Origin of the sequence: Myxococcus sp. XM-1-1-1, from assembly GCF_020037095.1 — a bacterium.
Lineage (GTDB): Bacteria > Myxococcota > Myxococcia > Myxococcales > Myxococcaceae > Myxococcus > Myxococcus fulvus.
On record NZ_JAIQDH010000043.1, the window covers coordinates 1 to 42,396 of the forward strand.

37 protein-coding genes and 1 tRNA gene are annotated in these 42,396 nt (G+C 67.5%); 23 read left to right on the forward strand and 15 right to left on the reverse strand.

The features are described 5' to 3' along the window. Positions 1–207 precede the first annotated feature (207 nt). Positions 208–1,335, reverse strand: coding sequence for a site-specific integrase (locus K8640_RS41540; protein WP_223752140.1), 1,128 nt, complete (start codon positions 1,333–1,335; stop codon positions 208–210). Positions 1,336–1,401: 66 nt separating this feature from the next. Between K8640_RS41540 and K8640_RS41545 the strand changes: the two genes are divergently transcribed. After that, a tRNA-OTHER gene (locus K8640_RS41545) sits at positions 1,402–1,479 on the forward strand. 51 nt (positions 1,480–1,530) lie between these two features. On the opposite strand, the gene K8640_RS41550 is transcribed toward K8640_RS41545, so the two are convergent. Next, a complete protein-coding gene (locus K8640_RS41550; protein WP_223752141.1) occupies positions 1,531–2,916 on the reverse strand; it encodes a B12-binding domain-containing radical SAM protein in 1,386 nt (461 codons plus the stop codon). Positions 2,917–4,056: 1,140 nt separating this feature from the next. Here K8640_RS41550 and K8640_RS41555 point away from each other — a divergent pair. Both K8640_RS41555 and K8640_RS41560 read left to right on the forward strand, forming a co-directional pair. Continuing rightward, positions 4,057–4,629, forward strand: a complete 573-nt coding sequence (locus K8640_RS41555) for a hypothetical protein (RefSeq protein WP_223752142.1) — start codon at positions 4,057–4,059, stop codon at positions 4,627–4,629. Positions 4,630–4,920: 291 nt separating this feature from the next. Continuing rightward, positions 4,921–5,190 carry a hypothetical protein gene (locus K8640_RS41560; RefSeq protein ID WP_223752143.1) on the forward strand — a complete coding sequence of 90 codons (270 nt, stop codon included), beginning with the start codon at positions 4,921–4,923 and terminating at the stop codon, positions 5,188–5,190. Positions 5,191–5,241: 51 nt separating this feature from the next. On the opposite strand, the gene K8640_RS41565 is transcribed toward K8640_RS41560, so the two are convergent. Both K8640_RS41565 and K8640_RS41570 read right to left on the reverse strand, forming a co-directional pair. Continuing rightward, positions 5,242–6,843, reverse strand: a complete 1,602-nt coding sequence (locus K8640_RS41565) for a DUF6119 family protein (RefSeq protein WP_223752144.1) — start codon at positions 6,841–6,843, stop codon at positions 5,242–5,244. A 94-nt stretch (positions 6,844–6,937) separates the two neighbouring features. Beyond that, positions 6,938–7,744 carry a GNAT family N-acyltransferase gene (locus tag K8640_RS41570; protein WP_223752145.1) on the reverse strand — a complete coding sequence of 269 codons (807 nt, stop codon included), beginning with the start codon at positions 7,742–7,744 and terminating at the stop codon, positions 6,938–6,940. Positions 7,745–8,006: 262 nt separating this feature from the next. On the opposite strand from K8640_RS41570, the gene K8640_RS41575 reads away from it, so the two are divergent. The 5 genes from K8640_RS41575 to K8640_RS41595 all read left to right on the forward strand — a co-directional run bounded on the left by K8640_RS41575 (position 8,007) and on the right by K8640_RS41595 (position 13,479). After that, positions 8,007–8,606: an RNA polymerase sigma factor gene (locus tag K8640_RS41575; RefSeq protein ID WP_223752146.1), complete on the forward strand. Its 600-nt coding sequence runs from the start codon at positions 8,007–8,009 to the stop codon at positions 8,604–8,606. Between the two features lie 46 nt (positions 8,607–8,652). Next, positions 8,653–8,961 carry a hypothetical protein gene (locus K8640_RS41580; protein ID WP_223752147.1) on the forward strand — a complete coding sequence of 103 codons (309 nt, stop codon included), beginning with the start codon at positions 8,653–8,655 and terminating at the stop codon, positions 8,959–8,961. Then, a complete protein-coding gene (locus tag K8640_RS41585) occupies positions 8,961–9,686 on the forward strand; it encodes an ImmA/IrrE family metallo-endopeptidase (RefSeq protein WP_223752148.1) in 726 nt (241 codons plus the stop codon). The genes K8640_RS41580 and K8640_RS41585 overlap by 1 nt, the downstream gene beginning before the upstream one ends. A gap of 3 nt (positions 9,687–9,689) precedes the next feature. Next, positions 9,690–10,883, forward strand: coding sequence for a hypothetical protein (locus tag K8640_RS41590; RefSeq protein ID WP_223752149.1), 1,194 nt, complete (start codon positions 9,690–9,692; stop codon positions 10,881–10,883). A gap of 673 nt (positions 10,884–11,556) precedes the next feature. Further along, positions 11,557–13,479, forward strand: a complete 1,923-nt coding sequence (locus tag K8640_RS41595) for an ATP-binding protein (protein WP_223752150.1) — start codon at positions 11,557–11,559, stop codon at positions 13,477–13,479. Positions 13,480–13,568: 89 nt separating this feature from the next. On the opposite strand, the gene K8640_RS41600 is transcribed toward K8640_RS41595, so the two are convergent. Further along, complete coding sequence (locus K8640_RS41600; protein WP_223752151.1) at positions 13,569–13,892, reverse strand: hypothetical protein; 324 nt, start codon at positions 13,890–13,892, stop codon at positions 13,569–13,571. 558 nt (positions 13,893–14,450) lie between these two features. Here K8640_RS41600 and K8640_RS41605 point away from each other — a divergent pair. Together K8640_RS41605 and K8640_RS41610 are read left to right on the forward strand one after the other, a co-directional pair. Beyond that, positions 14,451–15,290 carry a methyltransferase domain-containing protein gene (locus K8640_RS41605; RefSeq protein WP_223752152.1) on the forward strand — a complete coding sequence of 280 codons (840 nt, stop codon included), beginning with the start codon at positions 14,451–14,453 and terminating at the stop codon, positions 15,288–15,290. 125 nt (positions 15,291–15,415) lie between these two features. Continuing rightward, positions 15,416–16,579 carry an alkaline phosphatase PhoX gene (locus K8640_RS41610; protein ID WP_223752153.1) on the forward strand — a complete coding sequence of 388 codons (1,164 nt, stop codon included), beginning with the start codon at positions 15,416–15,418 and terminating at the stop codon, positions 16,577–16,579. Positions 16,580–16,632: 53 nt separating this feature from the next. Here K8640_RS41610 and K8640_RS41615 read toward each other — a convergent pair whose 3' ends face one another. After that, positions 16,633–17,301, reverse strand: a complete 669-nt coding sequence (locus K8640_RS41615) for a hypothetical protein (protein ID WP_223752154.1) — start codon at positions 17,299–17,301, stop codon at positions 16,633–16,635. A gap of 572 nt (positions 17,302–17,873) precedes the next feature. Here K8640_RS41615 and folD point away from each other — a divergent pair. Both folD and K8640_RS41625 read left to right on the forward strand, forming a co-directional pair. Then, positions 17,874–18,761, forward strand: coding sequence for a bifunctional methylenetetrahydrofolate dehydrogenase/methenyltetrahydrofolate cyclohydrolase FolD (gene folD, locus K8640_RS41620; RefSeq protein WP_223752155.1), 888 nt, complete (start codon positions 17,874–17,876; stop codon positions 18,759–18,761). 142 nt (positions 18,762–18,903) lie between these two features. Beyond that, complete coding sequence (locus K8640_RS41625) at positions 18,904–19,494, forward strand: hypothetical protein (RefSeq protein ID WP_223752156.1); 591 nt, start codon at positions 18,904–18,906, stop codon at positions 19,492–19,494. A 106-nt stretch (positions 19,495–19,600) separates the two neighbouring features. Here the strand turns inward: K8640_RS41625 and K8640_RS41630 are convergent, their stop codons facing one another. The 3 genes from K8640_RS41630 to K8640_RS41640 all read right to left on the reverse strand — a co-directional run bounded on the left by K8640_RS41630 (position 19,601) and on the right by K8640_RS41640 (position 21,580). Further along, complete coding sequence (locus tag K8640_RS41630) at positions 19,601–19,966, reverse strand: DUSAM domain-containing protein (RefSeq protein WP_255653895.1); 366 nt, start codon at positions 19,964–19,966, stop codon at positions 19,601–19,603. 22 nt (positions 19,967–19,988) lie between these two features. Next, positions 19,989–20,186: a hypothetical protein gene (locus tag K8640_RS41635; protein ID WP_223752158.1), complete on the reverse strand. Its 198-nt coding sequence runs from the start codon at positions 20,184–20,186 to the stop codon at positions 19,989–19,991. Positions 20,187–20,767: 581 nt separating this feature from the next. Beyond that, the gene (locus K8640_RS41640) at positions 20,768–21,580 is read right to left on the reverse strand and encodes a M57 family metalloprotease (protein ID WP_223752159.1); all 813 of its coding nucleotides are present in this window, start codon (positions 21,578–21,580) and stop codon (positions 20,768–20,770) included. A 195-nt stretch (positions 21,581–21,775) separates the two neighbouring features. On the opposite strand from K8640_RS41640, the gene K8640_RS41645 reads away from it, so the two are divergent. Continuing rightward, positions 21,776–22,180, forward strand: coding sequence for a peptidase inhibitor family I36 protein (locus K8640_RS41645; protein ID WP_223752160.1), 405 nt, complete (start codon positions 21,776–21,778; stop codon positions 22,178–22,180). 60 nt (positions 22,181–22,240) lie between these two features. Here K8640_RS41645 and K8640_RS41650 read toward each other — a convergent pair whose 3' ends face one another. After that, positions 22,241–22,546 (reverse strand): hypothetical protein, encoded by a 306-nt coding sequence (locus K8640_RS41650; protein ID WP_223752161.1) that lies wholly within the window; start codon positions 22,544–22,546, stop codon positions 22,241–22,243. Between the two features lie 61 nt (positions 22,547–22,607). Further along, positions 22,608–22,910, reverse strand: coding sequence for a hypothetical protein (locus tag K8640_RS41655; RefSeq protein WP_223752162.1), 303 nt, complete (start codon positions 22,908–22,910; stop codon positions 22,608–22,610). Positions 22,911–23,251: 341 nt separating this feature from the next. Here K8640_RS41655 and K8640_RS41660 point away from each other — a divergent pair, with 341 nt between their 5' ends. The 9 genes from K8640_RS41660 to K8640_RS41700 are packed head-to-tail and all read left to right on the forward strand — an operon-like array spanning position 23,252 to position 34,737. Then, complete coding sequence (locus K8640_RS41660; protein ID WP_223752163.1) at positions 23,252–24,094, forward strand: enoyl-CoA hydratase-related protein; 843 nt, start codon at positions 23,252–23,254, stop codon at positions 24,092–24,094. Then, positions 24,091–24,774, forward strand: a complete 684-nt coding sequence (locus K8640_RS41665; RefSeq protein ID WP_223752164.1) for a TetR/AcrR family transcriptional regulator — start codon at positions 24,091–24,093, stop codon at positions 24,772–24,774. Before K8640_RS41660 ends, K8640_RS41665 begins: the two co-directional genes overlap by 4 nt. After that, entirely contained in the window at positions 24,774–25,601 is an 828-nt protein-coding gene (locus tag K8640_RS41670; RefSeq protein WP_223752165.1) for an NAD(P)-dependent oxidoreductase, read from the forward strand. Before K8640_RS41665 ends, K8640_RS41670 begins: the two co-directional genes overlap by 1 nt. Positions 25,602–25,658: 57 nt before the next feature. Continuing rightward, positions 25,659–27,497, forward strand: coding sequence for a long-chain fatty acid--CoA ligase (locus K8640_RS41675; RefSeq protein WP_223752166.1), 1,839 nt, complete (start codon positions 25,659–25,661; stop codon positions 27,495–27,497). A gap of 11 nt (positions 27,498–27,508) precedes the next feature. Next, positions 27,509–28,654 (forward strand): acyl-CoA dehydrogenase family protein, encoded by a 1,146-nt coding sequence (locus K8640_RS41680; protein ID WP_223752167.1) that lies wholly within the window; start codon positions 27,509–27,511, stop codon positions 28,652–28,654. A gap of 30 nt (positions 28,655–28,684) precedes the next feature. Further along, positions 28,685–29,833: an acyl-CoA dehydrogenase family protein gene (locus K8640_RS41685; protein ID WP_223752168.1), complete on the forward strand. Its 1,149-nt coding sequence runs from the start codon at positions 28,685–28,687 to the stop codon at positions 29,831–29,833. A 34-nt stretch (positions 29,834–29,867) separates the two neighbouring features. Next, positions 29,868–31,079 carry an acetyl-CoA C-acetyltransferase gene (locus K8640_RS41690; RefSeq protein WP_223752169.1) on the forward strand — a complete coding sequence of 404 codons (1,212 nt, stop codon included), beginning with the start codon at positions 29,868–29,870 and terminating at the stop codon, positions 31,077–31,079. Between the two features lie 43 nt (positions 31,080–31,122). Beyond that, positions 31,123–33,300: a 3-hydroxyacyl-CoA dehydrogenase NAD-binding domain-containing protein gene (locus K8640_RS41695; protein ID WP_223752170.1), complete on the forward strand. Its 2,178-nt coding sequence runs from the start codon at positions 31,123–31,125 to the stop codon at positions 33,298–33,300. Positions 33,301–33,330: 30 nt separating this feature from the next. Further along, on the forward strand, positions 33,331–34,737 hold the full coding sequence (locus K8640_RS41700) for an aldehyde dehydrogenase family protein (RefSeq protein ID WP_223752171.1): 1,407 nt from the start codon (positions 33,331–33,333) through the stop codon (positions 34,735–34,737). Between the two features lie 102 nt (positions 34,738–34,839). Here K8640_RS41700 and K8640_RS41705 read toward each other — a convergent pair whose 3' ends face one another. Next, on the reverse strand, positions 34,840–36,861 hold the full coding sequence (locus K8640_RS41705; RefSeq protein ID WP_223752172.1) for a hypothetical protein: 2,022 nt from the start codon (positions 36,859–36,861) through the stop codon (positions 34,840–34,842). Between the two features lie 311 nt (positions 36,862–37,172). Between K8640_RS41705 and K8640_RS41710 the strand changes: the two genes are divergently transcribed. Then, on the forward strand, positions 37,173–38,141 hold the full coding sequence (locus K8640_RS41710) for a cyclopropane-fatty-acyl-phospholipid synthase family protein (protein ID WP_223752173.1): 969 nt from the start codon (positions 37,173–37,175) through the stop codon (positions 38,139–38,141). A gap of 50 nt (positions 38,142–38,191) precedes the next feature. Here K8640_RS41710 and K8640_RS41715 read toward each other — a convergent pair whose 3' ends face one another. The 3 genes from K8640_RS41715 to K8640_RS41725 form a co-directional block, all read right to left on the reverse strand. Further along, positions 38,192–39,055: a family 3 encapsulin nanocompartment shell protein gene (locus tag K8640_RS41715; RefSeq protein WP_223752174.1), complete on the reverse strand. Its 864-nt coding sequence runs from the start codon at positions 39,053–39,055 to the stop codon at positions 38,192–38,194. 13 nt (positions 39,056–39,068) lie between these two features. Next, positions 39,069–39,266: a lysine biosynthesis protein LysW gene (gene lysW / locus K8640_RS41720; RefSeq protein WP_046714639.1), complete on the reverse strand. Its 198-nt coding sequence runs from the start codon at positions 39,264–39,266 to the stop codon at positions 39,069–39,071. A gap of 133 nt (positions 39,267–39,399) precedes the next feature. After that, positions 39,400–42,396 (reverse strand): amino acid adenylation domain-containing protein (locus tag K8640_RS41725; protein ID WP_223752175.1); only part of this gene is annotated, 2,997 nt, incomplete at its 5' end.

Sequence of the window (42,396 nt, forward strand, 5' to 3'; positions counted from 1 at the left end):
ACATGACCCTGCTCAACTCAACCCCAGACACTGCCGCTGCTTGACCCCGCCAAGGAGCATTCCTCCCCCGAACCCCCCTCCGAACAACTACACACGATTCGGGACTTGACCGCCCTGGGCTCCGGCACCCGCGAACCGAGTTCGGGGCGCCCCAGACGACCGCACGGTCGCCGTAGTGCGGCGAGCCTTCGTGCCTCCATCCTTGCCCTACCCCTGAACGGCGAGGGCTGATAGCGGGTGAATCACCGCCGGGTCCTGCGGATGGTGCAGCTTGAGGGGAACGGTGATCATCGGTGGGACTTCGGTCCCATCGTAGAACTTGGAGGTGGTCCGGGTGGATTGATGGCCGAGAACCGCCGCAACGACGTCCAGCGGCACACCGCCCTGAGTCGCCTTCACGACCGTCCCCTCGTTCTTGGCCCACGTCGCGAAGCTGTGCCGCAACTCACCGGGGTTAAGAGGCTGCTGGCCGATGCGGGCCGAGGCGTATCCAATGGATTCGCGCACGGTGTTCCTGCTGGGAGCCGAGCCCCGAGCCTGAAGTCGTTGTGCCGCGGCCAGCGCCTGGGCGTCGAGGCTGATGATGTGGACGCGGCCGTTCTTGTGCAGGAAGCGTGCGGTGCCCGCGATACCGGACGGGTCGTTGATGACGCGCAGTTCCCCCTTGCCAGAGGCCAGGCGCTCGATCTCCGAGTTGTGCATCCCGGTCTTGGCGCGCAGGCACAGCACGTCGCGAACCACCTGCGAGTTGAGGGCGCCGTACAGCCTCTCGACCTGCGCCATGCTGTAGCCTTTGGCCCGCAGGCCCTTCTCCGCCACCGCCGGCGGCACTTTCATGCCCAGCGAGGGGTCCTCACCTGCCTTGATGCGGTCTTCCTCACGAAGCCACGAGAAGAAGCTCTTGAGGATGATGATCCGCATCTTCTTGGCCGTGTCCCACCGGGCGAGCGCGCGGCGCAACTCCAGCAGCGTGACGGAACCCAGGTCCTTGCCGGCCAGCACCACAGCCCATTGCGACAGGTACGTTCGCGCGTCTCGCCGGTAACCTTCGGTTCGACCCTTTGCGGCCAGGTGCGTCAAAAATCCCTGCACGGCCTCCTCGTCCAAGTAGACGGCGCCGCCGTGCATAACGGCCACCGCGTGGTTTCGCGTTCGGTACCCGTGAGGGTCTCGGTCGAAGAGGGCCAGTTCCGCGAGCGCTGCCCGCTCGTTCCCAGCATCGAGCTTGATGCTGTACCTCACGCCGGATACGGACCGCTCCAGCTGGTAGATCGTCTCTCCGGCCTTGTTCAGGTACGTCCGGCCACCGGCCCACTTTCCAGTCCACTGCGGCATCGCCTCGTCCTCGTTCTACGTACTACGTACAACCTACGTACACGAGGCATATTCCGCACGGCTTTCAGAGGGAACAGGACCAAGCTTCAAAACCGGTGAGGGGCTGCGAGAGCAGTCCTTGGTGAGTTCGATTCTCATGCTCTACCGATAGCGAACTCAGAGGTTTGTGCCCTGTGAAATGGCAGAGGCCGCGCCTCAGCAGGCGTCAGGGCAGCTGAAGCGAAGGTGACCACCCCTTCGCAAACCAGCCGTAGGCGCCATCCGCTCGTCCAGTGACTGGACACAGGATGGATGATTCCCTTCGGTCTGACGCAGGGCCTCGGCGATTGCCGCCATCCGATTCCACGCCTGCTCGTCGAACGTTCGACTGCGAATGACACTGGGGATGGGCGCGTCGTTCTCGACCAGACCCCACTTCGCGCGATCTCGCTCCAACGGGGTCCCTCGCAACAGCATCAGGGGGAACGCCTTCACCACGGGAATCCGTTGTCGAAGGCAGAAATCAACCGTGCCACGAAACGACTCCAAGGTCTGCTCGGGCAGACCAAAGATGACGGAAACCTCGAACGAAATGTCTCGTTCGTGGAGCTTGTGGATGCCCTCCACGACGCGCTTGAGTTGATTGCTCCGATCTACCGCTCGCGCCTCCTGCTCATGGATGGTCTGGAGGCCGAACTCGAGCCGCACATCAAGCCCCTCGCACGCATCGAGGAACTCATCATCCAGCGTGGAGAAATGGCACTGCAATGACAGCCGCCCCCGATACTCCAGTCGCCGGAAAGCCCCCAGAACAGCAAGGGAGTGGCTCCCGAGATTGAAGAGCGGGTCCAACACGGCGATGTCGTCCACACCCGCGCGCACAAACAAATCAATCTCCTGCTCCAGCCGGGCCAGAGGAATGTCGCGGCGACGCAGTCGACTGCCTGCCTCGCGGTGCTGACAGAACGAACATCGGAAGGGGCATCCGCGCTGGGTCTCCCAACGGATGAAGCGTTGCCGGACGGAAGGCTCGATCACTCCCTCCAGGAACGGCGATGCCAACCGGTCCAACCTTGCCTCGGCCTGCAGGCAGGAGTCAGTCTGCCCCGCCCAGTGGACACCCATGACCTGAATGCGCTCGGAGGTCGCGGCGAGAGCCACCATGGCCTCTTCACCATACCCGCGCACGAATACATCCGCCTCTGCATAGAAACGCTCAACGCCAACTCCCGCGTATGAAATCTGAGGCCCACCGAGGACGATGCGCCCCATGAATCCTCTCTGCCGGAGCATGACCAGGAGCCGCTTCACCACCTGGTCGTTCCACACGTAGACACCAAAGCCCACGTCCACCATCTCCGGTGCGAGGCTCAGGGCATTCTCGAGGATTCTCTCGAGAACGCTCGCGGCGCTGAAGCCAGGTTGATTGATGGCGAAGGAGAACTCTCGCACGTCCATCCCCGCATTCCGCAGCGCCGCGACGATGGAGGCATGCCCCAGCGGAACCCGGGGATCCTTTTCTCGGGTCCAATCGATGGAGACCAGGACGACCCGACGAGCCCGAGAAGAGGCGAAATGAGCCTCCGCGCCTTGAATGGACATGAGTCCCCCCGAACCTGGTTCGAGCGAAATGTTCAGCGATGGCGACAATGACAGTCAACCCAGACGCAGCATGACCCTTGGAATTCAATCGACTGTTGGCACCTGCCCCCAATCGAATCCCCTACATCGACTCACCACCCTGACAGGCTGGGTGGCTCGCGCCCCGGCCACCGGCGACCCCGTGTTGTGTTTTGACCCGGGCCCACTTGCCTCAGACAGAGTCCGAGCCCAGAAAGACATCGACACCACCGATTCACACCCATGCGCTCCGCTCAGTGAATCGGGTATGCTTCCGCCTCGAATTTAGTGAGGCAACGATGCTCGCAGCAGAACTTCACGGGAAGCTCGGGGATGGAACCAATGCGCGGGACCGCATGGAAGATGTCCTGACGTCGAACGTCTTTGGCCTCCTGCGCTGTGTGGAACATTCGAAACTGCTGATTCCTTGGCTTTCACGGTGCCTCCGAGCGGAGGACTCTTCGCCTGAGCTGATTGATGAAGCCTTCGACCGCGCGGACATCCGTTTTTGGCCACGCTTGAACCGGCGAGAGCTGGATGTCCTGATCTTGCTCCATGGCTCACGGGCATTCACGTCGTGGGCGTCGAGTGCAAGTATGAATCGGGTAAGAGCGGGGCACTCAGCGATGCCTCCGGAACAGCGCTGGAGGCCACCACTCCCACAGGAGACCAGCTGGCCGATTACATGAATGCACTCGCGGCCGATGCCGTGCGCCCACGCCCCTACCCTCCAGAAGCCGTGCACCGACGGAGTCTCATCTATCTGACCGCGCACGCCTCTGCGCCAAGAGACGAATTAGAAGCAAGTCTCCAGCTCCGCCATCCCACGGCATCAATTGACCTCTACTGGCTCGCGTGGCGTCAACTGACTCCCCTCCTTCCGCAGGAGGCAGTCGGCTCCGATGTGTCCGTCCTCCTCTCGGACCTTCGACGAGTGCTCGAACGGCGTGGACTCTCAACCTTCACGGGATGGCACGCACCGACCCTCGCGTGGAGCCTGTTTCAAACAGAACGACTCTTCCAATCCACCAGGGACGGGAAGTTCTTCGAGCGGATGCCCGCGCCGTCTCTTCCTGCGGATGCAACCTTCTGGAAGGACCAGACACGGAGAGGGGCTTGAATGTGGATCCGAATCTCGGCGAGAAAATCTACCAGGCGTCTTGCTTCATCAGCGACATCTACAAGCAGGTCCGGACCCTTCTTGTGGCCTGCGATACCCTGTTCGCGGATGCAGGAATCGCCCCCATCAATGGAAACGAGGTCGAACTCCATCGTGCCAGGAATCTCGATGCGCCCGCCGCCTGGAATCAACAGGCCGTGGGGCGACTCTATGCGCCGAAGAAACGCCCTGACGGCACGGTCTCTGCCTTCATCGTGGTGGAAGTACATCTCCGACCCAAGAGCGCAACCCACGCCCTGCTTGTACTCGCGTATGCCGAGCCCTCCCTACCCGTCATCCCCCAGGCGCTCTCGAGTGAATACAAAGAGGGTGAGTGGCTGGAGGATCTGCTCGTGAACCACTATCCCGCGCAGGCCGAATGGAATGGACTGCGCGCTGCGCATCCTCGTCACCTATCGCTCGCCGATGGCCTTCATCTCAAAGCGTGGCCCTTGACGGAGTTTACCGACGAGGAAAGCCTGGGCCGGGCCCTGCGCTCACAGCTGGCTCTCTGGGCGCCTGACCTGTTCAAGTAAACCGACGCGGCCCACAGGGCGAGGCCCGTATTCCCTGGAGCGAGGTCCGCTCCCCGCGCCCAGACTCCGGGCAGTCCCAGGCACCGCCAAAGCTGTCGCTCAGGGATTGTGCTTCAAGACGGGGTGGAATCCGCCTTCACTCCGTCCCAGGGTACTTGGAGTGCTTGCGACGCACAGATTCCGCCACTCGGTCGTGACACAGAGAATCGCAACAACGATGTTTCATCACAAAGCATCACGACAGAGTGACGCCTGCGTTCCTCCCACCCAGCGAGGGGTAAGACATACGCAATGCGGGCGGATTCTCTCTCGCAGAAGATCGACCTCGCGGAGGTCGGCATGCTGGGCGCGGGAGAGTACCTCGTTGCGGGCTCGGCCGCGGTCGTCGGTCCCCTCGCGGGCCGTCCTGGAGTGAAGACCCTCCAGCGAGGAACTTCGGACTTCATCCAGCACGGCGGCAACGCGACGAGCCCCTCCGCGGACGCCGTGGCGCTCAACCGTGACGCCGGGCGCGGCCAATGTCATCACTGCGGCCCCCGTGCCGTGATGCACGTCCGATAACCGGACGACGAAAGCTAGGGCCGCGCTGGAGACTTCAGCGCGCCCGGGCATTCACCGTTCATCGACCCTCAAGAGCGAGACCCGGTAGCCCATCCGCATCAGCTTGTCATGGGCATAGGTCAAATTGAGCTGGCTGAAGAACGGCAATGAGTGAGGCCAGTTCGACTTTCGCTTGGTGATGATGGCGAATACCACCTCGAATTTCGAGGGGTCAGGCCTCGCGTCGGGAATCAACGTACCCAGCGCAGGCTGCCCCTTCACGACTTGATTCCGGGTGTGACTCCGGTACTCCCGGTCCATCCAGAACGAGTCGGCGGATACAACACCCTGCGCGAAGAGGTGGCTCAGCGTCGCGGAGCGCGTCTTCCTCTTCACATGGACGAACTGGCAATCCTTCGTGAACAGATCACACACTTCGATTCGGGTCTTGCTCCCATCCACGAAGACGTTTCGCCGATCCATCAGCGCGTAGTTCTTCGAGGTCTTCGCCACCTGGCTGTTGTAGTCGTCCTCGTGCTGCTCGCTCCCCGCCGGAGGGAGCACGAGCTTTGAAGCGGAAATCTGTCCCAACTTCGTCTTCACTCCATCCGCGAACGTCTTGTCGACCTGGAACCAGTCTCCTCCGGAGAGGACGTAGACCTTCCCCTCCAGTTCCGTCTCGAAGACGAGAGTGTCGAACACACTCCACTTGGAGAGCGGGACCTCCGAGCGCGTGTCATGGAGCCTCACCACATCTCGCTTGAGCTTCTCGAACGAGAGCTCGTCCTCGTCCACCGTGCGGAGATACTCCTCCATCTGCAACTCATGGCGCGGAGTCGGCTCAGCCTCCGTGGAGAAGGAGAGCCCCGACGATTCGTGCCAATCGATGATGTCGGGAGGGGCCAGATGCAGGTCATCGTGCTTCTTGGAGCGGATCGTCTCGAGCAGCACCATGGAGAGACTCGCGATCACTGACGGGTCGCGCACGGCCCGCAGCTGGTCGAACCAGGGGAAATGCTCCCGGTACGCGTTGCTCTGGTAAGCCGCCAGCAGCTCCTCGCACTTCGCCCCCAGGTCTTCGACCTCCAGCTTGGCACTCAACGACAAGGAGTCCGAGCCCGCGATCAACTTCGCGAACGCCTCGTCGATGGGCTTCCCGGCGATGACCCGAGGGATGTCCTGATGCAGGTTCAGCGCGAACTCCGTCATCGGTGAGTTCCGACTCAGCTGCTTCCGAGTCTGCGTCGTCAGGCTCTCGACGCTTCGCACATCGACGCTCCGGAGCTGCTTCGGGTCCACCGAGTTCAGCACCACCTTGATGCCGAAGTCCCGCTCGAAGCAGTCGACCTTCAGCAAGTTCCTCCCGTGCCCCTGCGTGAAGACCATCCACCGCTTCTGGACACGAACAAAGAGCACCGCACTGATGTTGTCGTTCTTCAGCTCCGGAAGGCGCCCCTCCAGCATCGGCGCCACGAAGCCCATCCAGGCAGCGGACCTGGCGCGCTTGGACTGCACGTAGAACTCCCCCGTGAAACCAAGGCCGCGCTTCACCCCTATCTGAGTCACCGAGGCAGGGTCCTTGAGACAGTCCTTGGGACTCTTGAACTCACTCTTGATCAGCAAAGCGGTCAGATGTCTGACGCGCTTCCGCGACTGAGCCTTCTTCGTGGCCATTCACTCCCCCAATCGAATGTCGTGTTTCGATCTGGAGGATGGGCCTCAGGGGTTGGGATGTCTCTACCACCCCAGGGGTACGCACGGGGTGGCGCTAGCCGGCGCGGCGAAACACACCATCCAGCGCCCGGAAGCGCTCCAACGTGCTCGCGGGAATCTCGTCGAGCGCCGCCACGAGCGGCAGCGTGAAACGGTGGAAGCTCGCGTCGTACAGCGGCTGCCCCACGAACCGCGCGCCCATCTTCCTGGCGAACAGCGACGGCGCCCGGGGCATCCGCAATCCCGCCAACAACCCCTGCCCCGCCCGCTCGCGCTCCGCCGGCGTGTAGAACGGGCTCCTGGGGATCGCGGGCGACTCATGAGGCACCGTCGACCTCACCCGCCAACGCGGACTCACCCAACCCCGGTGCTCCGCCACACACGCAATCAGCCGCGCGTCCTCATGTGAGTCCGTGTCCATGTTGGCCGCGGCAACCCAGTGCGTCACACCTCGCCGCCGGCTCTCCGCGTAGATGCCCGCCTGCAGGTGCGCCACCGCCTCCGTGTGCCGCCACTGCTCCAGCACGCAGAAGCGCGCCGTCTCCGCGATGACCCGCCCCGGCCCCACCAGGCTCGACAGGTCCAGCTTCTGCTCCATCTCCACCCCAAGCCGCCCTCCCGTCGCCAGCGCCACCTCCGGATTCGTCAACAACATCCGCAGCGTCGCCACCGGCGCCCGGTCCGCGTAGACCACCAGATGCACCGTCGTCTCCAGCGTGTCGAAGCAGCTCACCTCGCGCCGCGTCGGTGACGGCTTGCCCCCCAGCAAGCGCAGCTCTCCTCCGAAAACAGCCCAGCGGATCCGCAGCGCGTCATCCAACTCGCGCTGGGTGGTGGCGACTCGGCAGTGCATGGACGTCATGGGTCCCTCCTGAAACAGGCCGGCGACATACCGACCCCGTCCCCCTTCTTCGGCGCCGCCGCCCCGACTGCGCCCACCACCCCATGTCTCGTCCACCGCGAGCCATACCACCCGGGAGGTACAGACATTGCTTCGCTCCGCGACCAACCTTGTGCGGACGTGAGCGAGACACGGGCCGTCGAACTCACCGAGCCGGTAACGAAAGGACACACAGTTCGATGTCAACCCGAGAGCGGGCATGTGTTCCCGGCGAGGAGTGGGGATGAGACTTCCAACACCAACGGAGGAGCAGGAGCTTCACGAGCGCGTCCTGAAGGATGAGTCATTGGCGCACAAGGAGGTCTTCGAGGTCTTCGTCGACCCAATCACTGCGCGTCTGTGCAGGAACCCGATCTACTCCAAGGAACAGGCCTGGGACGCAGTCATCGATGTCATCTACGACTACCTGGACCATCCTGAGCGGTTCGTCCCTCAAAGAGGTCGGCTGTCCACCTACCTGGCCGCGGCCGCCAAGAAGAACCTCACGGATCGCTATCGCTCCCGAGAGGCCAGCAACCGCCGGGACCAGGAATTCGGGGCCGTTTTCGAACTTCGCGCGAGGGCACCGAAAGAAAGCCTGGAGGTCACCGTGGAGGCCAGGCTCGCTGTGAGACGCATCGAAAATGAGGGAGTACCAGAGCGAGACCAGGTGCTCATCGGACTGATCCTCCAAGGGGAGCGCTCCACGCGCGTCCTCGCCCAGGCCATAGGGCTGCCCCCTATGTCGGATGAGGACCGCAAGCGCGAGGTGAAGCGGAATCGAGACCGCGTCATGAAGAGGTTGGAGCGCTTCGGAAAGGAGGACCGAGATGACGAATCCTGAATGGCTCGAGCGAGCGGCCCGACGCGGCCGGAGCGAGCCCTGGTCAATGGCCTACACATTCGAGCAGTACAGACAAATCGAGGGCATCAGCGAGGACACGCTGGCGGAGGAGCTGGGGTGCACCCAGGAGACGCTCCACTGGATGTCCCTGTGCCGACGCCCCGAAGGCGACAGCTTCAGCGAGCAGTGCACTGCCATCGCCCAGAAGTTCGGAGTGGACCGTCTGACGCTGATGCAGGTGATTCGCCACGTCGACGTCATCAATGTCTTCTCCAACGGCACACGAACCGGGTCGACGACCCCCATCCGGATGGCGGCCCAAGACCACCTCCCGGATGAAGAAACGGACACGTGATGGAAAGCTGGCTGCAAGAAGCGGTGGAGGCCTGTGCACTGAAGGACTGTCATGCGTCCGTCCATGACCTGCTCGACTGCTTCTGTGGCCAGTTCCACATCCGCCCCGTTGCCCTCCCCAGGTTCACTCCGCAGACAGCCCAGGACTGGCTGTCTCGCCGGAGCCCGGGGCAGTGGTTCACGACACAAGATCATGACCTCCATGGCTTCATGGCCTGGTGGCGCGGACACGGCATCCTCTTCTTTGACAATCAGCGCAAGGAAGCGGAGCAGCGCTTCACCATCGTCCACGAGGTCGCACACTTCGTCCTGGAGGAGTGGCTCCCCCGCAGACGAGCCCTGAGCATCTTCGGCCCTGAGATACTCCCGGTCCTCGATGGCGAGCGGGCCCCCTCTCCCGAGGAGGCCCTGACCCTGTTCTTCGAACAGGTCCCACTGAATCTGCGCACGGACCTCATGGCCCGTGATGGCTCGGGGGGCTACGCCAGCCGGGACGTCGTCGTGGCCGAGCACCGTGCGGACCGGGTCGCCCTCGAGCTGCTGGCGCCCGTGGAACGCGTCCTGCCTCTCGTGAAACAGCACTCGCGGGAGGACGCCATCAACAGCCTGCGGTTCCAGTTCCACCTGCCGGTGGAGAAAGCCACCGAATACGTCGATGGGCTTCGGCGGCGGCTGCGCGTGTCCCGTTTTTCCATCGCGGAGTTCCTGGGAGTGGAGGAGGGGTAATCCATGTCGAGTGACTTGCCGCCCGAGGCGGACGAACTGAAGGAAGAGTTGTTTGGCGATGCGGACTACCGTTCGGCGTTCGGCGAGGACCTCGCCTCGACGTTGGACCTCGACCGGTGGTCCACGGGGCTCGACCTCGACAAGATCATGGAGCGGTTCCGCCGGGAGATCGCCAGCGCCGTCCACAAGGAGGGCGAGCTGCGCGCCATCGTCCGCAGCGAGCTCTTCCCTCGGCTGGCCACGCGCCCCGATGCCTTCCCGGACGCCGGTGTCTACAAGGTCACGCCAGAAGACCTGTCCCTCGTCCACGAGCGCCTGCTGTTTCGCAGCAAGGTCGACGCGGTGACCGGAACCCACGTCTCCCATGACAGCCTGCCCATCGGCATCTCCCAGATTGGCGTCGGCATCGTCAGCTACCAGGGCACCTCGGGCGCCTTCACCAAACGCCTGTTCCGCAAGGAGATGGCGTCCCAGAACACCAGCAACCCCCTCCAGGAGGCGATGGACTTCATCGACATGCGCCAGAACCGCTATCAGGGCAAGCAGGACACCCTGTCGCGCATGGCCCGCCGTGGCATCCAGGCCTATGCCGAGCGCGCCGCGCTCGTGGAGAAGGCCACCGCGGAGTGGCGCATGGGCTCCGGCAATCCGTGCGCCCACGAGCTGCTCTCCGGCTCGGGGTACATGTCACTCCTGGACCGCTCACTCACGGTGCTCGAGCGGCTCATCCACGAGCACAAGAAGTTCGTCTACGTCTCCGACTCCCTCACCGACAGGGGATTCCTCACGATGGGACTCGCGCTGGACGCTGGCGAGTATGCCCTCCTGGAGACACTCAAACGCGAGGGCACGCAGATCGTCCGCAATTGGGAGTACGGCGGACGGAGCAAGCACCGCGCCTGGAAGTTCGTGAGAGACTCGAGCCCCTGCGTCGTCAAAGGCATCTTCCGCGTATCGGACCACTCGGCGCCGCGCTTGTTCTACGCGCACAAGGACCACGCCCACGAGGCCGCCTGGGTGGCCATGGCCGACAGCATCCTGCGCCCCGAGCGCGGGTTCCCGATGCTCCTCGATGTCGCGGCGGTGACGTGCCGCGGTGTCTTCGGGGTCGATGGTTTCCTGGGGCTCGTCGAGGACGCCTACACCCAGGCCGGAGCCAATCTGCAGTTCATGACCGAGCGCGGGATGCGCCGTTAAGGGGGGACCACGGATGTCCAACGATGGCAAGGAACCGAGGCCGCAGGGTGCAGGCAACATCAACGGGAAGTCTCCCTCCCTCCAGATAGTGAATGGCGCACGTGCCGTACCTCCACGCAACGGCACGCCACCGCCTCACGGCGCCACGAGGACCCCACCGCCGAGCGCGCAGCGAGAGCCGACTCCCAACGGCGCGGCCGGCCGCCCTCCGCCTCCGAATGGCTCGGCTCACCGGCCCAACCCTCCTCCTGTGTCCGTCGGACGTGCCCCGTCATCGGTGCAGGCATCGGACCGCGCCGAGCCTCCTGGGGCGCCGCCGCCCACGAAAGCGCCCTCCCCCGGCTCATCGCCTCCTGCTTCGACAACCACCTCGTCCGCCCTGAACGGCGCCTCCCGTGCCTCGGGTGGTCCTTCAACCAACTCGGGGGCGGAGGGCCCGTCCCGCACCTCGGGAGGCCCCTCGAACGTCTCCGGGCCTCCGACCTCGAGCGCGGAGGGTGCATCGCGCTCCATGGGAGCGCCTCCTGGCGCAGGCGTCACGTCTCGCGCATCAGGAGGCCCCGCCCCTGTCGCTGGAACCTCCGCCGACACAGGCGGTGCCTCTCGTGCCCCGGGAGCCACCTCCCCTGCTTCGACGCGCGCTCCCGTCCCTCTCTCGGCGAGGGGCCCCTCGATGCCCCCCAGCGGGTCTGAGAGCGTCATCCGCGAGACGCCCGCCTCGGCCCGTGCCGCGCTCGAGGAGCTGAAGAACGATTCCTCGGCGACGCGAGTCGACCCGGAGCTCGAGTCCGCCGCGGGCTTCACCCACTTCGACACGGCGTCGAGCGAGGACAACCTGCTCACCGTGCTGCTCACCCGCGCGGACCTGCACCTGCTCGCGTCCCAGACGCTGGTGCGAGTGAAGTCCCGCGAGGATGGCCGCGCCTACCTGGGCGTCGTCGTCAAGGGCCCCTTCGCCGAACCCAACGCGGTCCCCGCCAACTCGACGATGGCCGTCGGCGTCGTGACGCACGGCAAGAAGCTCACATACACGTTCGACTACCACGGTCGCGCGGAGGTGGAACTGCTCGGCGAAGAAGTGGAAGGCACCCTCAAGCCGCCCCGCTTCCGTCCCCGCCCCCAGAGCCCCGTGTTCGTGCTGACAGATGAGGAGAGCGAGCGCGTGCTCGGGGTCGGTGGCGACATGTCCCTGGGTGTCGTCGTCGGCTACGAGCAGATGGAGGCTCGAATCAGTCCTAGCGACAAGTCCGTCCTCCCCCGGCACACCGGCATCATCGGGACCACGGGCGGCGGCAAGTCCACCACCGTGGCCACGCTCGTCCACCGCGCTCAGTCCCAAGGCATCGCCACCATCGTGTTCGACGTGGAGGGTGAGTACACCCACGTGGACGAACCCACGGACCATGAGCCCATGCTCGAGGCCCTCAAGCGCCGGGGCCAGCAGGCCGAGGGCGTCCGCGACCTGCACATCCACCACCTCATCGGTCGCACCAGCCGCAACCCCCGACACCGCAACCTGCACCGCTTCTCCCTCAACTTCTCTAGCCTCTCGCCCTACGCCCTCGCGGAGATTCTCGGCCTGTCGGATGCCCAGCAGGAGCGCTTCCTCAAGGCCTACGACGTCACCAAGCAACTGCTGGAGGACTTCGAGCTCTTCCCGCAGACGGACGAAGAGAGGCGCCAGGCACTCGAAGTCGACGAGATGTCCACGGGCTATCCGAAGATGACCATCCAGCACCTGCTGGATGTCGTGAACGCCTACATCTACAGCCTGGGCGACGAGAACCGAGGGGAGACGACTCGAAGCCGCTCACGAAGCCGACGCAGGGAGACGACAGCCGAGACCTCCGAGGGAGAGGAAGAGACCGAAGAGGCGGCGGCGCCCACCGGTCCCGTGCTCCAGAGCGAGTTCAAGGCCAACCGTGGCACCGTCATGAGACGCGTCATGGCCCAGAGCAGCCGCAACGCGGTGAGCTGGAAGACGCTCTACGGCAAGCTCCACCGTCTGCGCCGGCTCAACATCTTCGACATGGGCTCGGTGCCCGGCCCCGCCTACAACTCGATGCTCGCTCCGGGCCGCGTCTCCGTCATCGACCTGTCGGACACGGACTCGCCACAGCTCAACAACCTGGTCATCGCGGATGTCCTCCGCGGCCTCCAGGAAGCCCAGGAGGTCCGCTACGAGAAGGCCAACGCCCAGGACCAGGCCGTGCCTCCCGTGCTCATCATCATCGAGGAGGCCCACGAGTTCCTCTCCGCCAGCCGCATCAGCCAGATGCCCGTCCTCTTCGAACAGGTGGCTCGCATCGCCAAGCGCGGCCGCAAGCGCTGGCTCGGACTCGTCTTCGTCACCCAGCTCCCCCAACACCTCCCCAACGAGGTGCTCGGCCTGCTCAACAACTTCATCATCCACAAGATGACCGACAGCACCGTCATCTCCCGCATGCAACGCACCGTGGGCAGTATCGACGAGAGCCTCTGGAATCGCGTGACACGGCTCGCGCCAGGACAGGCCCTGGTGTCCTTCAGCAACTTCGCACGCCCGCTCATGGTCGCCGTCGACCCCGCGCCCGTGAAACGCCTGCTCGTCGATTGAGCACGGCACTCCACGTCGTGCCCGCGTGACACCGGGCACGACGTGGTCATGGGCCGAGTCAAAGCAAGCCTCGGCGCTCCGCGAACCGGTTAGCTGCAACTCCCCCACCAGGCGTCGTCGAGCCCGCCCCGGTCCCAGCAGAACCCATTCATCCAGTCCGTGCACTGCCCGTCCACCAATTGGACATTGTAGTAGCGCGTGATGGCGTTGCGGCACCGCGCGTTGCAGCACTGCCCCTTCGAGTTCTTCATGGCCTCGACGCCGTCCTTGCTGTCGCCGACGGACATCACCTCTTCCGTCGTCTCCTGCGGCAGCCCGGGGTCCGCCTGCTGGACGTCATCCAGAGGCCCACCACAGCCCGTGAGCAGCGCCGCGACGAAACCCGTGACAGCAATCCATTTCATTCCCATCATGATACACCTCTCGCATGAAGAGACGGCCAAGCCGCCTCAGTTGAAGACACTCCTGGAAAACGACACACCTCGACCACCGACGTCACGACCCGTGACGCCGTGAAGCCATGCTCGGACGAGCCGGGCACATGGACTGCTCCGCCTCGCGAGGCGCAGCCACAAAACAAGGCACGGCCGCCGCCGACCTCCTCGCGGTGCCCTCGCCCACCTCAGCGGAAGCAAGACAAGCAAACCACGACTCTCATGGAAATGCAATCCGATGGCGTGATAGTCGTTGCCTCAGTCAACCATCCAATCCCGCGAAGACCTGGAGGCGAGAGCCCTCCTGGCCCGCGCGTCCATGTGACGCGGTCGGCCAAACTTGACGCGCGCGGCGTCACGCAGGGATGACCACGCACCGGGGCCTCGCTCCGAAGGAGCCACGCGCCCCGTGTCCAGGCCATGGCGGGCGTAAGCCACTCGACAGGCACGCATTCCGACGGTTCCCGCCACCTTCTAGCGCTCGCCCCGCGGTGACGCGCATCGGGGTCCGAGGCCTGCATGGTATGACGCGCCACCATGCCGCCCTCGGAGACCGAGTCCTACCTCCTCGACTACCACCGCCGCCTCGCCGGAGTGACGGCGCGGTGGTTCTCCCGAACGCCCGTGACTCGAGGCGACCACCGCTTCGACTCGACCTACGCGCTGCTCGCCGCCGAAGTCCCCTCGGACTCGCGCGAACACACCGTGCTCGACCTCGCCTGCGGTGATGGCTACCTGCTGGAGCTGCTCACCCAGCGTGGGCCTCACCGCCCCCGACTCCTCGGCCTCGACATGAGCGCCGACGAGCTCGCCCACGCCCAGACCCGACTCCAGGGCGCCGCCTCGCTCCATCAGGGACTGGCGCAGTCACTCCCCTTCGAGGACAACAGCCTCGACGTCGTGCTCAGCCACCTGGCCCTCATGCTGATGGACGACTGCGAACAGGTCCTCTCCGAGGTCCGCCGCACGCTCAAGCCCGACGGCAAGCTGTCCTGCGTCGTCGGCGGAGGCTTCGCCCCCACGGGCTCGCTGGCCGTGTTCCGCGAGCTGATGAAGCCCGCCATCGAGGCCCAGCCGCGTCCCCTGCTGAGCCTCGGCGACAAGCGCTTCCGCTCCACCGAGGGACTCCAGCAGCTCTTCGGCCTCGCCTTCCAACACGTCGACGTCCTCGACCTCCTCGTCCAGGACGGCGGTTCCCCGGAGCATGTCTGGGACTCGCTCGCCCAGACCTATGACGCGGACCAGCTCTCCCCCACCACCCGCGAGGACGTCCGCAAGGCCTTCCTCTCCGCCGTGGAGCCCCTGCGGGACTCCGCTGGAAACATCTCCTGCCACTGGAGCATGAGGCAGGTGACGGCACACGGCCCTCGACGCTGAAGGCAGGGGTTGAGGTGACGAATGCGTGGCCTTGTCGTCCACGCGACAAGGTCACCGACTCGTGATGCGGTGGGCGCGGCGCGCCGTGCGACTCAATCTCCTTCGCCCTCCTGGCGATTGGAGACATGCCCATGCAGCGCAGGAACTTCCTTCGACTCACCGCGATGAGCAGTGGAATCCTGGTCCTGGGACCCGGCTTCTGGCGCGCCGCCTATGCCGTCCCCGCCCGACCGGGGCCCGGCCCCTATGGCGCCATCTCAGGCTCACCCGACGCCCAGGGCCTGAGGCTCCCCGCGGGCTTCACCTCGCGCATCATCGCCCGGACCGGACAGAACGTCCCCGGCACGGGCTACACCTGGCACCTCGCGCCGGACGGCGGCGCGTGCTTCGACACCGGTGACGGAGGCTGGGTCTACGTCTCCAACAGCGAGATTCCCCTCCTGGGCGGTGTGTCCTCCATCCGCTTCGACGGCGGCGGCAACGTGGTGGACGCCTACCGCATCCTCTCCAACACGAGCATCAACTGCGCCGGAGGTCCCACCCCGTGGGGCACCTGGCTGTCGTGCGAGGAGTGGGACCTGGGCCACGTCTGGGAATGCGACCCGCGTGCCCCCTCCCAGGGCCAGCGCCGCTCGGCCCTCGGCGCCTTCACCCACGAGGCCGTGGCGGTGGACCCCGTGGGCCAACGCCTCTACCTCACCGAGGACCGCCCCGATGGCCGCTTCTACCGCTTCACGCCCTCACAGTGGCCCTCGCTCGGCGCCGGACGACTGGAGGCCGCGAAGCTCCACGGCAACGCGCTGGACGGCACCGCGAGCTTCACCTGGGTGAAGGTCTCCGCGTCGCGCTCCGCCTCGCTCCAGCTCGAGCGCTTCCTCACCACCGCTTTCAACGGCGGCGAGGGCTGCTGGTACGACAGCGGCACCGTCTACTTCACCACCAAGGGCGACAACCGCGTGTGGGCCCACACCCCCGCCACCGGCCAGGTCGAAATCATCTACGACGACGACCTCTACCCGGACTCGCCGCTCCGAGGCGTGGACAACATCACCATGTCCCGCTCGGGTGACCTCTTCGTCGCCGAGGACGGCGGTGATTTGCAACTGTGCCTCATCACCCCGGGCCCCGAGCGCACCGTGGCCCCCTTCCTCCAGCTCGACGGACACTCGGGCTCCGAGCTCACCGGCCCCGCCTTCAGCCCCGATGGTCGGCGGCTGTACTTCAGCTCGCAGCGCGGGACGGACGGCACCACCGGCGTCACCTTCGAGGTGAGCGGGCCGTTCCGCTGAACGGACGCGACTCCCCGCGCGGTGGCCGACATCGCGCGGGGAGTCCTCTCGCCTCAGGGCGAGTAGTAGAACGCGTTGCCCCAGATGAAGGCGGACTTCCCGGGCGGCGGCGTGCCCAGGTAGCAGTTGGCGCCGTCGAACCAGCCGTACTCACACACGTTGTTCGGGCCGCGCGTGACGTAATAGTTGTTGGCGTGGATGAACGGCGAGCCGTCCTGCGCGGGGACGGCGGCCACGTAGCAGTTGGCGCTATCGAAGCCCGCCTTGATGGTGTTGCCCAGCCAGCTCACGTCACCGGGGCAGGCGTCACCGGGAACCCCCACGATGAAGCTCGAGCTGCACACCGTCTGACCCGCCGTGTTGGCGACGTTCATCGTCACCGTCGAGTAACGACCCGGCAGGGCGCCGGACGCCATGATGAAGCTCAGGTAGAGCGTCGTCGAAGAGCCGATGAAGCCCTTCGTCCCGTTGCTCCAGCTCACGCCCGGCGCCGCGCTGAACGCCAGGTTGATGAGGCCCGCGCTGCCAGAGAACGACGCCGTGATGATGTACGTCCCGTAGGCCAGGCCCGAGACGTTGATGGTGTCCGCGTACGACGTCCCCGGCGTGACCGTGGTGTTGGTGGGCCAGCTCGTACACTGGGCCTCGGCGCGCACCGGCGCCCCCAGGACGAGCGCCACGGCGGCGACGGCCACCAGCGAGCCAAGACGAGACAGACCCATGCGTCCACGAGACGATGAAGAAGCAGCGTGCATACGACCTCCAGGTGATGCGCGCACTTTGCTGTGATTGATGACTCAAAAACAAGACACAACATCAACATTCCACAACAACCCATTCCGACCTGTGACGCTCGACGCTACACGTCTGACAGCGACGTCCCGGATATCTGATGACACATTGAAACTGTAGCGCCCCACGCCACAGCCAAGTCACCCCTGTCAGTCTTCATCTGTAACACCACTTGTCACAACCGAGACACGAGCACCCGACCGACGCACCGGGAGCCCGCCGGTCAGGCATCGCGCGAGGACGCCACACGCCGCATCGCCGCCCCTTTCCCGGCCCCAGGCCTCGGAGGAGGGAGCGGAGCGCGCGATGCGGCGTCGAGCCCGCCCAGCACGTCCCCTTGGCGGCGAGCCCGCGGGCCCTCGATACATCCAGTCCCAACCGGGGGCCTCTCGCTCCGGGTGTGTCCCGAGGGTGTCAGCCCGTCACGCCGAGCCGTCGACCAGGCGTCGCCCCTCCCAGAAAGGGCGCGGCACGGGCGGGAAACTGGCGTATGGAGCGCTCCATGGCGCGGAACATCGATGGAACCGAGATCAGCCGGGTGATGCGGGCCGAGATGGCCCAGCAGGTCGCCGAGCTCCAGTCCCAGGGAATCACCCCGGGGCTCTCCGTGGTGTTGGTGGGCAACAACCCCGCCAGCCAGGCCTACGTGGCGAGCAAGACGCGCGCGTGCGAGGCGCTCGGCATGCGCGGGCAGACGCTCAACCTGCCCGAGGACGTCTCCCGGGAGGAGCTGTTCGCCGTCATCGACCGGCTCAACCAGGACCCCGCCGTCCACGGCATCCTCGTCCAGCTCCCCCTCCCTGCGCACCTTCCCTACAAGGCGGTCCTGGAGCACATCGACCCGGACAAGGACGTGGACGGCTTCCACCCGCGCAACGCGGGCCTGGCCTTCGTGGGAGACCCCCGCGCCTTCATCCCGTGCACCCCCGCGGGCATCCTCGAGATGCTGCGCCGGGAGAATGTCCCCACCCGAGGCAAGCACGTGGTCATCGTGGGCAGGAGCCTCATCGTCAGCAAGCCGCTGGCCTCGCTGCTCATGGCCCCCGGCCCCGACGCCACCGTCACCATCACCCACCGGCATACGCCGGACCTGGCCTCCTTCACCCGCCAGGCGGACATCCTCATCGTCGCGGTGGGCAAGCAGAACCTCATCACCCGCGACATGGTGAAGCCCGGCGTCGTGGTCATCGACGTGGGACAGAACCGCGTCGAGGACCCCGGCTCCGCGCGCGGCTTCCGCATGGTGGGCGACGTCGACTTCGACGGCGTCAGCCAGGTCGCCGAGGCCATCACCCCCGTCCCCGGCGGCGTGGGCCCGATGACCATCACCATGCTCCTGGCCAACACGCTCCAGGCCGCGCGACAGTCCGCCCAGACCCGCCGCGCATAGCCACACCGGGGAGTCCGGCGCGCCCCATCCCGGGGTGCGCGCCTGGGCGCGACGCAGTGTGAATACATCGACGCGGCTTGCGTCGAGTACCGCACGTTTGCCGGCGCGACGGCCGGTCAGCGCCATTCACGGACTCCCCACCATGACGAAACATGTCCTCGCCCTCGCCGGGCTGTGCCTGTGGCTGTTCACGCCGGGCACCGTCCACGCCGCGCCCCGCCCGTTCGACTTCTCGCCGCGCCACCAGTCCAGGGCCCTGCGGCTGATGTCTTCGCCTTCCGCGAGGGGTGTCATGGCGGAGGGCAATCGCCTGCGGGCCCTGCAGGCCGACGTCTACGAGGACGACACGTTCATCCCCACGCATGTCTGGCTCGTCCCACTGATCCTCACGGGCGGAGGGCTCGTCGCGGGAATCGCCGTCTGCGCTTCCGGCGCGGTGGGCGACGGGGATTGCGGCAAGGCCATCCTGGGCGGAATCGTGGTCGGCGCGGCGCTCGGCCTGGGCTACCTGGAGCTGCTCGCGGACCTGGAGGACGACGAGGATTATGAGGACTACGGTGGCTGCGTCGACCAGGCGTCCTGTCGACAGGCCCAGCGCGGCGGCCCGCGCCCCACCCGGAAGGCCCAGCTCGCGTCCTCGCGAGGCCCGCAGCTCCGGCTCCCCCTGGGATTGATGCCCACGGTGGGCCGGGTCAACGACGCCGCGGTGCTCGGCCTCGGTCGCACCTTCTGACGCCCACGGCGCTCCGGGCCCTGCTGGCGACGGGCGCGGGCCCTCGGAGTGGTTTGACGGACGCTTCGCCCAAGGGACTCCTGCCCGCGAGAAGGGGCGCCGGGAGCTACTCGTCGTCGAGGGTCTCTAGCCTGATTTGCGCTTGGTCTCGGTAGAGCGGCACGACCTCGACATCCAGGACGTCCTCCAAGAGACGACGGGCGGCCTCTGGGTTGCCGGCTTGCTGGTACTTGTTGGCCTGAATCAGCACGCGCCCCAGTCGGAGGGAGCCCTCACGGATGCGGCGGGCAATCTCCTCAAGGAGCACTCGAGCTGTCGCGTCGGTCTGGAGGGCCTGCTCCGTAGCGGACGCGGGGAGTGCAACCTCTGCCGCGCGGACGCGAAGGGTGTCCCTCAGCTCGTCCGTCAAGACCAACTCCTCGCCGCCCTTCAGCACGCGGCGCTCGAGGTCATGGATGTCATCCCAGTTCATTGGCGTGGGCATTGGCTAAGCCTCACCGGCCTTGACGGCACAGGTTGAAGGGCCACTGGCGCTGCCCCTCGCAGTTTCGGAAGCACGCATAGCAGTCACCTGTCCAGCGCGGCTTCTTCTGGTCCTTGCACAGGACGTAGAGGTCCATGCATTGCTGCTTCCACCCCTCGTCCGGGTCACCCTTCTCCTCGCTCTTCTCGCCGGACTCATCGAGCGCCATCGCCGCGCCGATGTACTTGCCGGCCTCCGCTGCCGTCAGGCCTCAGGCTTCGGGGTTGCCCACGTTGCGCTGGAGGCAACAGGTCACCGTATCCGTGCATGTGGCCTGCGCGTAGGGCCCGCTCGCGCCAGAGCGGGCGTGCTCCGTGGATGCACACCCGAGCGTGAGGCCGACTGCCACCGTTACCGCGGCCCATTCGCGACACGTCTCTCCGGGAGCAGGCACAGGCTCGAACGTAACCAATGATGGACCTGATTGATAGGTCTTGCCTGGAGCAGTGAGATAGCGGGGCCCTGCACCTTTCAAGGGGAACGCGCGCCGTCGTACTGGAGGGCCGCGCTGACGCTCGGGGCTTGGTGCCGCATGCGCCGCAGCGATAGGCCCGACAGCCGCCGGCGCGCAGGGCGAGTCTTCCTGGTGACGTGCGGCACGGCGAGCTTCTACCCTCTACGCGAGAGTCGAGAACCGCAGGCAGTTGTACGCATTGGGCTTCACGTGGGTCGCAGCTTCTGACCCCACGACACTCCGGGCCGCACCGACGACGAGCGCGGTCGGAGTGCCTCTCTTCCGAGCGCCCCGGCTCAGTACATGAAGTTCAGCGCCGCGATGTCCGTCGAGGTGAACTCCCCGTTCGTGCCCAGGGGCACGCAGGTGTTCATGATGGACCCACCCGGCGTCGCGCTGGAGGGTGTCCCGGGGATGAGGATGGCGCCTCCCGGGTTCGCGCCCTCGCGCACGGGCGTGCCGCCGCAGCTGATGGCGGTGTTGTAGAAGTCCGTGTGGCGAAAGCCAATCGTGTGGCCAATCTCATGCGTGAGGACGTGCTCGATGACATCCAGCGGGTACGTGGACAGGCCCGTGCCGATCCAAATGGTCGGATAAGGCAACCCTCCGGAGGGATAGCCGCTCGCCCCGCTCGGGCCGCTGGGGAGCGTGGAGTTGACGACCACGTTGATGGTGGCGTGGCTGCCGGGCGGACACGCCGAGGGGTCTGTGAGGCACGGATTGGCGGTGTAGAACGTAAGACGAAGCCCCAACGCGTTGTAGTTGGCGACGGCCTCCGCCAGGCCCGCGGCAATCGTCGACGCGATGGGTGACGGGAGCTGGACCGTGACCTTCCTCACCGCGCTGGAGACCAAGTTCGTCGTCCGGTAGTGCTCCGCCTTCGAGCCTCCCGTGTCGAGCATCTCCCGTGAGGCCTCGAGACTCACCACCGCGTCGCCCCCTACCTGGACGACGCCGTCGACCACCTGGATGTCTTCGCCCCGGAACCCCGCCGCCACCAGGTTCTCGACCGTCTCCAGCGTCTCGTCCGCGAGCACCGGCTCGACATCCCCACAGCCGGCCATCCACGCGCAGCAAAGCCATGCAGCAGCAATCGCCTTCTTCGCCATCGACTTCTCCCGGTCAGCGTTCGAGGTGGGCGTGCCATTTACAGAGGCACGGCATCAATCCAAACCGACGGGCCACGGGAAGTCCACCAGCGGATGGACGCAATCGCAGACGCGCAGGCCGGGCTTTGACCCAGGCAACGCCATGTCACCATGTGCCCGCGGCAAACGCCCATGGCGGGCAGAGGAGACACCTGTATGAACTGGCTCGATTTCCGTCGTCTCACGCGCGCGGGCTCCTGGAGCCTCGGCGCCCTTCTCACGGTGGCGGGGCTCTCGACGGGCTCGCTACTCTTGTCCCCGGCCGAGGCCTCGGCCGATGACACCAACCCCTGTCCCTTCTCGGACGTGCTCTGCCTGTTCGATGGAGAGGACTACACCGGCGCGGTGTGGAACGTCCGGGCCTGGCCTCCGGGCACGTCCACCTGCGTGGGCCTGCCCGAGCACGGCTGGGAGGGTCGCGCCGAGTCCGCCATCAACCGGGGCACCCAGAACGCGTACCTGTTCCCCAACGAAGACTGCTCGGGCTACCCCGTGACGCTCCTGCCGGGCGAGTGGCTGAGCCCGCTCGAGTTCGCGCCCAAGAGCGTCTTCGTCTTCTGAATCGGGGAGGCGTGCGCCAGGGACGAAGTCGCCGCCCTGGCGCACCGCCTCACGACGACGCTACTCTGCGGAGACGTCCTGGGCGGCGCGCTCCCACGAGGCGTCGACGTCCTCGGAGGACATCAGCACCTCCTCCTCGCCCTCCCCGTCCACCAGGTACGGCGTGCACGTCCCCGGCTGGTGGTACTCGGTCTGCCACCTTCCGCAGTTGATGATGCGCGTGGTCCAGGGCACGGCGCACGTGGTGTCACACGCCTCGAACTCCTCGCAGATGACATCACAGTCCGGCGGCAGCGCCAGCGCCGACAGGGGGGACAGCACGCACGCCGCGAAACCCGCGAGCAACGTCTTCGACATGAGCTTCATTGGGTCCTCCAGGGTGAAACGTCGAGTTGAACCAATCAAACACGCCCCAGCGGGACGGAACTCACTGCTCGGCGGCATCCTGCTCGGAGCACTCCCAGGCCGCATCCACCTCGTCGGTCTCCTCGGACGAGAACAGCGGCTCCTCACCTGCCTCCGCCGTCAGGCCCGGCGCGCACGCCGCGCCCGGGTCGTAGTCCTCGACCCAGACGCCGCACGACACCACCTGCATGGTCCAGGGAATGGCGCAGACGATCCGACACGGCGTGGTGGCCACACAGCGGACATCACAGTCCGGCGGCAGCGCCAACGCCGAAAGGGGGGCCAACGCCAACGCCGCGAACAACGACTTCGAGATGCGGTTCATGAAGCCTCCAGAACGACACATCGGATTCGGACATGCCGTGTCACGTCACACGGCGGCGGGACTATCCACCCCAGGCCGGGAAACATCAAAGACAGTCGCGCCGGGTCGGACACCACTCCCCAGCATTGATACAGGGCAACGACAGACGCGGCCCTGGCGGTTCCGTCCCGCCGCAAGACTTCACCCACGCGGCAGTTCCCCCGGCCCCACCCACCAAGCACAGTCACCCCGGGATGACGCAACACGTCGTAAGTCTTTCGGAATCCGGCCGCGTCGACCCTGTTGACACACCGCCAACAGCGCTCCAATATCCCTTTCATCGAAGTGATGAGGCCCCCACCATGAGCTACCAACACATCCGGACCTCGGTCTCGGACCGGGTTGCCACTCTCGAGCTGAACCGTCCCGAGGCGCGAAACGGCTTCACCATCACCATGGCGGACGAGCTGGCGGACGCGCTGACCCAGGCGGACGCCAACGAGGACGTGCGCGTGGTCATCCTCACGGGGGCCGGCAAGGACTTCTGTGTGGGCGCGGACCTGAGCGGCCTGTCCTTCGAGGTCGCCAACGGAGGCCTGCCCGAGCCGGGGTGGGTGGAGCCCGCGACGCGGGTGACCCGCCGCCTGTTCTCCCTGCGCAAGCCCGTCATCGCCGCCGTGCGGGGCGCCGCGGTGGGCGTGGGCTCGACGATGCTCCTGCCCGCGGACTTCCGGCTGGCGGCCAAGGACAGCCGCTTCGGCTTCGTCTTCAGCCGCCGGGGCATCTACCCGGAGGGCGGCTCCAGCTGGTTCCTGCCCCGACTGGTCGGCATGGGCCGCGCGCTCGACTGGATGGTGAGCGGCCGGCTCATCCCCGCGGACGAGGCGCTCGGCGCGGGGCTGGTGCGCTCGCTCCATGAATCCGACGAGGTCCTCGGCGCCGCGCAGGCGCTGGCGCGCGAGCTGGTGGAGTCCACCGCGCCCGTGTCCGTGGCCGTCATCCGTCAGTCCCTCTACCGAATGAGCGCCCTGCCCAGCCCGGAGCAGGCCTTCTCCCTGGACAGCCAGCTCATCGCGAGCCTGGGACAGAACCCGGACGCCGTGGAGGGTGTGATGGCGTTCCTCCAGAAGCGCCCCCCCGCCTTCACGCGCACCGTGGAGCAGGACCAGCCGGCCTTCCTGCCGTGGCGGGAGCACAAGTCATGAGCCCCTCCCCCGCCCCCCGCTGGAAGCGCCTGGAGCCGGACGAGCGCCGCGAGCAGATCCTCGAGGTCGCGACGCGTCTGTTCGGTGAGCGTCCCTACGCGGACGTCTCCACCACGGACATCGCCAAGGAAGCGGGTGTCGCCCGCGGCCTGCTCAACCACTACTTCGGGCAGAAGCGCGACTTGTACCTCAAGGTCGTCAAGCGCATGCTCCTGATGCCCGGCCTGGAGGAGAAGGTCAGCAACACGGGCACGCTGCGCGAGCGCGTGGAGCGCAGCGTCCGGTGGTACCTGGACACGGTGGCCACCCACGGCAAGACGTACGTGGCCGTCACCGCGGTGGGCGGCATCGGCGCGGACCCGGAGGTCGAGCGCATCATCTCCGCCGCGGACGACGTGGCGGCGGCGAAGACGCTCGAGTTCCTGGGGCTCAAGGTGGAGGTGGGCAGCGACGCGCGTCACCGCGCGATGATGCGCTCCTACTCCGGCATGGTGAAGGCCACCATCCGCGAGTGGATTCGCGGCGGGACGCTCACGCGCGAGGAGGCGCACCTGCTCTTGAGCGAATCGCTCATCACGCTCGTTCGCGACGTCATCCCCCAACTGAAGAACATGCCGCCCCGCGCGGAGCCGGAAGCCACGCCCGCTCCGTCCGAGGGTCCGAGCGACAAGGAGTCCTGATGAGCCAGAAGCCTCTGTCGGGACGCACGTTGTTGATGTCCGGAGGAAGCCGCGGAATCGGCCTCGCCATTGGCGTCGCCGCGGGGAGGCTGGGCGCCAACGTGGTGCTCCTGGCCAAGACGGACACGCCCGACCCCAGGCTCCCGGGGACCGTCCACACGGCGGCCGCGGACATCGAGGCCGCCGGAGGCCAGGCGCTCGCGGTGGTGGGCGACGTGCGCGAGGAGGCGGACGTCCAGCGCGCGGTGGACCAGGCCGTCAAGCGCTTCGGCGGCATCGACTTCTGCGTGAACAACGCCAGCGCGCTGGCGCCGCTGAAGACAGACGAGCTGCCCCTCAAGCGGTTCGACCTGATGCAGCAGATCCAGGTGCGCGGCACCTTCCTGCTCACGCGCGCCGCGCTGCCGCACCTCAAGCGCTCTGCGCACGCGCACATCCTGTCGCTGTCGCCGCCCGTCAACCTGGCGCCGCACTGGCTGGGCAAGCACCCGGCGTACACGGTGGCGAAGTATGGGATGACGCTCCTGACGCTGGGCTGGGCCGCGGAGTTCGCCGAGGCGGGCATCGCCGCCAACGCGCTGTGGCCGCGCACGCTCATCGCCACCGCGGCGGTGAAGAACCTGCTCGGCGGGGATGACTCCATGCAGCGCGCGCGCACGCCCGACATCATGGCGGACGCGGCGGTGGCCATCCTCCAGCGCAAGCCGCGCGACTGCACCGGCCACACCTTCATCGACGAGGACGTGCTGCGCGCCGAGGGCGTCACCGACTTCAGCCGCTACGGGGGCGGCGACGACGTCATCCTCGACCTCTACGTCGACCCCTGAGGAGCACCCCACACGCCGCATCCGCAGTCGCCGCGAAACCAGACGCAGGAGGAGTCCATGGGTACGTCGCTCGCAGACCTGGAGGCGCAGTGCCAATCCCTGGCGAACAAGCTCACCCTGCCGCTCTTGCTCAAGCGCAACGCGGACGAACTGGCGGACGAGCCGGCGCTCACCGCCGGTGACACCACGCTCACCTGGGCCCAGATTCGCGCCCGCACCGCGGCGCTGAGCCGGGGCCTGGGCGCGCTCGGGCTCCAGCGCGGCGAGCGGATGATGATCATGATGTCGAGCCGGCCCGAGCACTGGCTCATCGACTACGCCGCGGCCCACCTGGGCGCCATCCCCTGTACCGCCTATCAAACGCTGAGCACGGAGCAAGTAGGCTACGTCGCCCAGCACAGCGCGGCCACGGTGGTGGTGCTCGAGGGCGCGGAGGAGGTGGCCCGCTGGCGCCCCATCCTCAAGTCGCTCTTCTCCCTCAAGCGCATCGTCGTCATCGACGCAGCGGCCGTGCCCGCCGGAGACGCGCTCTATGTCTCCTTCGCGCAGTTGGAGGCGGACGGCGCGGCGCTGCATGAGCAGGCGCCGCAGGTCTTCGAGGACACCTGGAAGCCCATCCGTCCCGAGGACCCCATCGCGATGATGTACACCTCCGGCACCACCGGAGACCCCAAGGGCGTGGTGCTCAGCCATCGCAACGCCTTCTACGAGGCCATCTGCGTGGACGCGGTGGTGCCCACGCCCATGCGCGCGCCGTCCATCGCCTACCTGCCGCTGGCGCACATCGCCGAGCGCGAGCTGGGCCTGTACCGGATGCTCTTCAAGGCGCTGCACGTGCACGTCTGCTCGGACCCGGCGGGCGTGGTGCCGCTGATGGCCAAGGTGCGCCCGCCCGCCTTCTTCGGCGTGCCCCGCGTCTGGGAGAAGCTGGCCGCGGGCCTGCGCGCGAAGCTGGGCACGCTGGAGGCGCCCCGCCGCGACGCCATCATGGGCGCGCACGCGCTCGCGCTGGAGGCCTTCCGCCTGGAGGGCTCCGGCCAGAAGGTGTCCGAGGAGCTGGCCGCCAAGGTCGCCGTGGCGGAGGAGAAGGTGCTCAAGCCCCTGCGCTCCACGCTGGGCCTGGACGCGCTCCAGTGGGCCAGCAGCGGCTCCGCGCCCATCCCCGTGGAGGTGCTGGAGTACCTGGGCGGCTTCGGCATCCGCGTGCTCGAGGTGTGGGGCATGAGCGAGACAACGGGCTGCGCCACCATCAACCTGCCCACCGACTTCCGCGTGGGCTCGGTGGGCCGCCCCGTCCCCGGGCTCGAGCTGAAGCTCGCCTCCGACGGTGAAATCTTCGTGCGCGGCCCCGTGCTGTTCATGGGCTACCTGGCGGGGGACGGGCGCATCGTCAGCGCCACGGACGAGGACGGGTGGCTGGCCACCGGTGACATCGGCACCATCGACGCCGAGGGCTTCCTCACCATCACCGACCGCAAGAAGGAGCTCATCATCACCTCGAGCGGGAAGAACATCGCCCCGTCCCGCATCGAGGGCTTGCTGCGCGCCCACCCGCTCGTGGGCCAGGCGCTCGCGATTGGCGATGGCTGGCCGTATGTCACCGCGCTCATCTGCCTGGACGCGGAGGTCGCGCCCGTGTGGGCCAAGGCCCGGGGCCTGCCGCCCATGTCCGTGGCGGAGCTGACGAAGGACCCCGCCATCCGCTCGGAGCTGGAGGCGCTGGTGGCCTCCGTCAACCAGCGGCTGTCGCGCGCCGAGCAGGTCAAGCGCTTCGAGGTCGTCAACGAGACGTGGTCGCCGGCGACGGGCGAGCTCACCCCCACGCTCAAGCTCAAGCGCCGCGTCATCCTCCAGCAGTACGCCGAGCGCATCGCCACCTTCTACGAGAACGCCTGAGCCCTGCCGCCATGCACGCCAGAACCCCCGAGCAAGCCTCGTTCGCCGCGTCCATCGATGCCTTCTGCCGCGCCAGGACGGGCACCCGCGCCCAGCGCGACGCCTTGACGCAGCACGGCGTGGAGGCGCACAACGTCGAGCTGTACGCGCAGATGGCCGAGCTGGGCTGGCTCGGCGTGGGCATCGACGCGGAGTACGGCGGCTCCGGCGGCGGCATGTCGGAGATCTGCCTGTTCGCGGAGCGCACCGCCTACGGGCTCGCGCCGGTGGGCGGCTACGTCACCACCGCCGTCGCGGCCGGGCCCTACGCGAGGTTCGGCACGCCCGCGCAGAAGCAGAAGGTGCTCACGGGAATCACGCAAGGGCGGGTGGAGGCCATCTCCATCTCGGAGCCCGGCGCGGGTTCGGACGCGGCGGCCATCACCTGCCGCGCCGAGCGCGCCTCGGGCGGCTTCGTCGTCAACGGCCAGAAGACGTGGTGCTCCAACGCGCACATCGCCGACCACCTGCTGCTGGTGGCGAGGACGCGCGGCGCGGGCCCGGGCTCGCGCCACGAGGGGCTCACCATGTTCTGCGTGCCCACGAGCACGCCGGGCGTGGAGATTCGCGGCATCCCCACGCTCAACGGCAAGGAGGTCAACGACGTCTACTTCACCGACTGCTTCCTGCCCGAGGACAGCGTGGTGGGCGTGGTGGACCAGGCGTGGCCGCAGCTGATGTCGGGGCTCAACAGCGAGCGGCTCATCCTGGCGGCGACGATGCTGGGCCGGGGCCGGCGCGCGTTCGACGACGCGGTGGCGTACGTGAAGGACCGCCAGCAGTTCGGCAAGTCGGTGGGCTCGTTCCAGGCCCTCAAGCACCGCATCGCGGACCTGGCGCTGGAGCTGGAGTGCAGCGAGCTGCTCCTGTACCGCGTGGCGCAGATGGCGGACGAGGCCCCGGAGAAGATGCTCCCGCGCGAGGCCTCCATGGCCAAGCTGAAGGCCACCGAGACGGCCAAGCGCGTGGCGCTGGAGGGCGTGCAGATGATGGGGGGCTACGGCTACGCCACCGAGTTCGATATGGAATCGCATCTGCGTGCCACGGTGATTTCCACCGTCTATGGTGGCACCAGCGAAATCCAGCGGGACATCATCGGCAAGACGTTCGGACTCTAGACAGCAGTCACGACAGCGCGGAGACAGACTATGACGGCACGTCCTCGGTGGAGCTCCGACGAGCTCGAGCAGGTGCGCGGCCTCGCGGCCACCTATTTCACGAAGGAGGTCCTCCCCAACGTGCCCAAGCACGTGGCCCAGGGCTTCCCGGACAAGGCGCTCTACCGCCGGGCGGGCGAGCTGGGCCTTCTGTGCATGTCCATCCCGGAGGCATACGGCGGCGGCGGCGGCACGTTCGCCCACGAGGCCATCCTCCTGGAGGAGCAGGTGCGCGCCGGGGACCCGACGATGGGCTTCGCGGTGCACTCCACCATCGTCGCGCACTACGTGCTCGCGTACGCCTCCGAGGCCCAGAAGCTCAAGTGGCTGCCCAAGCTCGCCAGCGGCGAGTGGGTGGGCGCCATCGCCATGACGGAGCCGGGCACGGGCTCGGATCTGCAGGCCATCTCCACCCGCGCGGTGCGCGACGGCGACTTCTACAAAGTGAGCGGGTCCAAGACCTTCATCTCCAACGGCCGCGTCTGTGACTTCCTCATCATCGCGGTGCGCACCAGCGACGTGAAGGGCCATGCGGGCATCTCCCTGTTGTGTGCCGAGGTCTCCGACACCACGCCCGGCTTCGAGCGGGGCCGCATCCTGGAGAAGCTGGGCGGCCACGGGCAGGACACCACGGAGCTGTTCTTCGACGAGCTCCGGATTCCGGCCGTCAACGTGCTGGGCGGCGAGGAGGGCTCGGGCTTCATCCAGCTGATGCAGCAGCTGCCCCAGGAGCGGCTGGCCACGGCGGTGCTCGCGCAGGCGAGCATCGAGCGGGCCGTGGCGCTCACGGTCGACTACACCAAGCAGCGCCAGGTGTTCGGCAAGCCGCTTTTCGCTCTGCAGAACACGCGCTTCGAGCTGGCGGAATGCGCGACGCTGGGCCGGGTTGGACGGGCGTTCCTCGACGAGTGCGTGGAGAAGCACCTGGCGGGGGAGCTGGACGTGGCGTCCGCGGCCATGGCCAAGTACTGGCTGACGGACCAGGCGAGCAGCGTCGCGGACCGTTGCCTCCAGCTTTTCGGAGGGTATGGGTACATGAAGGAATACCCCATCGCTCACCTGTTCGCGGATACTCGCGTCATGCGCATCTTCGCCGGCGCCAACGAGGTCATGAAGGAACTCGTCGCCCGTTCGCTGTAGACCACTCCCACACCGAATCCCAAGGAGGCTCCCGGTGAGCCAGGAAGCATTCATCTTCGACGCCGTCCGTACACCTCGCGGCAAGGGCAAGAAGGGCGCGCTGCACGGCATCAAGCCCATCTCCCTGCTGGTCGGCCTGGTGGACGCCCTCAAGAAGCGCCACCCCGGCCTGGACCCCCAGCAGATCGACGACATCGTGCTGGGCATCGTGTCGCCGGTGGGCGACCAGGGCGCGGACATCGCGCGCACGCTGGTGCTGGCGGCGGGCCTGCCGGAGACGGTGGGCGGCGTGCAGCTCAACCGCTTCTGTGCCTCCGGCCTGACGGCGGTGAACATGGCCGCGCAGCAGGTGCGCTCGGGCTGGGAGCACCTGGTCATCGCGGGCGGCGTGGAGAGCATGTCGCGCGTGCCCATGGGCTCCGACGGCGGCGCGTGGGCCATGGACCCGGCCACCAACTACGACACGTACTTCGTGCCGCAGGGCATCTCCGCGGACCTCATCGCCACGATGGAGGGCTTCACCCGCGAGGACGTGGACACCTACGCCGCGCAGTCGCAGGCGCGCGCCGCGAAGTCCTGGGCGGAGGGCTACTTCAAGAACTCCGTCATCCCCGTGGTGGACCAGAACGGCCTGGTGGTCCTGGAGCGCGACGAGCACCCGCGCAAGGACACCACCGTCGCCTCGCTGGGGCAGCTGAGCCCGTCCTTCGCCGCCATGGGCGAGATGGGCGGCTTCGACGCGGTGGCGCTGCAGAAGTACCACATGGTGGAGCGCATCGAGCACGTGCACACCCCGGGCAACTCCTCCGGAATCGTGGACGGCGCGGCGCTGGTGCTCATCGGTTCGGAGAAGGTGGGCAAGTCGCTGGGGCTGACGCCGCGCGCGCGCATCGCCGCGGTGGCCACGTCCGGCTCGGACCCGACCATCATGCTGACGGGGCCCATCCCCGCCACTCGCAAGCTGCTCGACATGACGGGCCTGTCGGTGAAGGACATCGACCTGTTCGAGCTCAACGAGGCCTTCGCCTCCGTGGTGCTCAAGTACCAGAAGGACCTGGGCATCCCGAACGAGAAGATCAACGTCAACGGCGGCGCCATCGCCATGGGGCACCCGCTGGGCGCCACGGGCGCGATGATCCTGGGCACCATGGTGGACGAGCTGGAGCGGCGCAAGGCGCGCCGGGCCGTCATCACCCTGTGCGTCGGCGGTGGCATGGGCGTGGCCACCCTCATCGAGCGCGTCTGACCTTTCTGCGCATCCCCTTTCGACCAAGATTCGAGCAAACCCCATGAGCGAGCAGAGCACCATCCGCTGGGACAAGGATGCCGACGGCATCGTCACCTTGACGCTGGATGACCCCCACCAGTCCGCCAACACCATGAACGCCGCGTACATCCAGTCGATGCGCGCGACGGTGGACCGGCTGGTCAAGGAGAAGGCGGACATCAAGGGCGTCGTCATCACCTCCGCGAAGAAGACCTTCTTCGCCGGCGGCGACCTGAACGACCTGTTGAAGATCCGCAAGGAGAACGCGAAGCAGGCGTTCGAGCTGGGCCAGGAGCTCAAGGCGCAGCTGCGCGCGCTGGAGACCCTGGGCAAGCCCGTGGTCGCCGCCATCAACGGCGCGGCGCTGGGCGGCGGCCTGGAGATCGCGCTCGCCTGTCACCGCCGCATCGTCGCGGACGTGAAGGGCGCGCAGATTGGCCTGCCGGAGGTCACCCTGGGCCTGCTGCCCGGCGCGGGCGGCGTGGTGCGCACGGTGCGGATGCTGGGCATCGTGGACGCGCTGATGAAGGTGCTTTTGCAGGGACAGCGCTACCGTCCCCAGGAGGCCAAGGAGGTGGGCCTGGTGCACGAGGTGGTGGACTCGGTGGAGGCGCTCATCCCCGCGGCCAAGGCGTGGGTGAAGGCGAACCCGAGCTCGCAGCAGCCGTGGGACCAGAAGGGCTACAAGATTCCGGGCGGCACGCCGACGTCCCCCGGGCTCGCGGCGAACCTGCCGGCCTTCCCCGCCAACCTGCGCAAGCAGCTCAAGGGCGCGAACATGCCCGCCCCCCGCGCCATCATGGCGGTGGCGGTGGAGAGCACGCAGGTGGACGTGGACACCGCGTTCACCGTCGAGTCGCGCTACTTCACGGAGCTGGCGACGGGTCAGGTCGCGAAGAACATGATTCAAGCGTTCTTCTTCGACATGCAGCACATCAACTCCGGTGGCGGCCGGCCCAAGGGCTATCCGCAGCACACGGCGAAGAAGGTGGGCATCCTGGGCGCCGGCATGATGGGCGCGGGCATCGCCTACGTGTGCGCCAAGGCGGGCATCGAGGTGGTGCTCAAGGACGTGAGCGTCGCCGCCGCGGAGAAGGGCAAGCAGTACTCCGTGAAGCTCGTGGAGAAGGCGCTGGAGAAGGGCAAGACGACGAAGGAGAAGGGCGACGCGCTGCTCGCGCGCATCACCCCCACCCAGGACGCCGCGGCGCTCAAGGGCTGCGACCTGGTCATCGAGGCCGTGTTCGAGGGCGTGGAGCTCAAGCACAAGGTCTTCCAGGAGGTCCAGGACGTGGTGGCGCCCGACGCGGTGCTGGCGTCCAACACGTCCACGCTGCCCATCACCCTCCTGGCCGAGGGGGTGAAGCGCTCCGAGGACTTCGTGGGCATGCACTTCTTCTCCCCCGTGGACAAGATGCCGCTGTTGGAGCTCATCGCCGGCAAGAAGACGAGCGACGCGACGCTGGCGAAGGCCATCGACATCGCGGTGCAGATCGGCAAGACGCCCATCGTCGTCAACGACAGCCGGGGCTTCTTCACCAGCCGCGTCATCGGCACGTTCCTCAACGAGGCCATCGCCATGGTGGGCGAGGGCATCTCCCCGGCGTCCATCGAGCAGGCGGGCCTGCAGGCGGGCTACCCCGCGGCGCCCCTGGCGCTCATGGACGAGCTGACGCTGACCCTGCCGCGCAAGATTCGCGAGGAGACGAAGGCCGCCGCGGTGGCCGAGGGCAAGCCGTGGGCGGACCACGGCAGCTACGCCGTCGTCGACTCGCTCATCGACCAGCACGGGCGCAAGGGCCGCTCCACGGGGGCGGGCTTCTACGACTACGTGGACGGCAAGCGCGCGGGACTGTGGTCGGGGCTGGCGAAGCACTACACCAGGCCGGGCACGACCATCCCCTTCGAGGACATGAAGGACCGGATGCTGTTCGCGGAGGCCATCGACACGGTGCGCTGCTTCGACGAGGGCGTGCTGCGCTCGGCGGCGGACGCCAACATCGGCTCCATCCTGGGCATCGGCTTCCCGGCGTGGACGGGCGGCGTGGCCCAGTTCATCAACGGCTACGAGGGGCCCACGGGCACGGGCCTCAGGGGCTTCATCGCCCGCGCGAACGAGCTGGCGAAGCGCTACGGCAAGCACTTCGAGCCGCCCGCGTCGCTCATCCAGAAAGCGGAGCGAGGTGAGCTCCTGAAGTAGCCGCGCATCGCCTTTCGCAAGGAGAAGTCCATGGTCCAGAGCTCCAGTCGCCTCGCCGCCGTACCGCCTCCGCTCGACGCGGGGGCGCTCGTCGAAAAGCAGCGCGCCTATTTCGAGTCTCGCGTGACGCTCCCGCTCGAGTGGCGGCGGGCGCGGCTGGAAGCCCTGGACCGGGTGGTGCGCAAGTACGAGGCGGAGATCCTCGCCGCCCTCAAGGCCGACCTCTCGAAGAGCGCCGAGGAGGCGTATCTGACGGAGGTCGGCAGCATCTATGGAGAGATAAAAGGTGCGCTCAAGCACCTGAAGTCGTGGATGAAGCCGCGCCGGGGCTCGGCGCCCATCGTCATCCAGCCGGCGCGGGCGTACCAATACTCGGACCCGCTGGGCGTGACGCTCATCATCGCGCCGTGGAACTACCCGTATCAGCTGTCCATCGCGCCGCTCGTCGGGGCGCTCGCGGCCGGGTGCACCGCGGTGCTCAAGCCCAGCGAGCTGGCGCCAGCGACGTCGGCGGTGCTGGCGAAGCTCCTGGGTGAGGCCTTCTCCCCGGAGGTCGTCGCCGTGGTGGAGGGCGACGCGGACGCCAGCCGCGAGTTGCTGGCGCAGCGCTGGGACCTCATCTTCTTCACCGGCGGCACCCAGGTGGGCCGCGTGGTGGCCGAGGCCGCCGCCAAGCACCTGACGCCCACGGTGCTGGAATTGGGCGGCAAGAGCCCCTGCATCGTCGACCGGAGCGCGGACCTGGAGGTCACCGCCCGGCGCATCGCCTGGGGCAAGTACCTCAACGCGGGCCAGACGTGCATCGCCCCGGACTACGTGCTGATTCCTCCCGAGCTCAAGGCGCCCTTCACGGAGCTGGTGAAGAAGGCCGTCACCCAGTTCTACGGCCAGGACGCGCGCCAGAGCAGCGACTACGGCCGCATCATCAGCCCCCGGCACTTCGAGCGCGTCCGCGCGCTGGCCGGGCACGGCAAGGTGGCCTTCGGGGGCGAGCACGACGCGGATAGCCGCTTCTTCGCCCCCACCGTCATCACCGACGCGCCCCTGGCCAGCCCGCTGATGCAGGATGAGATCTTCGGTCCCCTCCTCCCGCTGGTGGATTGCCCGAGCATCGACGAGGCCATCCGCTTCGTGCGCTCGCGCCCCAAGCCGCTCGCGCTCTACAGCTTCTCCAAGGACGCGGCCGTCAACGAGCGGGTCCTGACGGAGACGTCCAGCGGCGGCGCGGTGGTCAACGACGTGTGCGTGCACTTCGCGGCGGAGGGGCTGCCCTTCGGCGGCGTGGGCGAGTCCGGCGTGGGCGGCTACCACGGCCAGGCCAGCTTCGATGCCTTCAGCCACAAGAAGAGCGTGGTGAAGCGACCCTTCCTGCTGGACCTGGCGATGCGCTACCCGCCGTACGTGGGCAAGCTGGGCCTCTTCAAGCGCCTGATGTAGCCCGACACGACGAGGCCGCCGGGACGCTGCTCCCGACGGCCCGGTTTCCTCCAGGCCTCTCGCGGACGGGCACCCTGCCCCGCCCGCGCGAGGCCTTCGTCGTCACAGCGTCTTCATGTACTCGATGATGGCCCAGCGCTCGCTGTCGGTGAGCGACTGGGTGAAGTCGTGGCCCTCGTTGCCGAGCCCGTACAGGTGCGAGTTGAAGATCATGCGCGAGCGGATCTGCTTCTGGGTGATGGGCGGCGGCGACTGGTAGGCCAGCGAGTTGTAGTTGGCGACGGTGTTGGCGATGTTCGCGAACAGGACGTCGAGCGTGGCCATCTCCTGGCTGCAGGGGATGAAGGGGTCATTGGCCGGGCGGTCTCCGCAGGCCAGGGCCTGCACCTTCCAGCCGAGCTTGTTGAAGTCGTACGCGGCGAAGCTCATGTCGTAGCCGGCGTTGGAGCCCAGCGCGTTGCCGGAGACCTGCTGGCGCTTCCAGACCTTGGGGCGATCCGAGGGCTTGAGCACATCCCACAGCGTGGGGACGCTGGAGTTGTGGAAGTACGGCGCGGAGGCCCAGGCGCCGTAGAGCGGCGTGGCGATGTAGCCGAAGGGCTTGATCCAGATGTTCGGCCCCTCCGGCGAGTAGATGGGCCCGGTGCCCCGGTCATACGCGGCGCGCGGCACGCGGCGCAGGGCGCTGGTGATGGGGTCGTCATAGAAGGGTCCGTGGTCCGGGTGCTGGTCGTTGTAGGCCAGGAAGGACGTGTTCCAGGCGCGGCGCTTGCGCTCGTCCGCCATCAGGTCCTTGCGGGCCGGGTCCGTGCGGATGGTCTCAATCGGGGTGATGACGCCGGAGATGCCCTTGAGGCGCGGGTCCGGGAGGAAGGCGGGGTTGGCGGCGTGGCGCGGCGAGTAGACGCCGTGGCAGCTCGCGCAGGAGCCGTTGCCAGCCTGCTTGGGAATGTTGGCGTTGGCGCCGTTGGCCCACAGGTCGCGCTCGTGGAAGAGGATGGCGCCCTGCTCCGCCAGGGCCGTGTTGATGGGCTTGGGATAGGTGGGCGGCGACAGGGAGACGAAGAAGTTGTCGTTGTCCTCGAACTCGGCGGTGAGGGCGCGACGTTCGGGGGCGGAGCGGGTGATGTTGGCGATGCCGAACGCCATCTCCGAGCGGACGTTGTCGGACGTGAGCGCGCCGTCCCAGAACTGGCGCGTCTTGAAGGCGCGGTACCACCAGTTGGGGGCGCGCGACATGCCACCCGCGTGGGTGGGGAAGTACTCGAGCAGGCTGGGCGCCAGCGACATGGCATCCATGTCGAAGAGCGCGGGCAAGAGGTCCACGATGCCAATGGCGTCGCTCATGCCGCGCCCGACGCTCCACGGCACCGGGACGATCTGGAAGATGTTGCCCACCACGGTGGAGCGGAACATGTCGGACTGGATGAGGCCCGCGTCGATGGCGTCACTGGAGCGGCCCCACAGGAAGGACGACTCCGAGTCGCCCCCCAGCTTCGAGTCATGGCAACCCGAGCAGGAGGAGGCGATGGCGCCCGTCCAGCGGCCGTTGGCGTCGCGCTCCTGGACCATGCCGAGGGGCAGCTGCCCGCTCCCGCCGTTGGTGAGGTTGGGGTTCTCCCAGGGGTACGGATAGGGATTGCGGAAGGGGGCCTTCGCCAGGCCGAAGCGCTTGATGATCTGCTCGTCGAAGTCCGACGGGCGCAGCGGGTAACCCCACAGCGTGTACATGAAGTAGTACGCGGACGCCGTGGTGAACGGCTGGAAGTAGGCCCGCGTCTCGATGTTCTTCTTGCCGCGGGCGACGCTGGCCCGGAACTCGCCACATGTCTTGGGGTTGGGCGGCAGGTTGGAGATGAACGGCGGCGGCGGGGTGTGCAGGTCCACCCAGAAGGCGTTGAACTGCACCGCCGCGCCCGGCTTGTTGACGCCCGGGACGACGAGCGTGCGCGGGTCCACGGGTAGCAGCGTGGAGTCCGGCTTCCCCTCACAGGCCGCCGCGAACGGCGCTCGCAAGGGGGTGCTGTCCAACAACGGCAACTCCGCGGCCGCGGCCTGGGTCACTCCCAGGGCCGCGACGAAGACACTCGACAAAGCCAACGAACCACTGCGGTGCAGTCGCATGAGCGGGCCCTCCTCCGCTTATTAGCAGGGTGACAACAAGACACTTTCTATGCCTGTCAGTGAAGCGTCTCAATACGCGTCGCGTCACCCCGTGACTGCCAATTGCCAATAAGGCCTCCTCGCCGGCCGAGCGGGTCCCGGAGGCAATCACAACCAAAACAACGACACGGCAAAGAGAGACTCCACCTGAAAGACAGCCACTTCTGTCCATCAGCCGACAGGGCCTGGGCGGACGGCTGGCGCCTCAGGACAGCTCCTCAATTCGTGCATTCCAGGTCATAATGAGAGGACCGCCACGAAGGAGGCTCGCGATGTTCGACGTCATGCAGGTCGCAAGGCAGCTCAAGAGCGCGGTGCTGGCGGACCCCGAGCGTTTCTACTCGAACGAGACGGGTGCATGGGTGGCAGGGCTGCCCAGACCACAAGAGATTCGCGTCGTCACGGGGCGGGAGCCCTTCTGGATCAACCTGGGCTACTGGCGTGACGTGGAGCGCGTGGACGAGACGAACTGCGAGCGCGTCGGGGATTTGTTCAAAGCCGCACAAGCGCAGATGGCCCATCTGCTCGCGCGCACGGCGCGGCTGGGCGAGCGGGACGTGGTGCTCGACTGCGGGTTCGGCTACGCCGACCAGGACATCCTCTGGGCGGAGGAGTACCGCCCCGCCCGAATCGTGGGCATCAATGTCACCCCCAATCAGGTCCGCGTGGGCAAGGAGCGCGTGAAGCTGACGGGGCTGGAGGACCGGGTGAGGCTGGAGGTGGGCTCAGCCACCCAGATTCCCTTCGGTGACGGCGAGTTCGACGTCGTCTTCGCGCTGGAGTCCGCGATGCACTTCCGCACGCGCGGCGACTTCCTGCGTGAGGCCTTCCGGGTGCTCAAGCCCGGCGGGCGCCTGGTGATGGCGGACATGTGTCAGAAGACGGACCGCGAGTCCGGCGCGGGCCTGCGCCGACGACTGCGGCACCGGTACTGGCGCGGACGGATTGCGTTTCCGGAGGCCAACGTCTGGACGACGCAGCGCTATCTCACGGAGCTGAACGCGGCCGGCTTCCACCAGGGGAAGCTGGAGTCCATCGCGTCGGACGTCTACCCGGCCGTCAACACCGCGCTGGCCGCGCTCCGGGGGATGACGGCCGCGGAGCGTCAGCCCGGCAGCGTCACCGTGGCGAAGGTGCGCGAGGACGTGCGGCGCGCCCGCCAGATGGAGTTCGAGCAGCTCCAGTGGCTGACGCTGTTCAACTGCGACGAGTACGCGGTGGTCAGCGCCGAGAAGCCCTGACGCCCACTCGCCCGGAAGTCGCTGGAGGACTTCCGGGCGGGCACCCCGCCTCAGGCGAGCGAGGCGACGTAGAAGTGCGTCGGCAGGTGGACGACGAGCGCCTCGTGAATCTCTCCGCAGACGGCCAGGCCGTCGCGCGGGAAGATGCCGGGAGGCGGCGTGGCGAAGCGGATGGAGGAGCGGCCGCTGTCGAAGATGGTGGCCGCCGCGGTGAAGTCCCCGACGATGACCTGCCCGGGGTCCACCATGCGCGCGCGGGCGATGCGCACGCCCATGCTCGTCAGGTCCGACAACAGCCCGCCCTTGCCCACGAAGTAGCGGTAGTAGTCCGCCGGGTTGACGAGGATGCCGTCCGCGCTGCCGCCCATCTGCTCCACCCTGTCACACGCCGCCAGCAGCGAGGACACGGGGTCCGAGCGCGCCGGCAGCCGCGTGATTCCCGGCGTCTCCAGCAGGCCCCGCACGCGGTCTCCACCCCGCCCCCTGGCGAGCGCCTGGTTCTCCGCGGTGCACAGCCGCACGAGCAGCCGGAAGTCGATGAACGTCGCCAGCGTCTCCGGGTCGTCCAGGAGCGCGGGCGGGACTTGAATCCACGCCGTGGTGGGCTTGAGCGTCGCGAGGTCCGTGTGGAACTCGAACGCGGCCTCGGGGCGCAGGCCCACGTCCTCCACCTGCACGGTGGGCGGCGACTGGGGCGGCGTCTCGTGCCAGTACTTCACCTTGCCGCCCTCGGCCTTCACCACCTTGAACAGGCCGCGCACCGCGATGCGCGGGCGCCGCTTGAAGCCCGGGAAGGCCTCCGTGATGGTGTGCGAGAACTCCACCGAGGCCTTCGCGCCCTGCGTGGCGACGGCCTGGGCGAAGACCCTTCCGGGTGAGAGGAGCGGCTGCTCCGGGGATTCGTTCGTGCTCATGGCGCCCCCGGGCCTACTCGCCCCAGTCCTCCTCGACTTCGGGCGCTTCCTCGAGCCGGAGCGGATTGAGGCCGACCACCTCGAGCTCTCCGTCACAGCCCGAGCACGTCAACACCTCGCCCTGCACGCGGCCCTCGGCCTCGATGGGCTCCGAACACGTGGGACAGCGGGCCTGCCCGGTCGATTCCGACTGCTTCGTCAGTGCATGCATGCCCTTGCTCCTCTTTTGCTGAATCGGCGCAGTGTGTGAGTCTTCATTCCAGTCGTCAAGACAAGCCCTGAAACACAAGTGAGTGCAGCAAGGCCACATTTCTCAGGTATTTCGGCACGGCGTATCGACGTGCTCACGCGGACACACTCCGAGGGAGTGTGCGGGCGTGGGAACGTTCCAGCGCGTCACGCAGGAGCGTGACGAGGGTGTGAACTCCCGGGGCGCGCAGCAACGCGTAGTGGTCACCGGGCAGCGTGTGGACGACCGCGCCTCCCCTGGCGAGCAGCTCCCATTCGTGCGCACGAGGTGACTCGGCGGATTCGATGGAGACCAGCGCTCCCGGGTAGGGCCTGGGCACGTAGCGCCAGGCCGCGCGGAGGTTGGACTCGAACACGGCGCGCAGGGCGACGAGCCCTGTTTCAGGGAGCGCCGAGACACGGCGCGCCGCGTCCTCCAGCACGCCCAGCGACTCCTCGGGGGCAAGGCTCGCGAGGACGTCTTCCGAGCACGGCAGCCAGGCTCCCGCCGAGCGCAGCACGTCCCGGAAGAAGAGCGCGCCCAACCGCGCGGGTTCGAGCCAGGACGGGTCCACCGCTCCTTCCGCGTGGGCCCGCGCATAGGTGTCGATGAGCACCAGCAGGTCCACCGACTCTCCGCGCGCCTGGAGCTGCTGGGCCATCTCGAACGCGAGCGTCCCGCCCAGGGACCAGCCCCCGAGCAGGTAGGGGCCCTGTGGCTGCACCGCGCGAATCGCGCGCAGGTAGCGCTCCGCCAGGGCCTCCACGCTGTCGAGCGGCGCGGTCTCCCCATCGAGGCCGGGCGCCTGGAGGCCGAAGAAGGGCTGGTCCGCGCCCAGCAGGTGCGCGAGCTCCGCGTACGCGAGCACGGTGCCGCCCACGGGATGGACGCAGAAGAAGGGGCGCTTCGTCCCGCCGCGCAGTTGGACCAGGGGCGAGCTGGCCGCGGGCGCGCGACTCGATACCAGGGCCGCGATGCGCTCCACCGTCGCGCCCTGGAAGAGCGCGGCCACGGGGAGGGCTCGGCCCGTGAGTTCACGAATTCGCGCGAGCAGGCGCATGGCCAGCAACGAATGGCCACCCAGCTCGAAGAAGTCATCGCGGATGCCCACCGGGTGCACGCCGAGCGTCTCCTCCCAGGCCCGGACGAGCTGGAGCTCCAGTGAGGTCCTCGGAGGAACCCGGGGCGCCGTGTCCCGTCGGGTGACGTCCGCGTCCGGCGTGGGCAAGGCCCGGCGATTCACCTTGCCGCTGGGAGACAGGGGCAGCGAGTCCAACATCACGAAGTGGCCTGGAACCATGTGGTCCGGCAGCCGCTCCTGGAGGAAGGCGCGCAGGGCGCTCGACTCGGGCTCCGCGCCGTCCGTGCCCACGACATAGGCCACCAGCCGCGACAGCCCCGAGCCATCCGCGCGCGCCTCCACCACGCAGTCCTTCACCGAGGGATGGTGTGCGAGCGCGGCTTCCACCTCCGCGAGCTCGATGCGGTAGCCGCGCACCTTCACCTGTGCGTCGCGTCGGCCGAGGAACTCGAGGGTGCCGTCGGAGAGGTAGCGCGCGAAGTCTCCCGTCCGGTACACCCGTGAGCCTGGAGCAAGGCCCACCGGGTCCGCGACGAAGCGCTCCATCGTCAGGTCCGGACGGTGGAGGTAGCCGCGCGCCAGCGCCGCGCCGCCGAGATACAGCTCGCCGGGGACACCCGGAGGAACCGGAGTGCCTCGCGCATCGAGCACGTGCACACGCGCATTCGAGATGGAACGACCGATGGGCGGCAGGTCCGGCCAGGACGCGGGGTCGCCCTCCAACGTGTGGGCCGTCACCACGTGGGACTCCGTGGGCCCGTAGTGGTTGTGCAACACGCAGCCCGGCAGGCGGCCGATGAAGCGCCGCAGCGCGGGTGTCACTCGGAGCTGCTCTCCGGCCGTGATGATTTCGCGCAGTCGACCCGGCGCCAGCCCGTCCCGGTCCGCCACCTCGGCGAGGTTCTGGAGCGCGACGAAGGGGAGGAACAGCCGCTCGACGCCATGCTGCTCCAGGTGCTCCAGCAGGGCACGTGCGTCCAGCCGCAGCTCCTCGGGGATGAGCACCAGCTCCCCGCCGGCCGCCCAGGTGGAGAACAGCTCCTGGAAGCAGACGTCGAAGCTCAGCGCGGAGAACTGGAGCGTGCGCCCCTGTGGCAGGCGCGAGGCGCCGAGCTGCCACTGCACCAGGTTGAGCAGGGGCCCATGGGGCATGGCCACGCCCTTCGGGCCTCCCGTCGAACCCGAGGTGTAGATGACATAGGCGAGCGACTCCGGCCCCGCCAGTGGCGGGAGGTCCTCCGGGTCCTCGTCCTCGAAGCGCGCCGCCTCCGTGTCGAGCAGCAGCAGCTGTGCCGCCCCATCCGGCACGAGGTCTGCGAGGGAGGACTGCGTGAGCAACCACGGCGCCCTGGAGAAGCGGAGCATCCACGCCAGTCGCTCGCGCGGATAGGACGGGTCCAACGGGACGTACGCGCCACCCGCCTTGAGGATGGCGAGCACACCGACCGCGAGGTCCAGGGAGCGACGGACGCACAGCCCCACCGGCACATCGGGGCCCACGCCTTCCCTGCGAAGGAGTCTCGCCAGTCGATTCGCGCGCTGGTTCAGCTCGCCGTAGGTGAGCACGTGCTCCCCGAAGCGGACCGCCACCGCGTCGGGAGTGCACTCGGCCTGCTCCTCGAAGAGCGCGTTCACCCGGCTCACGGAGGCAAGTGGCGCCTCGGTGGCGTTCCACTCCACCAGCAGCCGGTGCCGCTCGGACTCGGCGAGCAGCGGCAGCGTCTCCACGTCCTGCGCGGGCTGGGCGAGCGCGGACTGGAGCAACCGGAGGTAGTGCCCCGCCATCCGCGACACCGTCTCCTCGTCGAACAGGTCCGTGTTGTATTCCCAGGACGTCACCAGCGACTGGGGCTGTTCCTGGACGAACAGCGTGAGGTCGAACTTCGACATGCCCGGCTCGAAGGCGAGGCTCTCGACGCCGAGCCCCTGGAGCGACACCGGCACCGTGGGGCCCGGCATGACGAACATGACCTGGAAGAGCGGTGAGCGGCTCAAATCCCGGCTCGGCTGCAGCGCGTCCACCACCTGCTC

Bases quoted from the DNA above. Each gene is read 5' to 3' on its own strand.
- K8640_RS41655 (WP_223752162.1), bottom strand. From the start codon at position 22,910: ATGAACCGCATCTCGAAGTCGTTGTTCGCGGCGTTGGCGTTGGCCCCC.
- K8640_RS41670 (WP_223752165.1), top strand. From the start codon at position 24,774: ATGAGCCAGAAGCCTCTGTCGGGACGCACGTTGTTGATGTCCGGAGGA.
- K8640_RS41635 (WP_223752158.1), bottom strand. From the start codon at position 20,186: ATGGCGCTCGATGAGTCCGGCGAGAAGAGCGAGGAGAAGGGTGACCCG.
- K8640_RS41685 (WP_223752168.1), top strand. From the start codon at position 28,685: ATGACGGCACGTCCTCGGTGGAGCTCCGACGAGCTCGAGCAGGTGCGC.
- K8640_RS41570 (WP_223752145.1), bottom strand. From the start codon at position 7,744: ATGACGTCCATGCACTGCCGAGTCGCCACCACCCAGCGCGAGTTGGAT.
- K8640_RS41650 (WP_223752161.1), bottom strand. From the start codon at position 22,546: ATGAAGCTCATGTCGAAGACGTTGCTCGCGGGTTTCGCGGCGTGCGTG.
- K8640_RS41615 (WP_223752154.1), bottom strand. From the start codon at position 17,301: ATGGGTCTGTCTCGTCTTGGCTCGCTGGTGGCCGTCGCCGCCGTGGCG.
- K8640_RS41695 (WP_223752170.1), top strand. From the start codon at position 31,123: ATGAGCGAGCAGAGCACCATCCGCTGGGACAAGGATGCCGACGGCATC.
- K8640_RS41565 (WP_223752144.1), bottom strand. From the start codon at position 6,843: ATGGCCACGAAGAAGGCTCAGTCGCGGAAGCGCGTCAGACATCTGACC.
- K8640_RS41590 (WP_223752149.1), top strand. From the start codon at position 9,690: ATGTCGAGTGACTTGCCGCCCGAGGCGGACGAACTGAAGGAAGAGTTG.
- K8640_RS41665 (WP_223752164.1), top strand. From the start codon at position 24,091: ATGAGCCCCTCCCCCGCCCCCCGCTGGAAGCGCCTGGAGCCGGACGAG.
- K8640_RS41675 (WP_223752166.1), top strand. From the start codon at position 25,659: ATGGGTACGTCGCTCGCAGACCTGGAGGCGCAGTGCCAATCCCTGGCG.
- K8640_RS41575 (WP_223752146.1), top strand. From the start codon at position 8,007: ATGAGACTTCCAACACCAACGGAGGAGCAGGAGCTTCACGAGCGCGTC.
- K8640_RS41610 (WP_223752153.1), top strand. From the start codon at position 15,416: ATGCCCATGCAGCGCAGGAACTTCCTTCGACTCACCGCGATGAGCAGT.
- lysW (WP_046714639.1), bottom strand. From the start codon at position 39,266: ATGCATGCACTGACGAAGCAGTCGGAATCGACCGGGCAGGCCCGCTGT.
- folD (WP_223752155.1), top strand. From the start codon at position 17,874: ATGGCGCGGAACATCGATGGAACCGAGATCAGCCGGGTGATGCGGGCC.
- K8640_RS41715 (WP_223752174.1), bottom strand. From the start codon at position 39,055: ATGAGCACGAACGAATCCCCGGAGCAGCCGCTCCTCTCACCCGGAAGG.
- K8640_RS41680 (WP_223752167.1), top strand. From the start codon at position 27,509: ATGCACGCCAGAACCCCCGAGCAAGCCTCGTTCGCCGCGTCCATCGAT.
- K8640_RS41625 (WP_223752156.1), top strand. From the start codon at position 18,904: ATGACGAAACATGTCCTCGCCCTCGCCGGGCTGTGCCTGTGGCTGTTC.
- K8640_RS41630 (WP_255653895.1), bottom strand. From the start codon at position 19,966: ATGAACTGGGATGACATCCATGACCTCGAGCGCCGCGTGCTGAAGGGC.
- K8640_RS41550 (WP_223752141.1), bottom strand. From the start codon at position 2,916: ATGTCCATTCAAGGCGCGGAGGCTCATTTCGCCTCTTCTCGGGCTCGT.
- K8640_RS41540 (WP_223752140.1), bottom strand. From the start codon at position 1,335: ATGCCGCAGTGGACTGGAAAGTGGGCCGGTGGCCGGACGTACCTGAAC.
- K8640_RS41585 (WP_223752148.1), top strand. From the start codon at position 8,961: ATGGAAAGCTGGCTGCAAGAAGCGGTGGAGGCCTGTGCACTGAAGGAC.
- K8640_RS41640 (WP_223752159.1), bottom strand. From the start codon at position 21,580: ATGGCGAAGAAGGCGATTGCTGCTGCATGGCTTTGCTGCGCGTGGATG.
- K8640_RS41595 (WP_223752150.1), top strand. From the start codon at position 11,557: ATGCCCCCCAGCGGGTCTGAGAGCGTCATCCGCGAGACGCCCGCCTCG.
- K8640_RS41645 (WP_223752160.1), top strand. From the start codon at position 21,776: ATGAACTGGCTCGATTTCCGTCGTCTCACGCGCGCGGGCTCCTGGAGC.
- K8640_RS41700 (WP_223752171.1), top strand. From the start codon at position 33,331: ATGGTCCAGAGCTCCAGTCGCCTCGCCGCCGTACCGCCTCCGCTCGAC.
- K8640_RS41605 (WP_223752152.1), top strand. From the start codon at position 14,451: ATGCCGCCCTCGGAGACCGAGTCCTACCTCCTCGACTACCACCGCCGC.
- K8640_RS41580 (WP_223752147.1), top strand. From the start codon at position 8,653: ATGGCCTACACATTCGAGCAGTACAGACAAATCGAGGGCATCAGCGAG.
- K8640_RS41705 (WP_223752172.1), bottom strand. From the start codon at position 36,861: ATGCGACTGCACCGCAGTGGTTCGTTGGCTTTGTCGAGTGTCTTCGTC.
- K8640_RS41600 (WP_223752151.1), bottom strand. From the start codon at position 13,892: ATGATGGGAATGAAATGGATTGCTGTCACGGGTTTCGTCGCGGCGCTG.
- K8640_RS41710 (WP_223752173.1), top strand. From the start codon at position 37,173: ATGTTCGACGTCATGCAGGTCGCAAGGCAGCTCAAGAGCGCGGTGCTG.
- K8640_RS41560 (WP_223752143.1), top strand. From the start codon at position 4,921: ATGCGGGCGGATTCTCTCTCGCAGAAGATCGACCTCGCGGAGGTCGGC.
- K8640_RS41660 (WP_223752163.1), top strand. From the start codon at position 23,252: ATGAGCTACCAACACATCCGGACCTCGGTCTCGGACCGGGTTGCCACT.